Origin of the sequence: Lentzea sp. NEAU-D7, from assembly GCF_026242055.1 — a bacterium.
Lineage (GTDB): Bacteria > Actinomycetota > Actinomycetes > Mycobacteriales > Pseudonocardiaceae > Lentzea.
In genome coordinates, this window is record NZ_JAPJDL010000027.1 from 56,322 (window position 1) to 111,138 (window position 54,817).

General features: G+C 69.1%; 64 protein-coding genes (2 of these 64 only partly in view). 11 read left to right on the forward strand and 53 right to left on the reverse strand.

What is annotated here, in order from left to right:
• The 3 genes in view from ispG to dxr are tightly spaced (at most 50 nt apart) and all read right to left on the reverse strand, a layout consistent with a single transcriptional unit that may run on beyond the window.
• Positions 1-56 carry the 5' portion of a flavodoxin-dependent (E)-4-hydroxy-3-methylbut-2-enyl-diphosphate synthase gene (ispG, locus tag ORI60_RS38100; RefSeq protein WP_266042952.1) on the reverse strand. Its footprint begins 1,075 nt before the window's first position, so the window shows 56 of its 1,131 coding nt (coding positions 1-56); the start codon lies at positions 54-56; its stop codon lies off the left edge, out of view.
• A gap of 50 nt (positions 57-106) precedes the next feature.
• The gene (locus ORI60_RS38105) at positions 107-1,318 is read right to left on the reverse strand and encodes a M50 family metallopeptidase (RefSeq protein WP_266042884.1); all 1,212 of its coding nucleotides are present in this window, start codon (positions 1,316-1,318) and stop codon (positions 107-109) included.
• Positions 1,319-1,325: 7 nt separating this feature from the next.
• Positions 1,326-2,456 (reverse strand): 1-deoxy-D-xylulose-5-phosphate reductoisomerase, encoded by a 1,131-nt coding sequence (gene dxr / locus ORI60_RS38110; protein ID WP_266042885.1) that lies wholly within the window; start codon positions 2,454-2,456, stop codon positions 1,326-1,328.
• A gap of 135 nt (positions 2,457-2,591) precedes the next feature.
• On the opposite strand from dxr, the gene ORI60_RS38115 reads away from it, so the two are divergent.
• On the forward strand, positions 2,592-2,858 hold the full coding sequence (locus ORI60_RS38115) for a GlsB/YeaQ/YmgE family stress response membrane protein (protein ID WP_189256742.1): 267 nt from the start codon (positions 2,592-2,594) through the stop codon (positions 2,856-2,858).
• Between the two features lie 121 nt (positions 2,859-2,979).
• Here ORI60_RS38115 and ORI60_RS38120 read toward each other — a convergent pair whose 3' ends face one another.
• Positions 2,980-3,630 carry a response regulator gene (locus tag ORI60_RS38120; protein WP_089917510.1) on the reverse strand — a complete coding sequence of 217 codons (651 nt, stop codon included), beginning with the start codon at positions 3,628-3,630 and terminating at the stop codon, positions 2,980-2,982.
• Positions 3,627-5,231 (reverse strand): sensor histidine kinase, encoded by a 1,605-nt coding sequence (locus tag ORI60_RS38125; protein WP_266042886.1) that lies wholly within the window; start codon positions 5,229-5,231, stop codon positions 3,627-3,629. The genes ORI60_RS38120 and ORI60_RS38125 overlap by 4 nt, the downstream gene beginning before the upstream one ends.
• Before the next feature lie 187 nt (positions 5,232-5,418).
• Between ORI60_RS38125 and ORI60_RS38130 the strand changes: the two genes are divergently transcribed.
• Positions 5,419-5,871 (forward strand): peptidase inhibitor family I36 protein, encoded by a 453-nt coding sequence (locus tag ORI60_RS38130; protein ID WP_266042887.1) that lies wholly within the window; start codon positions 5,419-5,421, stop codon positions 5,869-5,871.
• A 59-nt stretch (positions 5,872-5,930) separates the two neighbouring features.
• On the opposite strand, the gene ORI60_RS38135 is transcribed toward ORI60_RS38130, so the two are convergent.
• The 3 genes from ORI60_RS38135 to ORI60_RS38145 all read right to left on the reverse strand — a co-directional run bounded on the left by ORI60_RS38135 (position 5,931) and on the right by ORI60_RS38145 (position 8,492).
• On the reverse strand, positions 5,931-6,767 hold the full coding sequence (locus ORI60_RS38135; RefSeq protein ID WP_266042888.1) for an ArsR/SmtB family transcription factor: 837 nt from the start codon (positions 6,765-6,767) through the stop codon (positions 5,931-5,933).
• A gap of 82 nt (positions 6,768-6,849) precedes the next feature.
• The gene (locus ORI60_RS38140; RefSeq protein ID WP_266042889.1) at positions 6,850-7,656 is read right to left on the reverse strand and encodes an ABC transporter permease; all 807 of its coding nucleotides are present in this window, start codon (positions 7,654-7,656) and stop codon (positions 6,850-6,852) included.
• Positions 7,653-8,492 (reverse strand): ABC transporter permease, encoded by an 840-nt coding sequence (locus tag ORI60_RS38145; protein WP_266042890.1) that lies wholly within the window; start codon positions 8,490-8,492, stop codon positions 7,653-7,655. Before ORI60_RS38145 ends, ORI60_RS38140 begins: the two co-directional genes overlap by 4 nt.
• A 114-nt stretch (positions 8,493-8,606) precedes the next feature.
• Between ORI60_RS38145 and ORI60_RS38150 the strand changes: the two genes are divergently transcribed.
• Positions 8,607-9,146 (forward strand): TetR/AcrR family transcriptional regulator, encoded by a 540-nt coding sequence (locus tag ORI60_RS38150; protein ID WP_266042891.1) that lies wholly within the window; start codon positions 8,607-8,609, stop codon positions 9,144-9,146.
• Positions 9,121-10,233, forward strand: coding sequence for a cytochrome P450 (locus ORI60_RS38155; protein WP_266042892.1), 1,113 nt, complete (start codon positions 9,121-9,123; stop codon positions 10,231-10,233). Before ORI60_RS38150 ends, ORI60_RS38155 begins: the two co-directional genes overlap by 26 nt.
• On the opposite strand, the gene ORI60_RS38160 is transcribed toward ORI60_RS38155, so the two are convergent.
• Together ORI60_RS38160 and ORI60_RS38165 are read right to left on the reverse strand one after the other, a co-directional pair.
• Complete coding sequence (locus ORI60_RS38160; protein WP_266042893.1) at positions 10,220-11,353, reverse strand: polyamine ABC transporter substrate-binding protein; 1,134 nt, start codon at positions 11,351-11,353, stop codon at positions 10,220-10,222. The two genes, ORI60_RS38155 and ORI60_RS38160, sit on opposite strands and share 14 nt — an antisense overlap.
• On the reverse strand, positions 11,346-12,485 hold the full coding sequence (locus tag ORI60_RS38165) for an ABC transporter ATP-binding protein (protein WP_266042894.1): 1,140 nt from the start codon (positions 12,483-12,485) through the stop codon (positions 11,346-11,348). The genes ORI60_RS38160 and ORI60_RS38165 overlap by 8 nt, the downstream gene beginning before the upstream one ends.
• Before the next feature lie 155 nt (positions 12,486-12,640).
• Here ORI60_RS38165 and ORI60_RS38170 point away from each other — a divergent pair, with 155 nt between their 5' ends.
• Positions 12,641-12,898: a DUF2631 domain-containing protein gene (locus tag ORI60_RS38170; RefSeq protein ID WP_090066749.1), complete on the forward strand. Its 258-nt coding sequence runs from the start codon at positions 12,641-12,643 to the stop codon at positions 12,896-12,898.
• Here the strand turns inward: ORI60_RS38170 and ORI60_RS38175 are convergent.
• Complete coding sequence (locus ORI60_RS38175; protein ID WP_266042895.1) at positions 12,895-13,794, reverse strand: NADP-dependent oxidoreductase; 900 nt, start codon at positions 13,792-13,794, stop codon at positions 12,895-12,897. The genes ORI60_RS38170 and ORI60_RS38175 overlap by 4 nt on opposite strands.
• Before the next feature lie 103 nt (positions 13,795-13,897).
• On the opposite strand from ORI60_RS38175, the gene ORI60_RS38180 reads away from it, so the two are divergent.
• Positions 13,898-14,260: a winged helix-turn-helix transcriptional regulator gene (locus ORI60_RS38180; RefSeq protein ID WP_266042953.1), complete on the forward strand. Its 363-nt coding sequence runs from the start codon at positions 13,898-13,900 to the stop codon at positions 14,258-14,260.
• On the opposite strand, the gene ORI60_RS38185 is transcribed toward ORI60_RS38180, so the two are convergent.
• Positions 14,250-15,809, reverse strand: coding sequence for a serine/threonine-protein kinase (locus ORI60_RS38185; protein WP_266042896.1), 1,560 nt, complete (start codon positions 15,807-15,809; stop codon positions 14,250-14,252). The two genes, ORI60_RS38180 and ORI60_RS38185, sit on opposite strands and share 11 nt — an antisense overlap.
• A gap of 8 nt (positions 15,810-15,817) precedes the next feature.
• Between ORI60_RS38185 and ORI60_RS38190 the strand changes: the two genes are divergently transcribed.
• Complete coding sequence (locus tag ORI60_RS38190; RefSeq protein WP_266042897.1) at positions 15,818-15,940, forward strand: hypothetical protein; 123 nt, start codon at positions 15,818-15,820, stop codon at positions 15,938-15,940.
• 13 nt (positions 15,941-15,953) lie between these two features.
• Here the strand turns inward: ORI60_RS38190 and ORI60_RS38195 are convergent, their stop codons facing one another.
• The 4 genes from ORI60_RS38195 to rlmN all read right to left on the reverse strand — a co-directional run bounded on the left by ORI60_RS38195 (position 15,954) and on the right by rlmN (position 18,788).
• Positions 15,954-16,382 (reverse strand): hypothetical protein, encoded by a 429-nt coding sequence (locus ORI60_RS38195; RefSeq protein WP_266042898.1) that lies wholly within the window; start codon positions 16,380-16,382, stop codon positions 15,954-15,956.
• Between the two features lie 33 nt (positions 16,383-16,415).
• Positions 16,416-17,051, reverse strand: a complete 636-nt coding sequence (locus tag ORI60_RS38200) for a hypothetical protein (RefSeq protein ID WP_266042899.1) — start codon at positions 17,049-17,051, stop codon at positions 16,416-16,418.
• A gap of 91 nt (positions 17,052-17,142) precedes the next feature.
• Entirely contained in the window at positions 17,143-17,628 is a 486-nt protein-coding gene (locus ORI60_RS38205) for a hypothetical protein (RefSeq protein ID WP_266042900.1), read from the reverse strand.
• A 53-nt stretch (positions 17,629-17,681) separates the two neighbouring features.
• Entirely contained in the window at positions 17,682-18,788 is a 1,107-nt protein-coding gene (rlmN, locus tag ORI60_RS38210) for a 23S rRNA (adenine(2503)-C(2))-methyltransferase RlmN (RefSeq protein WP_266042901.1), read from the reverse strand.
• 194 nt (positions 18,789-18,982) lie between these two features.
• Between rlmN and ORI60_RS38215 the strand changes: the two genes are divergently transcribed.
• Positions 18,983-19,372: a PadR family transcriptional regulator gene (locus ORI60_RS38215; RefSeq protein WP_266042902.1), complete on the forward strand. Its 390-nt coding sequence runs from the start codon at positions 18,983-18,985 to the stop codon at positions 19,370-19,372.
• Position 19,373: 1 nt separating this feature from the next.
• Here ORI60_RS38215 and ORI60_RS38220 read toward each other — a convergent pair whose 3' ends face one another.
• The 4 genes from ORI60_RS38220 to ORI60_RS38235 all read right to left on the reverse strand — a co-directional run bounded on the left by ORI60_RS38220 (position 19,374) and on the right by ORI60_RS38235 (position 22,230).
• On the reverse strand, positions 19,374-20,351 hold the full coding sequence (locus tag ORI60_RS38220) for an aldo/keto reductase (RefSeq protein WP_266042903.1): 978 nt from the start codon (positions 20,349-20,351) through the stop codon (positions 19,374-19,376).
• Between the two features lie 34 nt (positions 20,352-20,385).
• The gene (locus ORI60_RS38225) at positions 20,386-20,760 is read right to left on the reverse strand and encodes a hypothetical protein (RefSeq protein ID WP_266042904.1); all 375 of its coding nucleotides are present in this window, start codon (positions 20,758-20,760) and stop codon (positions 20,386-20,388) included.
• A 12-nt stretch (positions 20,761-20,772) separates the two neighbouring features.
• On the reverse strand, positions 20,773-21,414 hold the full coding sequence (locus ORI60_RS38230) for a hypothetical protein (RefSeq protein ID WP_266042905.1): 642 nt from the start codon (positions 21,412-21,414) through the stop codon (positions 20,773-20,775).
• Positions 21,415-21,486: 72 nt separating this feature from the next.
• Complete coding sequence (locus ORI60_RS38235) at positions 21,487-22,230, reverse strand: class I SAM-dependent methyltransferase (RefSeq protein WP_266042906.1); 744 nt, start codon at positions 22,228-22,230, stop codon at positions 21,487-21,489.
• A gap of 95 nt (positions 22,231-22,325) precedes the next feature.
• On the opposite strand from ORI60_RS38235, the gene ORI60_RS38240 reads away from it, so the two are divergent.
• Entirely contained in the window at positions 22,326-23,144 is an 819-nt protein-coding gene (locus ORI60_RS38240) for a VOC family protein (RefSeq protein WP_266042907.1), read from the forward strand.
• Here the strand turns inward: ORI60_RS38240 and ORI60_RS38245 are convergent.
• The 7 genes from ORI60_RS38245 to rpsB all read right to left on the reverse strand — a co-directional run bounded on the left by ORI60_RS38245 (position 23,141) and on the right by rpsB (position 28,355).
• Entirely contained in the window at positions 23,141-23,683 is a 543-nt protein-coding gene (locus ORI60_RS38245) for a hypothetical protein (protein WP_266042908.1), read from the reverse strand. The two genes, ORI60_RS38240 and ORI60_RS38245, sit on opposite strands and share 4 nt — an antisense overlap.
• Positions 23,680-24,213, reverse strand: a complete 534-nt coding sequence (locus tag ORI60_RS38250; protein ID WP_266042909.1) for an RNA polymerase sigma factor — start codon at positions 24,211-24,213, stop codon at positions 23,680-23,682. The genes ORI60_RS38245 and ORI60_RS38250 overlap by 4 nt, the downstream gene beginning before the upstream one ends.
• Before the next feature lie 40 nt (positions 24,214-24,253).
• On the reverse strand, positions 24,254-25,108 hold the full coding sequence (locus ORI60_RS38255; protein ID WP_266042910.1) for a phosphatidate cytidylyltransferase: 855 nt from the start codon (positions 25,106-25,108) through the stop codon (positions 24,254-24,256).
• Positions 25,109-25,174: 66 nt separating this feature from the next.
• Entirely contained in the window at positions 25,175-25,732 is a 558-nt protein-coding gene (gene frr, locus ORI60_RS38260; protein WP_266042911.1) for a ribosome recycling factor, read from the reverse strand.
• 61 nt (positions 25,733-25,793) lie between these two features.
• Positions 25,794-26,504, reverse strand: coding sequence for a UMP kinase (pyrH, locus tag ORI60_RS38265; RefSeq protein ID WP_406601933.1), 711 nt, complete (start codon positions 26,502-26,504; stop codon positions 25,794-25,796).
• A gap of 121 nt (positions 26,505-26,625) precedes the next feature.
• Positions 26,626-27,441, reverse strand: a complete 816-nt coding sequence (gene tsf / locus ORI60_RS38270; protein ID WP_266042913.1) for a translation elongation factor Ts — start codon at positions 27,439-27,441, stop codon at positions 26,626-26,628.
• Between the two features lie 71 nt (positions 27,442-27,512).
• Positions 27,513-28,355, reverse strand: a complete 843-nt coding sequence (rpsB, locus tag ORI60_RS38275) for a 30S ribosomal protein S2 (protein WP_266042914.1) — start codon at positions 28,353-28,355, stop codon at positions 27,513-27,515.
• 370 nt (positions 28,356-28,725) lie between these two features.
• On the opposite strand from rpsB, the gene ORI60_RS38280 reads away from it, so the two are divergent.
• Complete coding sequence (locus ORI60_RS38280) at positions 28,726-29,190, forward strand: M23 family metallopeptidase (RefSeq protein ID WP_266042915.1); 465 nt, start codon at positions 28,726-28,728, stop codon at positions 29,188-29,190.
• An 893-nt stretch (positions 29,191-30,083) separates the two neighbouring features.
• Here ORI60_RS38280 and ORI60_RS38285 read toward each other — a convergent pair.
• The 17 genes from ORI60_RS38285 to ORI60_RS38365 all read right to left on the reverse strand — a co-directional run bounded on the left by ORI60_RS38285 (position 30,084) and on the right by ORI60_RS38365 (position 44,415).
• Positions 30,084-31,079, reverse strand: coding sequence for a FliA/WhiG family RNA polymerase sigma factor (locus ORI60_RS38285; protein ID WP_266042916.1), 996 nt, complete (start codon positions 31,077-31,079; stop codon positions 30,084-30,086).
• Positions 31,054-32,031, reverse strand: a complete 978-nt coding sequence (locus tag ORI60_RS38290) for a tyrosine recombinase XerC (protein ID WP_266042917.1) — start codon at positions 32,029-32,031, stop codon at positions 31,054-31,056. Before ORI60_RS38290 ends, ORI60_RS38285 begins: the two co-directional genes overlap by 26 nt.
• Positions 32,032-32,366: 335 nt before the next feature.
• Positions 32,367-33,518: a DNA-processing protein DprA gene (dprA, locus tag ORI60_RS38295; protein ID WP_266042918.1), complete on the reverse strand. Its 1,152-nt coding sequence runs from the start codon at positions 33,516-33,518 to the stop codon at positions 32,367-32,369.
• A 784-nt stretch (positions 33,519-34,302) separates the two neighbouring features.
• Positions 34,303-35,823: a YifB family Mg chelatase-like AAA ATPase gene (locus tag ORI60_RS38300; protein ID WP_266042919.1), complete on the reverse strand. Its 1,521-nt coding sequence runs from the start codon at positions 35,821-35,823 to the stop codon at positions 34,303-34,305.
• A gap of 1 nt (position 35,824) precedes the next feature.
• Positions 35,825-36,196 (reverse strand): YraN family protein, encoded by a 372-nt coding sequence (locus ORI60_RS38305; protein ID WP_266042920.1) that lies wholly within the window; start codon positions 36,194-36,196, stop codon positions 35,825-35,827.
• A gap of 254 nt (positions 36,197-36,450) precedes the next feature.
• A complete protein-coding gene (locus ORI60_RS38310; RefSeq protein ID WP_030479657.1) occupies positions 36,451-36,774 on the reverse strand; it encodes a DUF2469 domain-containing protein in 324 nt (107 codons plus the stop codon).
• Positions 36,774-37,565 carry a ribonuclease HII gene (locus tag ORI60_RS38315; protein WP_266042921.1) on the reverse strand — a complete coding sequence of 264 codons (792 nt, stop codon included), beginning with the start codon at positions 37,563-37,565 and terminating at the stop codon, positions 36,774-36,776. Before ORI60_RS38315 ends, ORI60_RS38310 begins: the two co-directional genes overlap by 1 nt.
• Positions 37,562-38,425, reverse strand: coding sequence for a signal peptidase I (gene lepB / locus ORI60_RS38320; RefSeq protein WP_266042922.1), 864 nt, complete (start codon positions 38,423-38,425; stop codon positions 37,562-37,564). The genes ORI60_RS38315 and lepB (ORI60_RS38320) overlap by 4 nt, the downstream gene beginning before the upstream one ends.
• Before the next feature lie 4 nt (positions 38,426-38,429).
• On the reverse strand, positions 38,430-39,062 hold the full coding sequence (lepB, locus tag ORI60_RS38325) for a signal peptidase I (RefSeq protein ID WP_416234559.1): 633 nt from the start codon (positions 39,060-39,062) through the stop codon (positions 38,430-38,432).
• Between the two features lie 111 nt (positions 39,063-39,173).
• Positions 39,174-39,533, reverse strand: a complete 360-nt coding sequence (gene rplS, locus ORI60_RS38330) for a 50S ribosomal protein L19 (RefSeq protein ID WP_086663379.1) — start codon at positions 39,531-39,533, stop codon at positions 39,174-39,176.
• A 152-nt stretch (positions 39,534-39,685) separates the two neighbouring features.
• The gene (gene trmD / locus ORI60_RS38335; RefSeq protein WP_266042923.1) at positions 39,686-40,432 is read right to left on the reverse strand and encodes a tRNA (guanosine(37)-N1)-methyltransferase TrmD; all 747 of its coding nucleotides are present in this window, start codon (positions 40,430-40,432) and stop codon (positions 39,686-39,688) included.
• Positions 40,422-40,937 carry a ribosome maturation factor RimM gene (gene rimM / locus ORI60_RS38340; protein WP_266042924.1) on the reverse strand — a complete coding sequence of 172 codons (516 nt, stop codon included), beginning with the start codon at positions 40,935-40,937 and terminating at the stop codon, positions 40,422-40,424. Before rimM ends, trmD begins: the two co-directional genes overlap by 11 nt.
• Before the next feature lie 19 nt (positions 40,938-40,956).
• The gene (locus ORI60_RS38345) at positions 40,957-41,196 is read right to left on the reverse strand and encodes an RNA-binding protein (RefSeq protein WP_030468017.1); all 240 of its coding nucleotides are present in this window, start codon (positions 41,194-41,196) and stop codon (positions 40,957-40,959) included.
• On the reverse strand, positions 41,193-41,636 hold the full coding sequence (gene rpsP, locus ORI60_RS38350) for a 30S ribosomal protein S16 (protein ID WP_266042925.1): 444 nt from the start codon (positions 41,634-41,636) through the stop codon (positions 41,193-41,195). Before rpsP ends, ORI60_RS38345 begins: the two co-directional genes overlap by 4 nt.
• A gap of 123 nt (positions 41,637-41,759) precedes the next feature.
• Entirely contained in the window at positions 41,760-42,491 is a 732-nt protein-coding gene (locus tag ORI60_RS38355) for a LamB/YcsF family protein (protein WP_266042926.1), read from the reverse strand.
• Complete coding sequence (locus tag ORI60_RS38360; protein ID WP_266042927.1) at positions 42,491-43,267, reverse strand: type II CAAX endopeptidase family protein; 777 nt, start codon at positions 43,265-43,267, stop codon at positions 42,491-42,493. Before ORI60_RS38360 ends, ORI60_RS38355 begins: the two co-directional genes overlap by 1 nt.
• Before the next feature lie 272 nt (positions 43,268-43,539).
• Positions 43,540-44,415 (reverse strand): RNA polymerase sigma-70 factor, encoded by an 876-nt coding sequence (locus ORI60_RS38365; protein WP_266042928.1) that lies wholly within the window; start codon positions 44,413-44,415, stop codon positions 43,540-43,542.
• Between the two features lie 114 nt (positions 44,416-44,529).
• Between ORI60_RS38365 and ORI60_RS38370 the strand changes: the two genes are divergently transcribed.
• Entirely contained in the window at positions 44,530-45,006 is a 477-nt protein-coding gene (locus ORI60_RS38370; RefSeq protein ID WP_266042929.1) for a carboxymuconolactone decarboxylase family protein, read from the forward strand.
• Here ORI60_RS38370 and ORI60_RS38375 read toward each other — a convergent pair.
• The 9 genes from ORI60_RS38375 to ORI60_RS38415 form a co-directional block, all read right to left on the reverse strand.
• The gene (locus ORI60_RS38375; protein ID WP_266042930.1) at positions 45,003-46,058 is read right to left on the reverse strand and encodes an amidohydrolase family protein; all 1,056 of its coding nucleotides are present in this window, start codon (positions 46,056-46,058) and stop codon (positions 45,003-45,005) included. The two genes, ORI60_RS38370 and ORI60_RS38375, sit on opposite strands and share 4 nt — an antisense overlap.
• A gap of 2 nt (positions 46,059-46,060) precedes the next feature.
• Complete coding sequence (gene ffh, locus ORI60_RS38380) at positions 46,061-47,611, reverse strand: signal recognition particle protein (RefSeq protein ID WP_266042931.1); 1,551 nt, start codon at positions 47,609-47,611, stop codon at positions 46,061-46,063.
• A gap of 26 nt (positions 47,612-47,637) precedes the next feature.
• Positions 47,638-48,252 carry an HAD family hydrolase gene (locus tag ORI60_RS38385; protein WP_266042932.1) on the reverse strand — a complete coding sequence of 205 codons (615 nt, stop codon included), beginning with the start codon at positions 48,250-48,252 and terminating at the stop codon, positions 47,638-47,640.
• Positions 48,249-48,809, reverse strand: coding sequence for an AAA family ATPase (locus tag ORI60_RS38390; RefSeq protein ID WP_266042933.1), 561 nt, complete (start codon positions 48,807-48,809; stop codon positions 48,249-48,251). The genes ORI60_RS38385 and ORI60_RS38390 overlap by 4 nt, the downstream gene beginning before the upstream one ends.
• Before the next feature lie 69 nt (positions 48,810-48,878).
• Positions 48,879-49,889: a hypothetical protein gene (locus tag ORI60_RS38395; protein WP_266042934.1), complete on the reverse strand. Its 1,011-nt coding sequence runs from the start codon at positions 49,887-49,889 to the stop codon at positions 48,879-48,881.
• A gap of 278 nt (positions 49,890-50,167) precedes the next feature.
• The gene (locus ORI60_RS38400) at positions 50,168-52,492 is read right to left on the reverse strand and encodes a [protein-PII] uridylyltransferase (RefSeq protein ID WP_266042935.1); all 2,325 of its coding nucleotides are present in this window, start codon (positions 52,490-52,492) and stop codon (positions 50,168-50,170) included.
• Between the two features lie 18 nt (positions 52,493-52,510).
• Positions 52,511-52,849, reverse strand: coding sequence for a P-II family nitrogen regulator (locus ORI60_RS38405; protein WP_089917583.1), 339 nt, complete (start codon positions 52,847-52,849; stop codon positions 52,511-52,513).
• Entirely contained in the window at positions 52,846-54,189 is a 1,344-nt protein-coding gene (locus ORI60_RS38410) for an ammonium transporter (protein ID WP_266042936.1), read from the reverse strand. The genes ORI60_RS38405 and ORI60_RS38410 overlap by 4 nt, the downstream gene beginning before the upstream one ends.
• Positions 54,190-54,468: 279 nt before the next feature.
• Positions 54,469-54,817: the 3' end of an alpha/beta hydrolase gene (locus ORI60_RS38415; RefSeq protein WP_266042937.1), read on the reverse strand. The gene runs 1,187 nt beyond the window's last position; 349 of the gene's 1,536 nt are visible here — the last part of the coding sequence; the start codon falls outside the window, past its right edge; its stop codon occupies positions 54,469-54,471.

Below are 54,817 nucleotides of genomic sequence, written 5' to 3' on the forward strand. Positions count from 1 at the left end.
ATCAGCTGCCGGGTCTTGCGGCGTTCCGACAGCACCGGCGGCGGCAGTGCCGGCATTCCGAGCATCACGCCGTCACTCATGGGTTGTGCACCTTTCCGTGGATCACTTATTGCAACCTGATCGGGTTGACGATGTCGGCGGTCACGGTCAGCAGCGTGATGGCGCCGCCGATGAAGATGACCACGTAGGTGAGCGGCAACAGGCGCATGTAGTTGACCGGGGCGCCGGCGGGCTTCCCGCGCAGCTTCCTCACCCAGTCTCGCACCCGTTCGTAGAGGTTGACGGCGATGTGACCACCGTCAAGCGGGAGCAACGGCAGGAGGTTGAACACACCGACGAAGAAGTTCAGACCCGCCAGCATGAGGATGAAGAACGCCCACAGGCCCCGTTCCGCGGCGTCGCCACCGAGGCGGGACGCACCGACGACGGAGATCGGGGTGTCGAGGTCGCGCTCGCCGCCACCGATGGCCTTCACGACGGCCGGGATGCGCTCCGGGAAGCGCATGAGGCCCTTCCAGGTGTTCACGAACATGTCGCCGGTGAACGCGATCGAGGCCGGGACCGCCGCGAGCGGGCTGTACTCGAAGTTCTGCTGCCAGGTGACGCCGATGGCGCCGACCTCCTTGACCTCGCGGTTGCCCTTGCCGTCGACCACCTCGCGGGTGACCTTCGGCACGTTCACCGTGAGAGCGACTTCCTTGCCGTCGCGCAGCACCTTGAACTCGGTCGGCCCGCTGAGGTCGCGGGTCACCTTGAGCATGTCGGACCACGTCGAAATCGGCTTGCCGGCGATGGCGGTGACCTCGTCGCCGGGCTGCAGGCCCGCGTCCTTGGCCGGGGCCGGGGCGCCGGGCTGGCACGGCGCGGTGAGGCCGACGGTGTGGTCCTGCACGCAGGGGGTGATCTCGGCGAGGACCGGCTGGTCCTTGTTGTTCGGCAGGCCCAGCGTCATCGCGAGGATCAGCAGGATGAAGAAGCCGAGGATGAAGTGCGTGATCGAGCCGGCGGACAGCACGACGACGCGCTTCCACACCTTCTGGTTGTAGAAGGCGCGCTTGCGGTCGTCCGGGTGCACCTCGTCCAGCGCCGTCATGCCCGTGATCTCGCAGAAGCCGCCCGCCGGGATCGCCTTCAGGCCGTACTCGGTCTCGCCCTTGCGGAACGAGAAGAGCTTCGGGCCGAAACCGATGAAGTAGCGGGTGACCTTCATGCCGTAGAACTTCGCCGTCAGCAGGTGCCCGAACTCGTGCAACGCGATGGAGACCGCGATGCCGAACGCGAACAACAGCACCCCGAGGATGTTGATGAATGTGTTCACGGAAAGTTCAGTTCCTTCCAACCAGCTCGCGGGCACGTGCGCGTGCCCAGTCCTCGGCGGCCAGGACCTCCGCGACGTCCGCGGGGTCCTTCTGCCAGTCGTTCGCCTCGCCGAGAACCTGGCCGATGGTGTCCACGATCGACAGGAACGACGTGTGGCCGGCGACGAAGGAGGCGAGTGCCTCCTCGTTCGCGGCGTTGTAGATGGCAGGTAGGCAACCGCCGGCGGTGCCTGCCTGCCGCGCGAGCTCGACCGCCGGGAAGGTGACGCTGTCCAGGGGTTCGAACGTCCACGAGGTGGCGGTGTCAAAGGTACAGGCGGACGCCGCACCCGCGACGCGCTCTGGCCAGGACAACCCCAACGAGATGGGCAGCCGCATGTCCGGAGGCGACGCCTGCGCGAGCGTCGAGCCGTCCGTGAAGGTGACCATGGAGTGGATGATGGACTGAGGGTGCACCACGACGTCGACGCGGTCGTAGGGGACCCCGAACAGCAGGTGCGCCTCGATCAGCTCCAGGCCCTTGTTGACCAGGTTCGCCGAGTTGATCGTGACGACCTGCCCCATCGACCAGGTCGGGTGCGCCATCGCCTGCTGCACGGTGACGGCCTCGAGCTCCCCGCGGCTCCTGCCGCGGAACGGCCCGCCGGACGCCGTGAGCACCAGCTTGTGCACCTCGTCCGCCGTGCCCCCGCGGAGGCACTGCGCGAGCGCCGAGTGCTCGGAGTCGACCGGCACGATCTGGTCGGGCTTCGCCGCCTTCAGCACGAGCGGCCCGCCCGCGATGAGCGACTCCTTGTTGGCGAGCGCGAGCGTCGCCCCCGTCTCGAGCGCCTTCAGCGACGGCTCCAGCCCCCTGGACCCGTCCATGGCGTTCAGGACGACGTCCGCGGGAGCCGCCTCGACCAGGTCGACCATGCTGGTCAGCGTCCGCACGCCGGGGACCTCGGCACCGTTCGCGACGGCGACTGTCTTCACGTCGAACTCCGCTGCCTGCTCTTTCAGCAGGTCGAGCTGACGTCCACCCGCGCCGAGACCGACGACCTGGAAGCGGTCGCGGTTGCGCCGGATGACGTCGAGCGCCTGGGTGCCGACGGAGCCGGTCGAACCCAGGATCAGGACAGTGCGTGGAGTACTCATCGCCCCTCATTGTTCCGGAGAGTGCCTGAGAGCACGGCACAGCCCGCTACTTTGATAACGAAGTGGTCTTGAAGGTGTGAAGTCGCCAGATCGAGGGCATTCCTCCGACGTCAAGTCGTTGGAAGGAGACTCTCCGTGGGCATCCTCGGATGGATCGTGCTCGGTCTGCTGGCTGGGGCCATCGCCAAGGCAATCATGCCTGGTAACGACCCCGGCGGTTTCATCATCACGATGCTTCTCGGCATCGTGGGTGCGATTCTCGGTGGATTCATCGGGTCCGCGCTCTTCGGGACCGACCTGGGCTCGTTCTTCGATCTTCGGACCTGGCTGCTGGCCATCGTCGGATCGCTGATCCTGCTGGGCATCTACCGCCTGGTAACGGGTAGGCGCAGTCACGCTTAGCCGCAACAGACGTTTGAGGCCGTTCGGGTGACACCCAATGGGTTCGCCGCACGGCACGCAGAGCCCCGCGTCTCCTTCCAGGAGGCGCGGGGTTCTGTCTTTCGGTCGCTGCTTCGCAGGGTCAGGTTGCGATGCCTGCGTCTCGTGCCAGCAGGGCTGCCTGCACGCGGTTGGTCAGGCCCAGCTTGGCCAGTAAACGGGACACGTAGGTCTTCACCGTCGCCTCGGACATGTGCAGCTTGGCGCCCACGTCGGCGTTGGACATGCCCTGGCCCAGCAGGGCCAGCACCTCCACCTCGCGGTCGGTCAGGCCCTCGACGGCCTTCTGCGCCTCCTGCCGCTTCGGCTGCCCCGACGTCGCCACCATGCCGACCACGCGTGACGTGACCATCGGCGACAGGTACGCCTCGCCGTTGTGCACCGCCCGCACGGCCCTCAGCAGCTCCTCCGGCGCGGAGTCCTTCAGCAGGAAGCCGGCGGCACCATCGGACAGCGCGCGCACGATGTTGTCGTCCTCGCCGAACGTCGTCAGCATCACGACCCGGACCGAAGGCGCCACCACCCGCAGTTCCTTCGCGCAGGCCAGGCCGTCCATGCGCGGCATGCGGATGTCGAGCACCGCCACGTCCACCCGGCGCTCGCGCACGATCTGCACGGCCTCGCGGCCGTCGCCTGCCTCCGCCACGAGCTCGATGTCGTCGGCGGTGCCGAGAATGGCCTTGATGCCGGCGCGCATCAGCGGCTCGTCATCGGCGATGAGCACCCGGATCATTGACCTGTCCTCTGCACGTGGATCTTCTTCTCGACCAGCTTGCCGTCCCGGAAGCAGAAACGCACCACTCGGGTGCCCTTCGCGAGGTACGACTGCTCGTCGGTGATGTGGTAGACGCAGCGCGCGCCCGGCGGTTCGGGGCTGGCCTGGGACTTGCGCTCACCGTCGGCGACCAGGGGTTCGTCACCGGCCGGGAGCAGCGCGAGCACGTCGGCCTCCGCCTGCCCCTCCTGGATCCTGTCGAGGTTCTCCTGCGACACGACGTCGGTCACGGGCTGCGCGCCGAGGTAGGTGAAGCCGCCGATGATGACCACCAGCACCAGCGACGCCCCCGCTATCGAGCCGACGCCCGCCCACTTGCGGATGCCGCGCGGGGACTCGGTCTCGTCCTGCTCGTCCTCCGGCTCGTCCGGGAGCGGCGTCTCCTCGTACGGCAGCACGGCGGCGATGCGGAAGCCCCCGGAGGGCAACGCGCCGACGTGCAGGATGCCACCGGCCACGCGCACGCGTTCGGTGAGCCCGATCAGGCCCACGCCCGGCGCCTGGGCCGGCGAACCGTTGCGACAGGGGTTGTTGCGCACCTCGACGACCAGCGCGTCCGGCTCGTACTTCACCGTCACCTGCACGGCGGCGCCCGGCGCGTGCTTGGCGGCGTTGGTCAGGCCCTCCTGGGCCACGCGATAGGCCGCGTGGGAGACGCGGGACGGCAACGGGTGCGCCTGCCCGCCGCGCACCAGACTGACCAGAACACCGGCCTTGCGCGCGTCGCTCACCAACGAGTCGATGGACTCCGCGGTCCGTGTCGCGGGGTCGTCGTCGGGACCGTCCTCCGCGCGCAGGACGCCGATGATCGCCCGCAGCTCCCCCATGCCGGTCAACGCCGCCGAGCGCAGCACCCCGATGGCCTCGCGCTGCTTGTCCCCCAGCGACGGGTCCAGCGCCAGCGCGCCGGCGTGCACGGAGATCAGCGACAGCCGGTGGCCGAGGCTGTCGTGCATGTCCTGGGCGATGCGGCTGCGTTCGCGGAGGCGGACCTGCCGCGACAGCATCCTGTGCTCGCCGCGCATGCGTGCCTCGCGGTCCTGCATGGCCTGCACAAGCGCCTCGCGCTGCGCGAGGTAGCGGCCGACGAGGAACGGCAGCGCCACGCCCACGCCGAAGATCGTGACCAGGATGAGCATGCCGTAGACGGGTTCGATGTCGAGCGGCCGCTGGTCCCAGTCCCACAGCAGCACCACGACGACGAACGTCATCGCGGTCGACACGACGGCCTTGACCCACGACTCGATCCGGCGACCCGCCGTGTAGCTCAGCACGACCATCATGGCGGGGCCGAAGAACGGGATCGCCGCGCCCGCGATCATGGCCGTCGCCGGCAGCAGGTGCCGCAACGGCAGCACCACCACGTAGACGGCGAAGTAGGCGACGAGCGTCCAGCCCGACGCCTTCGACTCCGCCCACGGCCCCGGCCACAGGTCCAGCAGCAGCACGCCGACCATGACGAGCAGGTCGCCGACGAGCCGCACCGGGGTCAGCGCCCGAAGCCGGGCCAGGGTGTCGGCGCGGAACGCCTCGCCCTTGGTCCGCACAGCAGTAATCACGATTTCAACCTACGAGACCTCCCACGTCCGCGCGGCACGCTGGAGTATCGGATTCCCGAGACGAAAGTTGACGCCGCGGTCGACCCAGGTCGCTTGGAAGCGCTTAGACGAGGATCGAAGGAGCCGCTCGGCGCGTGATCATCTCGGCATACTCCGCCTCCTGCACATCAATCTCTCAGGGGGAGACATGAGAAAAGCGTTGTGCGTGCTGTTCGCCACCGTCCTGGCGCTGATGTCGTTGCTGGGAACCGCTTCGGCGGCGCCGACCGAGATCGACCTGAGCGGCCCCGCCGAGGTGGGGGCACCCGCGGCCGACGTCTCGGCCCAGGCGCTGTCGTGCGGCAGCGGCAACATGTGCGCGTGGCCGGTCGCCGACGGCAGCAGCAGCCGCTGCAGCTGGGGCAGCGCCGACCCCGACTGGCAGGGCGGGGACGTCCGGTGTTCCTGGTCGGGCAGCCGTGCGGTGCGGGCGGTCGAGAACGCCGGGGTCAGCACGTCCTACACCAGGGTGTGCCTGTACCCCGGCGCGAACTACTCGGGGAGCGTCGCCTACTACGTCCTGCGGGGCGCGGAAGCACCGAACTTCCCGAACGTGCTGATCCGCTCCCACAAGTGGGTCACCGGGAACACCTGCTGGTGACCGGCTGACGGTTGGGGGGCCACCCGGCAGCGTCCGCAGTGGACGCTGCCGGGTGGCCCTCAGCCGCGTTCACCGCCCGCGCCGAGCACCCGCAGTCCCAGCGGGGTGATCAGGTGCCGGGCGAAGTTGTCCTCGCGCTCGGTGGCGATGAGCCCCGCCTCGCGCAGGACGCCGGTGTGGTGGCTCACGGTCGCGGGGGCGACGCCCACCAGCTTCGCCAGCCTGGTGGTGGTGTTCCCGCCGACCACCGACCGCAGGATCGAGGCCCTGGTGGCGCCCAGCAGCGCGGTCAGCTGGTCACCGCCCGTGCGCTCGCCCGCCAGCAGGCGGGACTCGGTCCGGATCGGGAGCACCAGCACCGGGCCCGCCGCAGCCACGAGGTGGCGCAGGGCGAAGTAGCAGGGGATCACCGTGAGACCCCGCCCGCCGAGGTGCAGGTCCCGGTCGTGCGGGTGGTCGACGGACAGCACGGGCGGATGCCACCGCGTCGCGGTGCCGAGCGTGCTCAGCAGTCCTTCCGGGCCGCAGTGCAGGTACTGCTGGATCCTCGTGGCCGCATCGGTGCACAGGCTGTCCTCGATGACCGGCAGGTGCGGCTCGATCACGCGCCGGCGGTAGACGCGCAGCGCCCGGCCCAGCCGGCGAAGCACGGCGGGCCGGGTTGTGGCGAGGTCGTCCGGCAGCGCCGTCACCACGGAGTGCAGCGCCGTCCGCAGATCCGGGTCGCGCGCGGCGAGCTCGCGCACGTGGCGGCGCCACGGACCGAAGGACAGGTCTGCCTCGGCCTGCCGCAGGACCTGGGCGCTGCCGACGATCTCCCACATCAGGTCGGTTTCCAGCTTCAACCCCGTGTGCGCGATGTCCCGATCGGTGAAGTGGATGCGCAGCTGCGGCACGTCTTCCTCCCCCAAGGAATGCCGTTGGTCTCCAAGGGAGAAGTCGTGCTCACACGACCGGAGATACATCCCTGGCTCGAAGTCAGGCCAGCCGCGTGACGGATCCCGCCCTGCGCGCCCGCCACGACGCGACCACCACGCCGATGATCAGCAGCAGCGCCGTCGCGGCCACCATCAGCGTCGACAACGCCACGATCTCCGGCGAGATCCCGCGCTTCGACGCCTGCGCGTAGACGAACACCGGCAGCGTCGTCGACCCGACCCCGGTCAGGTACGAGGAGATCACCACGTCGTCGAACGACAGCAGGAACGCGAACGCCGCACCGGCCGCCACAGCGGGCGCCACCAGCGGCAGCGTCACGGTCCGGAACGCGACGAAGGGCGACGCCCCGAGATCGGCCGCGGCCTCCTCCATCCGGGCGTCCACCCCGGACACCCGGGACCGCACCACCACGACCACGAAGCTCAGCGAGAACGCCACGTGCGCGAACAGCAGTGCCCCGAACCCCAGGGGCACACCGGCGAGCTTCACGAAGAACCCCAGCATCGCGACACCCATCACGACCTCGGGCACCACGAGGGGCAGCGACAACAACACGGTCCACAGCCCACGACCGGGAAACGCGCGCCGCAGCCCGAACGCCGCCAGCGTCCCGATCACCGTCGAGATCGCCGCCGACGCCAGCGCCAGCTGCAACGTCAGCTGCAGCGAGGCGAACACGCGCGTGTCGTCGGCCAGTTCGGCGTACCACCGCAGCGAGAACCCGCTGATCCGCGACAACGACCGGGACGAGTTGAACGACGCGACGGCGAGCCACGCGATCGGTGCGTACAAGAACAGGAAGACCAAGGCCACCACGGCGCCGAGCGCCCACGGACGACGGTTCACAGCACGTCCTCCCCACGACGCCCGCGCAGCACGAGCACGAACACCACCAGCACGAGCAGCAACACCGCCATCGCCGAACCCAGCGGCCAGTTGTTGCCGCCGCGGAACTGGTCGTCGATCACCGACCCGAACGTCGACTGCTCCACCCCGCCGAGCAGCTTCGGCGTCACGAAGTCACCGGCCGCGGGCACCAGCACCAGCAGCGACCCGGCCAGCACACCGCTCATGACGCCCGGCAGCACCACGCGGAAGAACGTGGACACCCGCCCGTGCCCGAGGTCGTACGACGCCTCCACCAACCGCACGTCGAAGCGCTCGCACGCCACGTACAGCGGCAACACCATGAACGGCAGAAAGCCGTACGTCAGACCGAGAACCACCGCTCCGTGCGTGAGCAGGAAACCGCCGTCCCGGTCCAGCCCGACCCACCCGAGCACGGTGTTCACGAGCCCTTCGCCGTCCAGCAGCGCCTTCCACGCGTAGATCCGCGCGAGGTAGCTCGACCAGAACGGGATCAGCACCGCCGCGAGCAGCGCCGTCCGGTAGCGCCCGCCGTACCGCGCGATGAACCACGCCAGCGGGAACCCGAGCAGCAGGCACGCGGCCGTGGTGACGCCGGCGTACAGCAGGGTCCGGCCGAAGATCGGCAGGAAAGCCGGGTCGAGAGCCGTCCGGTAGGCCTGGACCGTCCAGGGGAGCACCGCGCGGGCGACGCCCGTGTGCCGCGTCGCGAAGCTGAACTGGACGACCACGACGAGGGGTGCGATCAGGAAGAACCCCAGCCAGAGACCGGTCGGGGCGAGGAGGGCGTTGGCCTTCAGCCAGCGTCGGAGCACGGATCCACATCCTGCCAGTGACATTTCCAGAACACGAAGTTCGTTTGGTGCCCGAAATGGGCTTCGCCGACTTCGATCACCAAGCCGAGGGAACACTCGTGTACCGTTGTGAACATGAGTGTTCACCTGCTGCAGACGGCGACGTCCGTGCTGCTCAAGGACCCGACCGCGTCGCTGGCCGACGTCGCGCGGGCGGCCGGTGTCGGCAGGACCACACTCCACAAGCGCTATCCGACCCGGACGGCGCTGGTCCGCGCGGTCGCGAACGACGCGCTCGACCTGATCGACTCGGTGGCTCGCCAGGTGGACTTCGGCAGCGACGACGCGATCGAGGACCTCATCACGCGCCTGGTCGCGCTCGGCCCGCGAGTGGAGTTCCTGCTCCGCTTCCCCGGGCTGGAGCGGGACGAGGAGGTGAGGACGCGCATCGAGGCGATGGACCAGCCCGTGCTCGACCTGATCACCCGGCTGCAGGGCACCAAGCTGCGCCGCGACCTGCCCGCGTGGTGGATCCTGCACACCCTCTACGCCGGGCTCTTCAACGCCTGGGAAGCGATCAGCTACGGCCGCCTGGCCCCGTTGGACGCTCCCCGGTTCGTGCTCACCACGGTGTTCGAGGGGGTAGGCAATGCTGGATCAACTGACCGGGCATGAAGACCCGCATCCGATCTACGACCGGCTACGCGCACAAGGACCGCTGACGCGGGACAACGACATGTGGGTGACGACGAGCCACCCGCTGGCGAACAAGATCCTGCGCGACCGCCGATTCGGTGTCCGGTTCGCCGACGGCAGCTATCCGGCCAACGCGAGCCTGCTGCCCGAGTCGTTCCTCGAACTCGACCCGCCGGACCACACCCGCCTGCGCAGGCTCGCGATGCCGGCGTTCAGCCCGAAGAAGATCGACGAGTACCGGGCGCGCGTGGAGAAGGTCGCCGACTCGCTGCTGGACCGCGACGAGTTCGACCTGATCGCCGACTTCGCGGCGCCGCTGCCGATCTCGGTGATCAGCGACCTGCTCGGCATCCCCGACTCCGACACCGCGGAGTTCGCCGACTACGGCGCGCTCGTCGCCGCGTCGTTCGATTCGGGCGTCACGCAGGACCTGACCAACGCCAACGACAAGGTGCTCGCGCTGTTCGACCGGCTCATCGCGGAACGTCGCCGGACGCCCGGCGACGACGTGATCAGCTCGCTGGTCGCCGCCGAGGCCGAGCAGAAGCTGACCGCGCAGGAGATGCTCGGCACGCTGGTGTTGCTGCTGGTCGCGGGCTTCGAGACCACGGTGAACCTGATCGGCAACGGCACCCGCGCGCTGCTCGACCACCCCGCGCAGTGGAAGTTCTTCAAGGCCAATCCCGACCTGGCGCCGTCCGTGGTCGAGGAGACGCTGCGGTGGGCGCCGCCGGTGCAGCTGACCAGCCGGATCGCGCACGAGGAGGTCGACCGGATCGGCAAGGACGAGATGGTGACGCTGCTGATCGGCGCCGCGAACCGCGATCCGGAGGTCTACCCGGAGGCGCACAAGTTCGACCTGATGCGCGTGCACAAGCCGGAGCACCTGGCGTTCTCCAGCGGCATCCACTACTGCCTGGGCGCGACGCTCGCGCGCATGGAGGGCGACGTGGCGTTCCGCGCGCTGGCCCGCCGGATGCCGGACCTGCGGCAGACGGGACCGGTGACGTTCCGCGAGTCGGTCGTGATCCGCGGGATGAGGTCGTTCCCGGTCAGCCGGTCTTGACCTTCGTCCAGGCGTCCGCGTAGAGCGCTTCGGCGTCGCCGCCGAGGTCCTTGGTGAACGGGAGCTTCGCCAGCTGGTCGTCCGGCGGGTAGACCACCGGGTCGTCGAGCAGCTCCTTGTCGATCAACGGCTTCGCGGCGGCGTTGGGGCTGCCGTACCGGACGGCGTTGGACAGCGCCGCGCCCGTCTCCGCGCCCAGGACGTGGTCGATGAACCGGTGCGCGTTGGCGGCGTGCGGCGCGTCCTTCGGGATGACGAGCAGGTCCACGTAGGACAGACCGCCCTCCGCGGGGATGGCGTACCCGATGTCGTCGTTGGTCTCGCGCGCCTGGAACGCGTCGCCGGAGTACGACTGCGCGAGCCGCACCTGGCCCGAGGTCAGCGGCTCGATCACGTCGGAGGTGATCTGGCCGAGCTTCTTCTTCAACGACAGCAGGAAGTTCGCCGCGTCGTCGATCTGCCCCGCGTCGGTGGTGTTCGGGTCGTGGCCGAGCTTCAGCAGCCCGACGGCCAGGCCGTCGCGGGCCTCGTCGAGGATCGAGCTGCGGCCCAGGGCCGCCGGCAGGTCGTAGGCGTCGAACCCGGTCACCTCGCCGCCGATCTGCGACTTCGAGTACGCCAGACCCGTGGTGCCCCAGGCCCACGGCACGGAGTAGCGGTTGCCGGGGTCGTACTCGGCCTCCACGAACCGCCGCTCCAGGTTGCGCAGGTTCGGGATCGCGTCGTGGTCCAGCGGCTGGAGCAGGCCGGACCGCAGGAACCGGCGCAGGAAGTTGTCCGACGGCACCACCAGGTCGTAGCCCGCCTGACCGGACGCGATCTTGGCTTCCATCTCGTCGTTGGTCGAGAAGTTGTCGTACGTGACCTCGATGCCGCTCACCGACGTGAAGCCCGGCAACGTCTCCGGCGCGATGTAGTCGGTCCAGTTGTAGAAGTTGAGCCTGGGCTCGTCGGCCAGGTTCGCGGCCCTGCCCTCGCTCGGGCCACCGGAGCCGGTGGGCGCCGGACCGACCGCGCAGGCGGCGAGAGCGAAGAACGCCATCGAGCCCAGCATCGTGCGCCGGGTCACCCGAGGGCTGTCGACGTCCCACAGCCGGGCGATCCGCACCTGCTCAGCCATCGTCCGGCTCCAGCAGCACGGTGAACTCGGGGTCCCAGGCCATCCGCACGGACTGGCCGGGCGCGCCCGCGTCGTCGATGCGCTGGGCGTTCTGCACGAACGCCGTGAGCACGCCCGCCGGGGTGCCGACCACGAACTGCGTGGACATGCCCGTGTAGACGACGTCCTGGACGACGCCCCGCAGCACGCACCAGCCGGCGGGCGGTTCGGCGGACTCGTTGAACAAGTGCACCTTCTCCGGGCGCACGGTCGCGGCGACCTTGCGGCCGTGGCTGACGCCGCCGGAGAACCCGGCGCGCAGGTTCGTGGCACCCGGAGCCGCCAGCGACACCAGGCCACCGTCCACACCGGACACCTCGGCGTCGAGGATGTTGGACGTGCCGATGAACCCGGCGACGAACCGGGTCGCCGGCCGCTCGTAGACGTCCTCGGGGTAGCCGACCTGCTCGATCCTGCCCGCGTTCATCACGGCGATGCGGTGTGACAGGACCAGCGCCTCTTCCTGGTCGTGCGTGACGTACAGGAACGTCGTGCCGACCTCGCGCTGGATGCGCATCAGCTCGATCTGCAGTTCCTTGCGGAGCTTCGCGTCGAGCGCGCCGAGCGGTTCGTCGAGCAGCAGCAGCTGCGGACCGGCGGCGAGCGCACGGGCGATGGCGACGCGCTGCTGCTGGCCGCCGGAGAGCTGCGCGGGCCTGCGCTTGGCGAACTGCGACAGCCGCACCAGTTCGAGGTGCTCCCCGACGCGCTTCTTCAGCTCGTCGCCGCGGATCTTCTTGCGCTTGAGGCCGTACGCGACGTTGTCCCACACCGACATGTGCGGGAACAGCGCGTACGACTGGAAGACGGTGTTGACGTCCCTCCGGTAGGGCGGGACGCCCACCATGTCGTTGCCGTCGAGCTCGATGCGGCCCTCGTCGGGGTCCACGAACCCGGCGATCATGCGCAGGACCGTGGTCTTGCCGCAGCCGGACGGGCCGAGCACCGAGAAGAACTCGCCCTCGTGGACGTCGAGCGAGATGCCGTCGACCGCCACCTGGTCGGAGAAGCGCTTGCGCACACCGTGGAGACCGATCTCGACGGGGGCGAACGTGTCCGGGGTGGAGCCCTCGGCGGGAGAGAAGCCGGTCAAGTCGCGGCGCCTTCGCAAGATCGAACGGGTAGGCCTCGAAGAGCCTAGACCCGCTCGACCTCGCTCGTCAGTCGTGCGCGCGCGACCTCACACCTCCGTGCTCACCGTCATGTGCGACGATGGCCTCGTAATCCGGATGAGCAGTGGAGGAAACCGTGGCTACGTCCTCGGAACTGGACAAGCGTCCTGCCGTCGACCCTCACGAGGAGCCGTCGCACGAGTGGGGCTGGCACGGCACGTTCCCCAAGGGCACCCGCATCGCGGGCTGGCTCTCGGCGATCTTCTGCTTCCTGATGCTGATCGGCAACCACCACGGCAAGACCGAGGACATCTTCCTCGTCGCCACCGGTGTCTCGATCATCGCCTTCCTGCTGTGGGACGCCGCGCGCAGCAAGAAGCCCTGGCGCCGCTAGAGCGTCTCCAGCACGATCTTGCCCTGGGTGCGGCCCGTCCCGCCCAGGGCATGTGCTTTTCCGGCCTCTTCCAGCGGGAACGTCGCGTCGACGTGCACCCTGAGCTCGCCCGACTCGACCAGCGCCGCGATCGCCTCCAGGCCCGCGCGGTCGGGTTCGACCAGGATCGGGCTGGTCCGGATGTCGTCGCGCACGGGCCTGTCCACTCCGGACGGCACACCGACGAACAACCCGCCGGGCCGCACCGAAGCCGGTGACGCGCCACCCACCAGGTCGACGAACAGGTCGACGTCGGTGCCCTCGTAGTCGCCCTTGGTGTAGTCGACCACCTCATCGGCGCCGAGGTCCTTCAGGAACGCGTGCTTGGGCTCGCGCGCGGTGCCGATGACGTACGCGCCGTGGGCCTTCGCGATCTGGACAGCGAGGTGGCCGACACCACCCGCCGCCGCCGTCACCAGCACCTTCTGACCCTTCTGCAGGTCGGCGGTGTCGATCAGGATCTGGTGGGCGGTGAGCGCGGCGAGCGGCAGCGCGGCCGCCTCGACGTGGGTCAGGCTCTTCGGCTTCTTCGCGAAGTGACGGGACGGGGCCGTGACGTACTCGGCGTACGCCCCCGCGGCGCGCGGGAACCACGGCATGCCGAAGACCTCGTCGCCGGCCTTGAGGGTCGTGACGCCGAAGCCCACCTCCTCGACCACGCCGGAGACGTCCCAGCCGTTGATGAACGGGAACGTCTGCATCCCGGCCATGCCGCTGCCCGCGCTGGTCTTCCAGTCGACCGGGTTGACCCCGGCCGCGTGCACCCTGACCAACACCTCCGTGGGAAGCGGCGCGGGCTTGGGCACGTCGCCGAGGGTGAGAGGGCCGCCGAACTCGTTCTGGATGATCGCTCGCATGCTGTCAAGCATGGGAGACCAGGTCTCCACTGGCAACCAGGCACTATCTTGTGCACTAGGTACCTGGTAGAAACTAGCCGTGATCAGGGACGTTTACCTCAGGATGTGTCCGTGCCGCGACCTGCTGGACATGGTCGCGTCGAAGTGGACGGCGCTGGTGATCGGTGACCTGGAGGACGGACCCAAGCGGTTCGGCGAGCTCAAGCGCCGGCTGGAGGGCGTCAGCCAGAAGATGCTCACCCAGACGTTGCGCACGTTGGAGCGCGACGGGCTCATCACGCGCACGGTCTACCCCTCGGTGCCGTTGCGCGTCGAGTACGAGCTGACCGAACTCGGGCGCAGCGTCACCGAGCCGCTGGCCGCGCTGCGGTTGTGGGCGCAGAAGAACTACGAGGCCGTCGCCGAGGCGCGTGAGACGTTCGACAGCGCCGCACCTGTCGGCCTGGAGCCCGCCGTCACCCGGTGACGACCCAGCCGTACGACCATTCCGGCTGGTAACCCTCGCACTTCGGGTCGAGCGAGTCGAAGTGGGTGCCCTGGTAGATGCAGCGGTAGAGCTGCATGGCGGGGACGTCGACCGGTTTGTCGTTGAAGACGTAGCCGAGGTTGCCGAGCTTGTCCTGCCCCTCGCAGTCCGGCCACGGTGACGTCATGTGGTCCCCGGAGTTCTTCACGCGGCAGGCGACCAGCAGTTTCGTGCCCGGTTCCTGGTTCACCAGGAGCTTTCCGAGCCCTCCGGTGTTCTCGGCGGTGAAGCCTGCGGGAGGCCCGAAGGCCGACGTGCCAGTGAAGTGGAAGGGCGTGCCCTGCTTGATGTGCCGGACGAGCGCGACCGTCTGCCGCGGCGGCTTCGGCTGCGTCGTCGGCTGCGGGGGCTGAGCCTGCGCCTGGCTCGACTTCGGTGTGCTCGACGGCGCCGAACTGGACGCCTGGCTGCTGCTCGGCGCGGCGGAACTGCTGCTCGTCGCCTGGCTGGACGGCGGGGCCGTGGTCGTCGTCGCGCCGATGATCTGCTGCGCGACGGCAACTCCGTGGTGGGCCTGGGGTTTGAGGACGAACACCGCGGCGAGCGCGATCACCACGAGCACGGCCGCGGCCCCGGCGAACAGTCCGATCTTCTTGCGGGACCGGGGTTTGTCGTCCCAGTCCGCGTGCGTCGGCGTGTTCGGCGTGACGTAACCGGTGACGGGTTCGATCACGACGGTCTGCTCGGACGGCGACAGCGGCTTGACCACCGTGGTGGCGCCGCTGAGCCGCTCCCGCAGCTGGGCCGCAGTGAGCCGGCGGGTGTCGTCCTGGCTGAGCAGCGCCATGATCGTGTCGGCGAGCGGCCCCCTGGTGCGCTGGAGGACCGGCTCCTCGTACATGATCGCGTGCATCGTGGCCGCGGTCGTGTCGCGCTGGAACGGCGAACGGCCCTCGACGGCGTGGAACATGGTGGCGCCCAACGCCCACAGGTCGCTCGCCGGTGACGGCTGCTTGCCCGCGAACAGCTCCGGCGCCATGTACCCGGGCGAGCCCATGATGCCGCCGGTCGCCGTCAGTCCCGGGTCGTCCATCGCGCGGGCGATGCCGAAGTCGGCGAGCTTCACGCGTCCGTCGGGCAGCACCATGATGTTGCTGGGCTTGACGTCCCGGTGCACGATGCCCGCCGCGTGCGCCGCCTCCAGCGCGTTGAGCGTCTGCAGGCCGATGTTCGCGACCTCGTCCTCGGTGAGGCTTCTGCGCGTCATGACCTCGGAGAGCGTAGGCGCCTCGACGAGTTCCATGACCAGGTACGTCACACCGTGCTCGACGATGACGTCGTAGATGCCGACGACGTTCGGACTGTTCAGCCGGCCTGCCGTGCGGGCTTCCCGCAGCACCCGCTCGGTCTCGGTGGTCCGCAGCTCCTTGAGCGCGACCTGCCGTCCGATGACCCTGTCCTCGGCGAGCCAGACGACCCCCATGCCGCCCCGGCCGAGCTCTTTGAGCATCGCGTATCTGCCCGCGACAAGCCTCGCGTTCTCCCCCACGAGGCCGCATGGTAGCCGCTCTGATCGCCTCGGACGTGCGCCAGTCGATCGGCCGCATCACCGGCAACCCGTTCCTGTCGGTGAAGGCTCGTTGCGCGGCTTCGTGTTCGACGTGGCGATCGGTGTGCTGACCGAGGTGAAGCCCTAGACGCACACCCAGCAGTAGAGCCGTTCGCCGCTCCTCACCGCCTCTGCGGCCAGGTCCTTGAGCTCGTCCAGCACACAGGCCAGGTCGGCGGGGTCGTACCCGTCCAGCTCTTCGGTCCTCGACCAGACCGCAGCGACGGCGATCGGCTCGTCCATGCCGGCGAGCCCGTCCCTGAGACCGTCGGTGACGCTGAGGACCAGCGGCCCGCCGTCACTCTCCCGCGCCACGTCGTGACCCCAACGCGGGTCCGCGAGCACCTCCGTGTAGGGACGACCGGTGAGCAACTCCTCCAGCGTGCCCATCACCACGAGGGGATCGAACCACTTGGCCTCGACCGTCCTGAACAGACCGGTGGGCCCGTCGTCGATCACGGCGGCCGCGACCTCGTCGGACGGCGCGGCGAAGTAGTCGTAGATCATTCCCATGGCCGAGAGCGTCCCAGAACTCCTGCCCCGCCGTCAGGATCTCGAGCTGACCCTGTGCTCGTCGCAGTACACGACGTGCAGCCAGTTCCAGTGCCGGTCCTTGGCCGTGACCTCAGCGCAGCAATGCGTGCCCGGAGCCTCGTGCATGTGCCTGGGACATTCTTCGACGAGCTGCCGGAAGGCCTGCCCACCGGCCTGCAACGTCGACCTGCTGCCGACGACGAACACGGTGCTGCCCACGACCTCGCCGCGCAGCATCTCCCGGTCCCAGCGGGGCGCGGGCCGTTCCTCCGGCAACCCCCGGCAGACAACGGAGTGCGGCCGTCCAGCCCGGAGCTTGCCGCGCACGTCCGTCCACTTCGACAGCCGGAACCCAAGACTGTGGTGCAACAGCACGAGGTCCAGCGCAGGCCCGTCGGCGCTACGGCACGCGCAGTCGCTCTGCCGCAGCGGCAGGTACACCAACGTGCGCGGTGAACGCATCGCGAACGCCCACGCCATGGTGATGTCGAGCGCCGACGACTTGGTCACGCACGCCTCAACGCCCATGTACCCCTCGTACAACGGCGCATGACGCAACGGCCGGGCCGGCCGCACCACTCGGTACTCGTCCCGCCCCAGCCGCACCGTGCTGACGATCGTGCGCCAGCGTTCCCCCTCGAGTTTCATCGTGGGGGACGGTAAATCCTGGTCAGCGGTTCGAGCTACCGAATTCAGCCCTCGGCGGCAAGCTGACCGCAGGCAGCTGCTCCCTACCGTCTTACTTCTCGTCGAGGGTCACGGTGAACGGCGCATAACCAGGCACGACGCGATCGGTCACCAAGTCCGAGAACACAAGCGAAATGTTGTGTCCGTTGGCTTCGATCAGTGCCTCGTGGAAGGGCACCCCGAGCCGCGCGGACCACACGCTGCCGGACTTGGATTTCGGCAGCAGTTTCGCGCCGGGGTACAGGACCTGCCAGCGAACGCCCCAGACATAACCGTCCAGGTCCTGATCCTGCCAGTCATCGACGAATCGATCACCGAGCGAAGCGCTCCACGAAGCCGGCGACACGGCAGAGGTGACCGACGCCTCCACACAGTGTTTGAAGCGGTACCGCAGATACTCGGGTTCGATGCCCGTTCTGGGATCAGCTGCGGCGTACACGATGACGTCGTAGTCACGCATGTAGTCGGTGAAGCCGTGAAAGACGATCGCCTGGTCGAAGACGTGGTCGAAGGCTTCACTGATCTGTGCGGCATCCACGAACGCATCATGACGCGATGTCGGCTGCCCTGCACCGGATCAACGGCGGGAGGTCACCCTTCAGCAGCGAGCTGACCGCAGGCGGCGGCGATCTCCTGCCCGCGCGTGTCCCGCACGGTGCACTCGACACCCTGCTCGCGGACCCGCCGCACGAACTCCCGCTCCACCGGCTTCGGCGACGCGTCCCACTTGCTGCCCGGCGTCGGGTTCAGCGGGATCAGGTTCACGTGCACGAGCTGCCCGAGGTGCTTGCGCAGCTTCTTGCCGAGCAGGTCGGCGCGCCAGCCCTGGTCGTTGATGTCGCGGATCAGCGCGTACTCGATGCTGACGCGGCGGCCGGTCTTGTCCGCGTAGCCGCGCGCCGCCTCCAGCACCTCGGCGACGTTCCACTTCGTGTTGACCGGCACCAGCGTGTCGCGCAGCTCGTCGTCCGGCGTGTGCAGCGACACCGCGAGGCGGACCTGGAGGTTCTCCTCGGTCAGCTTCTTGATCGCGGGAACGAGACCGACCGTCGACACCGTCACGTGGCGCTGCGAGATGCCCAGGCCGTCCGGCGCCGGGTCGCAGATGCGGTGGACGGCCTCGAGGATGCGCTTGTAGTTCGCGAGCGGCTCGCCCATGCCCATGAAGACGATGTTCGACAGCCGGCCGGGACCGCCCGGCAGGTCGCCGTCGCGCATGGCGGCGGCACCGAGGCGCACCTGGTCCACGATCTCCGCGGTCGACAGGTTGCGCTGCAGGCCGCCCTGGCCGGTCGCGCAGAACGGGCACGCCATGCCGCAGCCGGCCTGCGACGAGATGCACAGCGTCGCGCGGTCCGGGTAGCGCATGAGGACGGACTCGATGAGCGTGCCGTCGTGCGCGCGCAGCAGCGTCTTCGACGTGGCGCCCTCGTCGGCAGTGACCTTGCGCACGACCGTGAACAACGGCGGCATCAGGTCGGCCACCAGCTTGTCGCGCGTGGTCGCCGGGATGTCCGTCATCTCGGCCGGGTCGACGGTCAGGCGGCTGAAGTAGTGGTTCGACAGCTGCTTGGCCCGGAACGGCTTCTCACCAAGCGCCGCAACGGCTTCCGCGCGTTGGGCGGGTGAGAGGTCGACCAGGTGGCGCGGCGGCAGGCCGCGCTTGGGCGCGTCGAAGACAAGGGGAAGCGAGGTCATAGCACATCTAGTGTCCCACGAACTTCACCAACACAAGACCGTTGCATCGCGATAGGTTCCGATATATCGTTAACAACATGATGATGAAACCACACCACAGAGATCACCACCACAGGCATCGCCACGGGCCCTTCGGGGGCGGTGGCAGGGGCGGCCGCCAGAGGCGCGGCAACGTCCGGGCGGCGGTTCTGTCCTTGCTGGCAGAACGGCCGATGCACGGCTACGAGATCATCCAGGAGATCGCCAGGCGCACCGGCGGCGTGTGGAGCCCGAGCCCCGGCTCGGTCTACCCGACGCTGCAGATGCTCGCCGACGAAGGCCTCGTCTCCGCACTAGAAGAAGGAGGCAAGAAGCTGTTCACGCTCACCGAGCACGGCAGGACGGAGCACACGGCCCCGCCCTGGCGTGACATCGAGATCCACCAGCTCGACCCGGTGGACGGCGAACTGCGCACCGCGGTCCGCCTGCTGGGCGCCGCGATGGAGCAGATCTCCCACGCGGGCACGCCCGAGCAGAAGACCCGCACCGTCGAGCTCTACAACGAGTTGCGGCGCAAGCTGTACGCCATCCTCGCCGAGGAGTGACCTACCACCGGTCGTGCACGTGCGGCCGGATCAGCTCGTCGTAAACCTCGGCGACAGCCTTGCCGTCCACCGGCGCGAGCTCCGCGGCCTGCGCGTTGGCCCGCGCCTGCTCCACGTTGCGAGCACCGGGAATCACCACCGTGACGCCGGACTGGTCCACGATCCACCGAAGCGCGAACTGCGCCATCGTGGCCCCCTCCGGCACCAACGGCCGGAGCCGCTCAACGGCCTCCAGGCCGACCTCGTAAGGCACCCCGGAGAAGGTCTCGCCCACGTCGAAGGCCTCGCCGTTGCGGTTGTAGTTGCGGTGGTCGTCCGCACCGAAGGTCGTCGCCTTGTCGTACTTCCCGGTCAGCAACCCGGAAGCGAGCGGCACCCGCGCGATGATCGCGACCCCCGCCTCGGCCGCCTTGGGCAGCACCTCTTCGAGGGGCTTGAGCCGGAACGCGTTCAGGATGATCTGCACGCTGGCCACGTTCGGGCGCCGGATCGCCTCCAACGCCTCCTCGACCTTCTCCACGGACACGCCATAAGCGGCGATCCGCTGCTGCTCCACCATTTCGTCCAAGGTGTCGTACACCTCGTCACGGCTGTAGACCGCGGTAGGCGGACAGTGCAGCTGCACCAAGTCCAACGTGTCGACACCGAGATTGCGGCGGCTCCGGTCGTTCCACGCGAGGAAGTTCTCCCGGCTGTACCCCTCCGCGGTCTGAGCCGGCAGCCGCCGCCCCATCTTCGTGGCGACGAAGATCCCGTCGTCCTTGCGCTCCTCGAGGAACCGCCCGACGAGCGTCTCACTGCGACCGTCGCCGTACACGTCGGCGGTGTCGAAGAAGTCGACCCCCGTGTCGGCCGCGGCGTGCAGCAACGCGAGCGCGTCGCTCTCGTCCACCTCGCCCCAGTCGGCGCCGAGCTGCCAGCAGCCCAGCCCCACGACGCCGACCTGGCGGTTCAACCTGCCTGCGTTTCGCTTCTCCACGAACCCGAGCCTAATCCGCTGGGCGGACAGAGGCCTATGGCCTCGGGTTCTGCCAACCGATCCCACGGAGCACCCTGAGCCGCCCGCACACGACGAATCCCGTGCGTTCACCATCCGAGACCACAAGTTTCATGAACCTGTCTCCGTAGCGTTTGGGCGACCGCAGGAAGTCATCCATTTCCGACGCGTCGGCGGCATCCTCCACCGAAAGTCTCGCGTAACCGGTTGCAAGCTTCATTCCGAGCACGTTGCCGAACTCGACGTCCACATAGTGATCATAATTTTCACCGGGCCTGCCGCGCAGGATGAGCATGCGGTGCGAGTGGCTGTACGACCACACCTGGAAAGGGTGATCCAGGTGCAGCGGTAACAATTGACGGCCATCCGAAACCTGCACAGCACCTTCCATTCCACGAACTCCCTAATCCAGTTCGCCGCTGCCGACCGCTTCAGCTGCGATGGCAACGAGCGCACTTCGCAGCGCACCTGACAGCTCCGCGATCTGACTCGCCGCGTCAGCAGCGCCCCGCACGTCCACCCGCCGCAGGATCTCCATCTGAACCCGGAGCTTTGACGCAGGCAACGGCGGAACGTCTTCGAACGGGCTGGGCGACCTGGAATCGAATCCAGCCACCGTCCGCAGTTCCATGCAGTCCAGGTGCTGCATCACGTCGATGGAAATCGAGGAGCACATGCTCGACCATTCCTCCAATGAGGCACGGTCCGCGTTCACAGGTGCCCTCAACACCAGTTCCGACACCATGGCCAGCAACTCGGCGCGGTCGCCCTCGCCCGGTATCTCACCGGTCTCGGGATCGGCCACGTAGACCGCCGAACTCGGCTGCGCTGACATCAACACACTCAGAACAGCACTCGCGTCGCGCGACTCAGCCAACTCCACCAAGGAACCAGTGGAGAACGGCGCATCGTCCTCCCCCACCACTCCGGCTGCCACGAGGACGGCCGACGCTCGATGGATGCACCCGAGCGCACTGAGAGCCAAAGCCCAGTCAGAGGCACCGTCGAACGCAGCGACGAGCCCTCTGTACGGTTCCTGCGGCATGACTGCGAACTCCCTGACTCGTGACACCTGGCAGCAGCCGGAACGCGTCCAATCCGCTGTCCGGACAACGCGCTAGAGGATCAGGCCTTTCGGCTTGTGCCGGACGTGCAGCCGGTAGCCGACCGGGAAACTCAGGCCGTTCACAGAGGCGATAGCCCGTTCGGCGACCTTCGCGGAGAATTCGATGCGAAGCACCGCTTCCAGGTCCTCGCGCTTCTCGAAACGCCACTCCGCGGTGACCCGCCGCAACGAGAACCCGTTGTCCGCGAAGAACTTCTCGACCACGGCGGGGTCGTAGCGCGGCTCGTCGGCGCGCAGCCACGGTCCGTACGGGTCAGCCGAGCCGTCCAGGTCGACGATCGCGATCGCGCCGCCCGGCCGCAGCACGCGGTCCGCCTCGCGCAGTCCCGGTTCGCAGCCCGGTCCGAAGAAGTAGGCCGTTCGGGCGTGCACCAGGTCGGCGGACGCGTCGTCGAGCGGGAGCCGTTGTGCGGGCCCGGGAACGACGCGGACGTTCGGCAGCGAGGCCACCCGCTGCTTGGCGCGTACGACGAGTGGCGGATGCGGCTCTACGCCCGTGACGGACTTCGCGGCCCGCGCGAACAGCGGCAGGTGGAATCCGTCGCCACAGCCGATGTCCACGACGTCCCGGTCGACAAACGGACATTCTTCGCTTAACGCTGTCCAAATCGCACCGTGGACGTCCTGCGCGCGGTTCTCGACCTCGTACACGTCGGGCCAGTGCCAGATGTTCGGGCTCGGCACGACGTCTGCCGGACGCACCGCGTTCAACGCCGCCCGCACGAATCCCCTCACGCAGACACTGTAAGACCTGCATTTGCCTGTGACCGTACGAATTCGTCCAATCACGGCGTAGCGTGTCAGCATCTCTTTCCCTGCAGGAGGCGGCAGTGTCGATCGCGCCCAACACGCCCCAGCTCGCGCCCTTGTTGTCCGGAAGTCCGTGCTGGGTCGAGAGAACCGTCGACGACCTCAAGGGCGCGATCGAGTTCTACACCGGCCTGTTCGGCTGGCACTACGCCGACGACGCCGGCTACACCGTGGCGATGGTGGACGGTGTCCCCGTCGCCGGGTTACCGCAGGGTGATCCGGACGCCTGGCGGTTGTACCTGGTCACCCCACATGCGCGGGCTACCGCGGAGAAGGCATTCCACCTCGGTGGGTCGGTGCTGCTCAACCCCGAGGACGCCGCCGACCACACGCAGAGCACGGTGATCGCCGACCCGACCGGCGCCGTCGTCGGGTTCCGGCACGTGCCGCCGGACTGGCGGTTCGGGACGGGCGGGCACGGCGCCTACGCGTGGGCCGAGCTGAACACCCGAGACGGCGCGGCGGCCGACGAGTTCTTCGGCGAGCTGTGCCACTACGACATCACGCAGATCGGCGACGGGCACCGGCTGGACTACGCGTCCTGGTCCGTCGAGGGCACCGAGGTGATCGGCCGTCAGAAGATGGGGCGCGAGTTCCCGTACGGAGAGCGCTCGCACTGGATGGTGTACTTCAACGCCGCGCCCGAGATCGGCACCGACTCGGTGGCGTACCGGGTGCTGGAGCTCGGCGGCCGGGTGACCGTCGAGCCCTATGACACCCCGTTCGGACGCATCACCGTCGTCGAGGACCACGCGGGGATGGCCTTCTCCGTGATCGACCAGTCCCGCCAGATCGAGGCCGAGCCGCGCACCGAGGTGGACGACCCGTTCGACGACTAGCGGCCTGCTTCGACGCGGAGCAGGCAGTTGGGCAGTCGATCACGCGCGTAGAGCCCGCTGACGACCGTCCCGAAGTTCTTCTGGTCTGTCGCGAACACCAGAGTTGCCCCCTGCCGGATGCGGCTGGGCACGATCACGAGCTTGGTGCTGTCGGACCCTGCGCCCCAGGGGATCATTCCGATCCTGCCCGTGTCGTCGAGCTGCGGCACCTCGTCCGCGCAGTCCTGCCGCAGCGGAACCATGACCGCCGGGATTCCCCGCTCCCGCAACATCGCGTTGACCTCGTCGTACCGTCCGATGTCCTGGATCTTCAAGGTCACGGAACCGTCCTGATCGCTGTCGAGCAGAGCGTCCGAGGGCGGTGCGCCACCGAGGTAGTCGGGCGCGATCATCGCACCGGTCAGCAGAATCGCCACTGCGGCGGCCGCAGCCACCCAGCGGCCGGCGTTCGCACGCCGCCTGTTGACCGACTGCTGTACCAGCGCAGGACCGTGGTCGCGTTCCAGCTCTGCCCAGAGGTTGTCCTCGAACCTGCTCATCGTGCCTCCACCTCGTCGTCGACGACCGCGCGGAGACGTGCCGTGGCGCGATACAGCCTGGTCCGCATCGCTCCCCTGGGCACGCCGAGTGCCTCGGCCGCTTCCTTGGGCGAGAGGCCGCAGAGGTGCACTAGTTCGACGGCTTCCCGTTCCAGCTCCGGCAACTCCGCGAGCCGTGCCAGCAGCGCGCGACTGGACCGTTCGGCGTCGATGCGGGCTTCGAGCTCGGCCAGCTCGTCACCGTCGAGCTCACGCCGGCCACCTGCCTTGAGCGCCACATCGCGGATGCGCGCGGAGCGTTCGAGGTGGGCGGCGAAGGTGTGCCGGGCGATGCCGTAGAGCCAGCTGGTCGCCGTGCCCCTGCGGGCGTCGAAGGTGGCGAACGAGGTCATCGCGCGGACGAACGTGTCCGCGGTCAGGTCCGCGACGACCTGCGGTTCCGCACATCGACGCGCAAAGAACCGGGTGATCGCGCCGACGTCGGCGCGGTAGATCCGCTCGAACGCCGCCAGTACCTCGTGGTCTCTCACAACCACTAGTTGCGGCGATGCGCGGAAACCGTCACGGCAGCTACTGCACGAAGAGGTGCAGCAGCAGCCAGGAGGCGACCGCGGACGGGAGGAGCGAGTCCATCCGGTCCATCAGGCCGCCGTGGCCCGGCAGCAGCGTGCCCATGTCCTTGATGCCGAGGTCGCGCTTGATCAACGACTCGACCAGGTCGCCCGCGGTGGCCGTGACGACGAGCGCGACGCCGAACAGCGCGCCCTGCCACCACTGGCCGTCGAGCAGCGTCGTCACCGTGATCGCGCCGCCGACCGCGCCTGCGGTCAGCGAGCCGGCGAAGCCCTCCCAGGACTTCTTCGGGCTGATCGTCGGCGCCATCGGGTGCTTGCCGAGGAAGACGCCGGCCGCGTAGCCGCCGACGTCCGACAGCACGACACCGATGATGAACGCGAACGCGCGGCCCGCGCCGTCCTCGGGAACGACGAGCATGGCCGCGAACGCCGCGAACAACGGGATGTACGCGATGGTGAACACCGAGGCGCTCAGGTCGCGCAGGTAGCCGTCGGAACCGCCGCGGAACCGCCAGATCATGCACACCAGCGCGGTGACCACGAACGCGGTCATCATGCCGGAGCGTTCCAGCGGCCACGACAGCCAGATGATCGCCTGACCGCCGATCAACGCCGGCCACAGGGCGACGTTGATGCCAGCCTTCTTGAACGCGTTCGCGATCTCCCACGTCGACACCGCCGCGGCGGCGGCGACGATGCCGATGAAGGTCTCCTTGACGGTCAGCAGCGACACGATGATCATGGCGCCGAGCCCGGCGCCGACCAGGATCGCCGCTCGCAGGTCACGTCCCGCTCGCGACGGCTTCGACGCGGGCACGTCCGCGGGACTGCCTGCCACCTGTGCTCCCATCAATACCTCCGCCCGGCCAGGGCCATCACGCCTGCCGCGACTCGGCCGGGCGAACCATCAGGGAAATCAGACTTCGAGAAGCTCGGCTTCCTTGTGCTTCACGAGCTCTTCGACCTGCGCCACGTAGCGGTGGGTCAGAGCTTCGAGCTCCTTCTCACCACGGGCGCCGTCGTCCTCGCCGATCTCGCCGTCCTTGACGAGCCGGTCGATCTCTTCCTTCGCCTTGCGACGGACACCGCGGACGGAGACCTTGGCGTCCTCGCCCTTCTGCTTGGCGACCTTCACCATGTCCCGGCGGCGCTCCTCGGAGAGCTGCGGGATGACGATGCGGATGATCGAACCGTCGTTGCTCGGGTTGACGCCCAGGTCGGAGTCCCGGATCGCCTTCTCGATGGCGTTCAGCTGACCCGCGTCGTACGGCTTCACGACAGCCATCCGCGCCTCGGGGACCGTGATGCTGGCCATCTGGTTCAGCGGCGTCATGGAGCCGTAGTAGTCGATGTGGATGCGGTTGAACATCGAGGGAGTCGCACGACCGGTTCGGACGGAGGAGAGGTTCTCCTTCGCGACCGAAACCGCCTTTTCCATCTTCTCCTCGGCGTCGAGGAGGGTCTCGTCGATCACGACTGCTCCTTGCTCTGCGTGTTCGTGCCCAATTCCCGGTCCTGGAGAGATCCCACCAGGTCTAGAAGGCCGGGCGGCCACCGGGGGTGCTGACCAGGGTTCCGATCTTCTCACCACGCACCGCTCGCGCGATGTTCCCCTCGGTGAGGAGGTTGAAGACGAGGATCGGCATGTTGTTGTCCATGCAGAGGCTGAACGCCGTGGCGTCGGCGACGTTGAGGCCGCGCTCCAGCACCTCGCGATGGGTGATGTTGTCGAACATCAGCGCGTCCGGGTCGATCTTGGGGTCGGCCGTGTAGACGCCGTCGACGGCCTTGGCCATCAGGACGATCTCGCAGCCGATCTCCAGCGCGCGCTGGGCGGCCGTGGTGTCGGTGGAGAAGTACGGCAGACCGGCGCCACCGCCGAAGATCACGACGCGCTTCTTCTCGAGGTGTCGCATCGCGCGGCGCGGGATGTAGGACTCGGCGACCTGCGTCATCTGGATGGAGGTCTGCACGCGCGTGTCGATGCCGTGCTCGCGCTCGAGGAAGTCCTGCAGCGCCAGGCAGTTCATGACCGTGCCGAGCATGCCCATGTAGTCGGCGCGGGACCGGTCCATGCCGCGCTGCTGGAGCTCGGACCCCCGGAAGAAGTTGCCGCCACCGATCACGACGGCCACCTGCACGCCGGACTTGTGGATGGCCGCGATCTGCCGGGCGACTGTCTGGACGACATCGGGATCAACACCGACGCCACCGCCGCCGAACATCTCGCCGCCGAGCTTGAGCATCACCCGGCTGTAGCCGTGGCTACCTTCTTCGCTCACAGGTCCTCTCCTTTGGCCCCGGGAAACTTCTGTAGACACGCCAAGGGCGGGGTCGCTGGTACCTGCAACCCCGCCCTCGTGCGAATCAGCTCTGGCCGACCTCGAACCGAGCGAAACGGGTAACCGTCACGCCGGCCTCGTCCAGGAGAGCCTTGACCGTCTTCTTGCTGTCCGTCACGGAAGCCTGCTCGAGGAGCACGACGTCCTTGAAGAAGCCGTTGACGCGACCCTCGACGATCTTGGGGAGCGCGCCCTCGGGCTTGCCCTCCTCGCGAGCGGTCTCCTCGGCGATGCGACGCTCGTTGGCGACGAGCTCCTCGGGGACCTCGTCACGCGTGACGAACTTCGGGCGCATCGCGGCGATCTGCATCGCGGCACCCTTGGCGACCTCGGCGTTGTCGCCGGTGTACTCGACCAGGACGCCCACGGCGGGCGGCAGGTCGGCAGCGCGCTTGTGCAGGTAGACCGAGACGGTGCCGTCGAAGTCGACGGCCTTGGCCAGCTCGAGCTTCTCGCCGATCTTGGCGGAGAACTCCTGGACCAGCGCGTCCACGGTCTTGCCGTCGACCTCGACGGCCTTGAGGGCCTCGACGTCGGCGACCTTGTTGGCCTTGGCGAGCGCGACGATGTCGTCGGCCAGGGCGATGAAGTCGGCGTTCTTGGCCACGAAGTCGGTCTCGCAGCGCAGCTCGACCATCGCGCCGTCCTTGACGGCGACGAGGCCGTTGGACGTGGTGCGCTCGGCGCGCTTGCCGACGTCCTTGGCGCCCTTGATGCGCAGGATCTCGACGGCCTTGTCGAAGTCGCCGTCAGCCTCGTCCAGCGCCTTCTTGCAGTCCATCATGCCGGCGGCGGTCAGCTCGCGGAGCTTCTTGACGTCCGCGGTGGTGTAGTTCGCCATCGTTTTCCTTCTGCGATGTACGCGCTTAGGTCACGAGGTGCCCGCTTGTCGCGGGCACCTCGTGGGGGAAATCAGGACTGGACGGGCTGCTCGGCCGGAGCCTCGGCCGGGGCCTCAGTCGCGACGGCGGAGTTGGTGGTGAGGAGCTCCTGCTCCCACTCCGCCAGCGGCTCGTCGGTGGCGACCTCGGGCTTGTCCTGGCCGTCGGCGGCGTCGCGACGGGCACCGGAACGCTGCATGAGACCGGCGGCGGCGGCCTCGGCCACGACCTTGGTCAGCAGTGCGGCGGAACGGATCGCGTCGTCGTTACCCGGGATCGGGTAGTCGACCTCGTCCGGGTCGCAGTTGGTGTCGAGGATCGCGACGATCGGGATGTTCAGCTTGCGAGCCTCACCGACCGCGATGTGCTCCTTCTTGGTGTCCACGATCCACACGGCGCTGGGCACCTTGGACATGTCGCGGATACCGCCGAGCGTGCGCTCCAGCTTGTCCTTCTCGCGGTTCATCATCAGGATTTCCTTCTTGGTGAAACCCTGGAAACCGCCGGTCTGCTCCATCGACTCGAGCTCCTTGAGGCGCTGAAGCCTCTTGTGGACCGTCGAGAAGTTGGTGAGCATGCCGCCCAGCCAGCGCTGGTTCACGTAGGGCATGCCGACGCGGAGCGCCTCGTTGGCGATGGCCTCCTGCGCCTGCTTCTTCGTGCCGATGAACAGGATCGACCCGCCGTGCGCGACCGTCTCCTTGACGAACTCGAAAGCCCGGTCGATGTAGGTCAGCGTCTGCTGCAGGTCGATGATGTAGATGCCGTTGCGCTCGGTGAAGATGTAACGCTTCATCTTCGGGTTCCAGCGCCGGGTCTGATGCCCGAAGTGCACGCCGCTGTCGAGCAGCTGCCTCATGGTTACGACGGCCATGGCCGGTTCGCACCTCATCTGTCGGACGCGCGAGGTCTCGCCTTTGCGCGTCGGTTCGGTTGACGCTTCAGGCCGGTAGGCCTTCAGCCCTGGTGCCACTGCCGCCGTCCGCACCCGCGGAGCATCTCTGCACCGTCAGGACCGTCGAACGTCGTGACTCGACCCTGCTGGGATCAGCCGGTCGGATCTGCGTTGGCACGCGAAGTCGTCCCGCGCACAGACGGGACGCGCCCAAAAGTCTACTCCCCATCCCCGACAAACTTCGAATCGCCCCCACCTCGCCGCGGGTAGTTGTCCACAACCGGCGAGTTGTCCACAGTTTCCGCATACCCGCTGGTCCCCCAGGGTCCCCCTGCCCGACCGTTGACCCATGCCCCTCCTCCCCGCCGCCCTGCTGCTCACCGCCCTCCTGAGCCCGCCTGCCGACCGCTTCGCCTGGCCCCTGCCCCCGCCACACTCGGTGGTGCGCGCCTTCGAGGCCCCCGCCTCGCCGTTCGGCCCAGGTCACCGGGGTGCCGACCTCTCCGCGCCGCCCGGCACCCCGGTCCTCGCCGCGGGCGACGCCACGGTCGTCTTCGCGGGCGCGGTGGCCGCCAGGACGCTGGTGTCGCTCCAGCACCGCAACGGCCTGCGCACCACCTACGAACCGATCGCGCCCGCCGTCACCGCGGGCCGCCCCGTCCGCCGGGGAGAGGTCATCGGCCACCTCCAAGCGGGTCACTGCCCGTCGCCGTGCCTGCACTGGGGCGCCCGCCGGGGCGACGCCTACCTGGACCCGCTCCGCCTGGTCAGCTCAGGCCGCGTACGCCTGCTACCGCTGGCGGCTCCCACCTAGCCGCACCCCAGCCACGCCGCGCCTCACCCCGCGCGGCGCCTCCCACGGGCGCTCCCCGCCACTTCCCGGGCGGCAGGACAGCGGCGCACCCCGACACCCGCCGCAGCGCCCGTCAGGCGCCGGGAGGCGGCCACCCGCTCACTCTGGCCGCCTCCCGGCCTGCCTGCCTCACAGCCGACCCGCTCGCAGCGGCCGCTACGGCACCCCACAAGGGGCACCCGCACCACTGCGCAAGTCCGGTCCCCGGTTCGGCTGGGGACGGCAGCCACGCCGCCACCACAACGGCAGCCGGCAACGCCTGGCCAGACCCCGCATGAAGCCGTCAACGTCGGCCGCCAGACCATCCCGGGAGCACGTCACAGCGACCGTCACGACGAATCCGTCCGCATGGCCCTGCACTCCGATCCGGTCTGCCGCGGTCGCCACGACACCAATCAGAAACGCCCGAGGTTCCCGCCCACCTGGCGCCGAGCGCTCATCTGCCGGTTCAGGCTTCCCTTCGCCCGACTGCCTGCGGATGTGTCCGCCTGCTGCCCGATTGTTGGTGTGGCTGTCGGCTGCTCGGCGCTGTGGACCGGCCGCTCACGAATCGCCGTGCCTTTGGGCGCGGGCCGTCGGCGACCGCGTAACAGCGACTCCACCGGGTTCGGCGTCGGCTCGGCTCTCGGCGGACTGGTGCGGCGATCGGCCGACTCGCGGCTAGGGCGTTCGGCGCGATGCCCGAGTGGGCACGGGGTGTGCTTGGAGCAGGTCCAAGGCCACCCGTTCGAGTGAATTAGGCCTGGCGGCGGGCAAAAGGAGGTTTCAAGCGGCTTGGTGAGGCCCGGGAAGCTTCCCGGTACGGGCGTTCGGCAGCCCGGCGCTCGCCAGGCTGCTGAATGGCCGAGGTGCGGTCAGGCCTCGGACTGCTCGTTGAGCTTCGTGCGCAGGCGCAGGACTGCGCGGGTGTGCAGCTGGCAGACCCTGGACTCGGTCACGCCGAGCACCTTGCCGATCTCGGCGAGCGTCAGGTTCTCGAAGTAGTAGAGGGTCACGACCACGCGGTCGCGTTCTGCGAGCTGGGCGATCGCGTCGGCCAGCTGACGGCGGCCGTCCTGGTCGACGAGGCTCGCCACCGGGTCTTCCGCGGCGTCGTCGGGCAGCGACTCCGCCAGGGAGGAGCCGCCCTTGTTCGGGGCGATCAGCTCGTCGAGGGCGACGACGCTGGTGAGCTGCAGCTGGCCGTAGAGCTCGCGGAGTTCGGCCAGGCCGATCTTGAGCTCTGCGGCGAGCTCGCGGTCGGTGGGCGTGCGCTGCAGCTTGGCGCCGAGGCGTTCGAGGGCTCGCTCGACGTCGCGGGCCCGGCTGCGGACCGAGCGCGGCACCCAGTCCTGCGAGCGCAGGTCGTCGAGGATCGCACCGCGGATGCGCTGCATGGCGTAGGTCTCGAACTTGAGGCCGCGTTCCGGCTCGAACTTCTCGATCGCGTCGACCAGGCCGAAGATGCCGGACTGGATCAGGTCGGCCACGTCCACGTGCGCGGGCAGGCCCGTGCCGACGCGACCGGCGACGTACTTGACCAGCGGCGCGTAGTGCAGCACCAGGCGGTCGCGCTGGCTCTGCTCGCGGGACTCGCCGTAGCTGCGCCACAGGGCGACGATGCCGGCTTCGACGTCGTCACCGGACCGCACGTCCGTGCGCGTCACCGCAGTCGGAACGGCCGCGGGCGTGCCGTTGACATGCGTGTTGGCACCGGGCTCGGGGGTCGCCTCGGTGCGTGGCGCGCCGTTCTGACGGTGCCCGTTGCTCGCCTGCTTCGACACTGGTGCGGGCAGGGCGGGTTCAGGGGGCACGGTCGCCGTACGCGATCCTCCCCCTGCGGCGTCAGGAACGGGGGTGGGTTCGGTCATGGATCGCCTTCAGCCGTTCGACAGTGACGTGTGTGTAAAGCTGAGTCGTTGCGAGCGTAGCGTGACCAAGCAGTTCTTGGACGGTGCGCAGGTCCGCTCCTCCTTCCAGCAAATGGGTCGCAGCGGAGTGGCGCAACCCGTGCGGCCCGATGTCCGGTGCATCCGGTACCACGGCGACGACCTCGTGCACCAGGGTTCTGACGGCCCGCTGGTTCAGCCGGCCACCGCGGGCTCCGAGGAACAGCGCGGGCGGTGAATCCGGTGCTACCAGGGCGTTTCGGCCCTCGTCCACCCATCGCCGCACCGCACGCTCGGCAGGCACGCCGAACGGAACGCTGCGCTCGCGACCACCTTTGCCCAGAACTCGAATCACCCTTAGGGAGTAGTCCACGTCGTCGAGATCAAGCCCACAGAGCTCGGCCACGCGGATACCTGTGGCGTACAGCAACTCCACCACGGCCTGATCACGCAGCGCAACCGGATCACCCTGGGACGCGCCAGAGGATACGGCCCTCATCGCGTCCTTGGCCTGGTCCTCGCGCAGCACCGAAGGCAGCGTCCGGTGCGGCCGCGGAGCAGCGAGCCGTGGCCCCGGATCCGAGGCCATGTGCCCTGCTCGATGCGCCCACGCGGTGAACGTGCGCGAAGCAGCTGCGCGCCGCGCAAGTGTCGTGCGGCTCGCACCTGCGGCGTGCTGCGCGGCGAGCCACGACCGCAGATTGGCCAGGTCTATGCGCCCGAGATCTGCGTTTTCCGGGATATTCCCCGCGACGTGGTCAAGCAGTGCCACCGCATCACCGATGTAAGCGCGCACCGTGTGCGGTGACAGGTCACGCTCCAACATCAGATGCCGTTCGTACTGCCGCAACACGCCTTCCACGGTCGCCGGCAGTTTTTCGCGCAGGCGAACGAGGTCGACACGACGTGTCCGACCATGCGGCGGCGGGGACATAGGCCAAGACGCTGCGCCAGTCGGGGCGTTTGGTCAAGTATCGCCACACCCCCGCGCCATATGGGAGCGCTCTCATGATCGGCGTGACGATAACGTTTCAACTCCCTGTGACGAGCACGCGTGCGGCGGCACTTGCAGATCACCTTTCGGAGTAGCGGCGGCGGGCCGCGCCGACAACCAGACAGCCGACGAGATCACTAGCCGCACAACAGGCAAGTTCACAGCTAACCACCGCCTTCCCCACCCTGGCGACAACTCACCGCACTGCTGACAACTCCCTCCAATGAAGACGAAACCGCAGGTCAGTCGCAGCGAATATCCACAATGGACGAACGTCAGCCCACCTCCAGCTTCTGCCAGCCCTGATCCACCTGCAATGCGAGTCCGGCGAGTTCCAGTTCGGGCAACAACGCCCGGACCCGGTCCAACGGCACCCCGGACTCGACGGACACGGCCTCGTCGCTGACGCCGCTGCGCTTCCCGAGGGCCTCGTATACCCTCATCGCCTCCCCCTGAGGTGCGCCGAGGTCGCTCTCCTTCTCAGCGGGACGGGTGGTGAGGTCGTCGCCGAACCGCCCCACCGACTCGACGATCTCCGCCACCGAACTCACTGACTCCGCGTGGCCGTCCCGCAACAACTCGTGACAACCGACCGAACTGGCCGACGTCACGGGTCCCGGCACCACCATCAACGGCCGGCCCAACGCGAGCGTGATCGCCGCCGTGTTCTTCGCCCCGCTGCGCCGCCCCGCCTCCACGACCACGGTGCCACCGCCCAACGCGGCGATGAGCCGGTTGCGCGTGAGGAACCGATGCCGCGCGGGCGTCACGCCAGGCGGGTACTCGCTGACGATCAGTCCTTCGCGCGAGATCCTGCCGAGCAGTCCCTGATGGCCCCCGGGATAAGCGATGTCCGCACCGCACGCCAGCACCGCGATCGTCACCCCGCCTGCCCCGAGCGCACCGCGATGAGCAGCACCGTCGATGCCGTACGCAGCACCGGAGACAACGGTCATCCCGGCCAGCGCCAACCCGTAGGCGAACTCGCCGGCAACGTGCTCGCCGTAACCGCTGGCGGCACGCGACCCGACCACGGCAACGGCCTTGTCCAGCACGTCGGCCAGGAAGTGCGGCCCCCGAACCCACAGCGCGAGCGGCTCACCTCCACACCGCCGGGCAGCCACGTTCTCCAGCGCGAGCAACGGCCACCGAGGCCACTCCTCGTCCTCGGGAACGACCAGCCGCCCGCCGCGCCGGGCGATGAGGTCGAGGTCTGCGCAGGCGTGTTCCTCAGCCCGCCGCGCCGACGTCTGACTGGCCACCGACGGCGAAACTTCGCCGGCCCTCACCCGCTCCGCGGCCTCAACGGGCCCGACCTCGGCGACCAGCGCGGCGAGCGCCGCCGGGAAGGGCTCCGCGACGCGAGACAGGTAGGCCCTGGCCAGGCGAACGGCATCGCTGGCCTGCGCGGTCTGCTGTGTGGTCACCGGAACCACCACCAGGGCAACCAGCGCTGCCAGGGCTCCGGACGCCACGGATTCGGCGGGCTGGCACCGGACGTACGCCTCCGCACTGTGCACTGCAGGTGCAACAGCAGGGACGGCACCACGGCCGCTGCTGTGGTGATCGAGGTCGTGGCAGGAATGAGGCTTGGGGACATGGTCGGGCTCCTTGTTCTGGGGAGTTCATGAGGTTCGGGAGGGACGAGAAGACGGTCGGGGTGGGCGGGTCACCCGCTGGGGAAGGCGGGCGACCCGCCCGAACCGGGCACGAGCTGAGGCTCGGGGCTCGTGTCCGGTGAGTTCAGGCGCCTGGGTTGGGACAGACGCCCGAACGTCTCGGTGGGTCGGTGGGTCGGTGCCGGGCGCGGAGCGGGAGTGGGGCTCCGCGCCCGGCGGCATGGGGCAGGCCGAGTCCAGGTGGCTCACACGCCAAGGGCTTGGCCCAGGACGGAGCGAGCAGGAGCACGGTGGCGGGCATGGACACGTTGGGCGGAGACGGCGGGCAGGTGAGCGGGTGCCCGCACGGGGCGAGCACCCGCTCTGCTGGGCCGGACGCGGAGTCGGGGCGTTGAAGCTCCGCGACCGGCGGATCGGGGTAGGGCACTTCGGAGGTCAAACGCTCCAGGAGCAGCAGCTCAGAAACGAGGCTGTGGGCGTCGGAGGCCAGGGCTGTTGAGGAAGCGCTGTCGGGCGCGGGCTGCTGGCTCTGGAGGCGAGGGCCGTTGTGGAACGGCCTGGGCTGCGGGTCAGGGGCCGAGGAAGGGCTGGGTCAGGGGGCTCGGCGTTCTCGGAAGTGGAGGGCTGCGGCTACGTGGTCCTGGGTTGGGCGGTCGGCCTCTGCCAGGTCGGCGAGGGTCCAGGCGACGCGGAGGCAGCGGTCTGCTCCTCGGCCCGTCAGGGCGCCCAGGGCCAGGGCTCGGTCCAGGAGGGCCGTTGTCTGCCTGGGGAGTGCGAACTCCTTGCGCAGGGCCGGGCCTGGCACCAGGGCGTTCGCCGGCCAGGTGTGGCCGTGGGCTGACCAGCGGGTGGCAGCCCTGGTTCTGGCTTTCAGGACTCTGGCTCTGACCACCGCCGTTGGTTCTGGTGGAGTGGCGTCCGCGTTCGCCATGGCGGTCGTCGCCCTCATGCGGACCCTCAGGTCCACTCGGTCGAGCAGGGGGCCGGAGAGGCGGGACTGGTAGCGGCGGCGGACTGTCGAGGTGCAGATGCAGTCCGTCTCCTTCGGTGGGGCGCAGGGGCACGGGTTGGTGGCGAGGATCAGCTGGAAGCGGGCCGGGTAGCGGGCTATGCCGTCTCGGCGGGGGATGCGGACCTCGCCCTCCTCCAGGGCCGTGCGGAGGGCGTCGATGGTCTTCTGGCCGAACTCGCAGGCCTCGTCCAGGAACAGGACGCCCTTGTGGGCGCGGGAGGCGGCGCCTGGCTTCGCCATGCCGCTGCCGCCGCCGATCAGGGCCGCCATCGACGTCGTGTGGTGGACGTTGACGAACGGCGGACTGGCCACGAGGGGGTAGCCGGAGGAGAGGACGCCCGCTACCGAGTGGACGGCGGTCACCGCCAGCGACTCCTCGCGTGTCAGCGGTGGGAGGAGGCCCGGGAGGCGTTCGGCCAGCATCGTCTTGCCGGTGCCCGGCGGGCCCGTCAGCAGGAGGTGGTGGGCGCCCGCCGCGGCCACCTCCAGGGCCCAGCGGGCCTCTGGCTGGCCCACGACGTCGGCCAGGTCCGGGGCGGCCGGGAGCGGCGGGGCGGCCGGCTGCGGCGGCGGGTGCAGCGGCACGGGCTCGCCGCGGAGCCACGCCAGCACCTCGGCGAGGGTCTGGGCGCCGTGGAGGTCGATGCCGTCGACCAGGGCCGCCTCCGGCAGGACGTCCACCGGGACGATCGCAGTCTTGAGGCCCGCACGGCGGGCCGCGAGCAGGGCGGGCAGCGTGCCTCGGACCGCGCGGACGCGGCCGTCCAGGGCCAGTTCACCCAGCAGGACGGTGGTGGCCAGACGTTCGCACGGGATCGAGCCGGCTGCGGCGAGGGTGGCGCAGGCGATGGCCAGGTCGTAGCTGCTGCCGCCCTTGGGCAGGTTCGCCGGGGACAGGCCCAGCACGATGCGCTGCTTCGGCCACTCCTCCTCGCTGTTGCGGACGGCGGCCTTCACCCGCTCCTTCGACTCGTGCAACGACGCGTCGGGCAACCCGAGGAGGTGGGTGCGGGGCTGGCCCACTCCCACGTCGGCCTCTATCTCGACCGCGATGCCGTCGACGCCGTGGAGGGCGACGGACCAGGCCTGTGCCAAGCCCATCTCAGGCTCCCCGCAGGTGCTGCAGGCGCGGCTCGCCGGAGGAGGGCCAGGTGACCGAGATCAGGTCGACGCGGACGTTGCACCAGCCGACGCCGTGCGACGCGAGCCAGCGCAAGGCCGTGCGGCGCAGACGGGAGAGCTTGCGCTGGTCGACGGCCTCGTCCGGGCGGCCCCAGGCCGGACCGGACCTCGTCTTGACCTCGCAGACGACCAGGCGGTCGCCCTCCACGGCCACGACGTCGAGCTCACCGTCGCGGCACGTCCAGTTCCGCGACAGGACGACCAGGCCCTGCCCCTCCAGGTACCTGCACGCCAGGTCCTCGCCCTGGCGCCCCATCTCCTGCTGCCTGGTCCCGACCAGTGCCTGTGCCACCACTGCCCTCGCCTCCCTGCGGGTCGTTGGACACGACCTTGCAGGGCGGGACGGGGTGGGCGACCGGGCCGCGGGGAATCTGTGGACAACTCGGCGGCTGTGGACAAGTCAGCCGTTGTAGATCTTGAACCGACGGAATCGTCGGTGGGGTGTGCTAGGAGCGTGGCCCGAAACGCCGCCGTGAGAATCCGCGGCCGCACGGGCTCATCGCGGTACCGCGGACGGCACCGCCAACGTTTCGGGTCACTCCTCTTTCAGCTGGGGAAAGGGCCGCTCTCCGGCAGCCGGAGATCCGGCTTGTCCAGCTCCTCCACGTTCACGTCCTTGAACGTGATGACACGAACGTTCTTGACGAACCTTGCAGGGCGGTACATGTCCCACACCCATGCATCCGACATGCGCACCTCGAAGTACACCTCGCCGTCGGCGTTGCGCACCTGCACGTCCACCGAGTTGGCCAGGTAGAAACGCCGTTCGGTCTCCACGACGAACGAGAACTGGCTGACTATGTCGCGGTACTCCTTGTACAGCGACAGCTCCATCTCGGTCTCGTACTTCTCGAGATCCTCTGCACTCATTACGCCTCCGCGCGGGTCATCTGCTCCGCGCCCTCACTCGTCGCGAGCTCCCCGGCGTCAGCCGGGGTTGCATCATTCTGGACCACGGCCTGCGCGGTTGTGCCGCGCGCCACCCTGTGCGGCGCGGCGAGACCGTGCCTGGCAGCTGCCGCTGCCACATTTACATACGACCAGCGATGCTCCGCACACGGCCCGTGTTCCATCAACGCAGCCGTGTGGTCGGGTGTGCAGTAGCCCTTGTGCACGTTGAAACCGTACTCGGGATGACGATCATGCAGATCCGCCATGATCCGGTCCCGCGTGACCTTGGCCAGCACCGATGCCGCCGCCACGCACGCCGCGGCCTGGTCCCCCTTGAGCACCGCCACGCTCGGCGCGGGCATTCCCGGCACCTTGAAGCCGTCCGTCAGCACGTACCCCGGATGCGTCTCCATCTGCGCCACGGCACGCCGCATGCCCTCGATGTTCATGACGTGGATGCCCAGCCAGTCGATGTCGGCGGGCGGAACCACCACCACCGAGTGATCGAGCGCACGCTTGAGCACCAGGTCGTACATCCGATCGCGTGCCGCCGCCGTCATCAGCTTCGAGTCGTTCAGCCCTTCGAACCGCGAAGCATCACCCGGTCGAAGGACGCACGCGGCGATCACCAGCGGCCCGGCGCACGGCCCGCGACCGGCCTCGTCCACGCCGGCGACGGGACCCAGGCCGCGGCGCTCCAGGGTGCTCTGCAACGCCCAGTTCCCCGCGGAGCCCCGCACCACCGCGCGGGGCGGCATCAGCATGGTCATCGGCGGAATCGGTCTCGCACGCGACGCCCGAGCAGCAGAAGAGGCCACGCGCCGACGATACCGAGCCCCAGCGGGACGTTGTCCTGCCAGCCCGGCGCACCCATCGAGACGACCTGCGGGTTGTGGTCGGACACCCCGCCCCACCTCGACGGAGGCAGCACGATCACGCGCGCCTTGCCGATCACGTCGTCCACCGGCACGAGCCCGTTGAGCCCGCCCTGGCCCTGGCAGCGCGAGTCGCACGAGTGGTTGCGGTTGTCGCCGAGCACGAACAGCATCCCGTCCGGGATCTTGATCTCCTCGAACGACTCCTGCTCGGCCGGCGTGCCCTCGTCGAAGTGCTTGTACGGCTCGTCGAGCGGCTTGCCGTCCACCGTCACGCGGTTCTGCTCGTCGCAGCACTTCACGGTCTGCCCGCCGACGGCGATCACGCGCTTGACGAAGTCCTCCTCGTTCGCCGACGGCAGCCCGACCAGCGAGCCGAGCCACGACAACGCCTCCGAGACCGGGTTGCCCGGCTCGGCGGAGACGAAGTCGTTCTGCCACGACGGCGGCCCGCGGAACACGATCACGTCGCCCGGCGCCGGATCGGTGAAGCGGAAGGTGACCTTGTCGACGAGCACCCGGTCGCCGTAGCAGTCGGTGCACCCGTGCAGCGTCGTCTCCATCGACTCGGACGGGATCATGTAGACGCGGCCGAGGAAGACCTGGATGCCGATCGCGAGGCCGAACGCGACCAGGATGAGGACGGGCAGTTCCTTCCAGAAGTTGCCCTTTTTCTTCTGCTTCGCGGGCTTGTCCGAAGCATCCGAACTGGGCTCGTCAGCGGGAGGGTTCTGCTCTGGAGCGTCGTCGACCACGAGATCAGCCTAGGGGCTGGGGGTTGTGATCCGACACAACACTCCACCGATCTTTCGGGAAAACGACGTACCGGGCCTTCCCGATGACGTTCTCGACCGGCACGGTGCCCGCTACGCCCCCACCGCCCTGTTTGCGCGAGTCGGTGGAGTTCATCCGGTTGTCCCCCATCACGAACAACCGTCCATCCGGTACGCGCACCGGCGCGAACGGCTCGTGGTCGGCGGGCGAAGTGCCTGCCTGCCAATGCACGTACGGCTCGTCGAGCGGTCTGCCGTCCACAACGACACGGTGCTGCTCGTCGCAGCACATCACCGTCTGGCCGGGCAACGCGATCACGCGCTTCACGAAGTCGCGCTCGTTCGCCGGGGCGACACCCAGCAGCGATCCGATGTGCTGCACGAAACCCGCGACGGGGTTGGTGGACCGGGTGCCGCGGAAGTCGGTCGACGTCCACGCCTCGGGGCCGCGGAACACGACGACCTCGCCGGGCTCGATGTCGCTGAAGTCGTAGGTGAGCTTGTCGACCAGCACGCGGTCGTTCTCGCAGCCGGTGCAGCCGTGCAGCGTGTTCTCCATCGACGCCGAGGGGATCACGTAGACCCGCGCCACGAACGCCTGGATCAGGACCGTCAGCACGACGGCCGTCAGAACGACGTAGAGGACTTCTCTCCAGACAGGAGTACGCCCCCGCTCCGGTTCATCCGGTGCGGAGGCGTCCTCGAAGTCTTCTGGGCTCGAAGCCACCGATCAGGAGACCGGACGGGCCTCGCGCTTCTCCTTGATCTTGGCGGCCTTGCCGCGCAGGTCGCGCAGGTAGTACAGCTTGGCGCGACGCACGTCACCGCGGGTGACGACCTCGACCTCGGAGATGTTCGGGGAGTGCACCGGGAAGGTGCGCTCGACGCCGACGCCGAACGAGACCTTGCGGACCGTGAAGGTCTCACGGATGCCGCCGCCCTGGCGACGGATCACGACGCCCTGGAACACCTGGACGCGCTCGCGCGAGCCCTCGATGACGCGGACGTGGACCTTCAGCGTGTCACCGGCGCGGAAGGCCGGGATGTCAGTGCGCAGCGACTGGGCGTCAAGTGCGTCCAGGATGTTCATCGGTGGTTCCTCACGTGTCTTGAACTCCCCAGAGCATGCTCCATGGCTGTGCACGACATGATGGGGGTCGGCTTGTGTGCGCACGCCGGTATCACACCGGCTTCGGCAACTGTTCCAGTGTGCCAGACCAGGCACTCCGGAACGAAATCGGGCTACTCCCCGCCCTCGCGCAGGCGCGCGAGCAGGGCGCGGTCGTGCTTGTCGAACGCGTCCGCCGGCAGAGATTCCAGCAGGTCAGGACGCCTTTTGAAGGTTCTGGCGAGTGACTGGTCACGGCGCCAGCGGTGGATCAGCCGGTGGTTGCCGGACCGCAGCACCTCCGGCACCGCCAGGTCGCGCCACACCTCGGGCCGCGTGTAGCTCGGCCCTTCGAGCAGCCCGTCCTGGAACGAGTCCTCGGCGTGCGACTTCGGGTTGCCGAGCACCCCAGGCAGCAACCGCGCGACCGCTTCCACGATCGCGAGCACCGCCACCTCACCACCGACCAGGACGTAGTCGCCGATGGACACCTCGTCGACGCGGACGCGCCGTGCGGCGTCATCGACCACACGCTGGTCAATGCCTTCGTAGCGACCGCACGCGAACACGAGGTGCGACTCGTTCGCGTACTCGTGTGCGACCGCCTGCGTGAACGGACGCCCGGCCGGCGTCGGCACGATGAGACGCGTCTCGTCCGTGCACACGTCGTCCAGGGCGGGACCCCAGATGTCGGCCTTCATGACCATGCCGGGCCCACCGCCGTACGGGCTGTCGTCGACAGCCTTGTGCACGTCCTGGGTCCAGTCGCGGAGGTCGTGCACGCCGACGCTGATCAGGCCCTTGTCGATCGCCTTGCCGAGCAACGCCGCGCGCAGCGGCGCGAGGTACTCGGGAAAGATCGTGACGACGTCAATCTGCATCGAGCAGGCCCTCTGGCGGGTCGATCACGACGCGACCGCCGCGCACGTCCACGGTGGGCACGATCTCGCGCACGAACGGGATGAGCGCCTCGCCCTGGTCGCGGATGACCACGAGCAGTTCGCCACCGGGCCCGTGCAGGACCTCCTTGACCGTGCCGATCTTCGTGCCGTCGACGAGTTCGGCCGCGAGCCCTTCGAGCTCGTGGTCGTAGAACTCGTCGGGGTCGTCGATCGCCGGCAGGTCGTCGGTGCTGCCCAGCAGCAACGTGCCGCGCAACGACTCCGCGACGTCGCGCGTCACGACTTCCTCGAAACGCACGAGCAGCCGCCCGGCATGAGGCCGGGCGGCTGACACGGTGAGGCTTCGGGACGTGCCGTCACGCAGCTTCGCCTGGAGCGTGGCTCCTAGCGCGAACCGCATTTCGGGTGAATCAGTGCGCACGTCAACGGCCAGTTCACCGGTGATCCCGTGCGCCTTGGCCACGCGGCCGACGACGACGTCCATGTGCCCTTTGCAGCTTCGTTCAGCGGTCGGTGTCGACGACGTCGACCCGCACACCACGACCGCCGATACCGGCCATCACGGTGCGCAGAGCCGTCGCGGTGCGACCGCCACGACCGATCACCTTGCCGAGGTCGTCCGGGTGGACGTGGACCTCGAGGGTGCGGCCGCGGCGGGTCGTGACGAGGTTCACCCGGACGTCGTCCGGGTGGTCGACGATGCCGCGAACGAGGTGTTCGAGGGCGTCAGCCAACAAACTCACGCCTCGTCCTTGGGCGCCTCGGCCTCAGCCTTGGGGGCGTCGTCGGCCTTCTTGGCCTTCTTCGCCTTCGGCGTGGTGGCGTCGGTCATCGGCTCCTCGTTCGCGGCGGCCAGAGCGGCGGCGAACAGGTCGGCCTTCGACGTCTTCGGCTCCTTGACCTTCAGGGTGCCCTCGGCGCCCGGCAGGCCCTTGAACTTCTGCCAGTCACCGGTGATCTCGAGGATCCGCTGGACCGACTCGGTCGGCTGCGCGCCGACACCCAGCCAGTACTGCGCGCGCTCGGAGTCGACCGCGATGAACGACGGCTCGTCCTTCGGGTGGTACTTGCCGATCGTCTCGATGGCCTTGCCGTCGCGACGGGTGCGCGCGTCGGCGACCACGATGCGGTAGTACGGCTGGCGGATCTTGCCGAGACGCTGAAGCTTGATCTTGACGGCCATCGGCCTTGTACTCCTCGAACTCTGTGTTGGTGGTTCGCACAGTCGTGGCCCGGGCAGAGGGGCCGACCACGACGGACAGCGGGCAATTGTGCCAGACGGGAACCGGCGGATCCGAATCGGGTCCTACGCGAACGGTGACACGGTGCCGAGCGCTTCCTTCACCGCACGCGCGTGAGCAACCGCTCCTGGCGTGTCGCCGTGCACGCACAACGACTCCGCCCGCGTCTTGATGACCGTGCCGTCGACCGCGACGAGCTCGCCCTGCAGCAGCCGGGTGGCCCGTTCGACGATCTGCGCGGTGTCGGTGAGCAGCGCGTCCGGCCGGCTGCGCGGGACCAGCGTGCCCTCCGGCGTGTAGCCGCGGTCGGCGAACGCCTCCTGGACGGGCCTCAAGCCCGCTCGCGAGGCCTTCTCCAGCAGCTGGGAGCCGGGCAGGCCGAGGATCGGCAGGTCCTTGAACGCCTTGGTGCCGTTCACGACCGCCTCGGCCTGCTTCTCGTGGTGCACCGTGGCGTTGTAGAGCGCGCCGTGCGGCTTCACGTACACGACCTCGGTGCCTGCTGCTCGTGCGCACGCATCGAGCGCGCCGATCTGGTAGAGCACCTCGTCCGCCAGCTCGACCGGGTCGGCGTCGATGAACCGCCGGCCGAACCCGGCCAGGTCGCGGTAGCTCACCTGGGCGCCGATCTTCACGCCGTTCTTCGCGGCTTCCTCGCAGACCTTGCGCATCGTGGACGGATCACCGGCGTGGAAGCCGCACGCGACGTTCGCACTGGTGATGACGCCCAGCAGCGCGGCGTCGTCGCCGAGTTTCCAGATGCCGAAGCCCTCGCCGAGGTCGCTGTTCAGGTCCATCAGATGACACCGACCGACAGCAGCAGGAGGGACAGGCCGGGCAGGAAGTTGTTCAGCACGTGCGCCACCATGCTCGCCCCGAGGCTCCGGGTGATCAGGCGGGCGACGCCGATGGGGATGGCGATCACGAGGAGCAGCCAGGTGCGCTGCGGTTCGAGGTGGCTGAGCGCGAAGATCACCGTGGTCAGCACGAACGCCGCCCACCTGCTCCAGCCCTGCCGCTCGACCGCGCCCCAGAGCAGCCCGCGGAAGATGATCTCCTCGCAGATCGGGCCGATGAAGCTCATGTAGAGGAACATCGTGATCGCGGCGGCCAGCGGCAGGTTCGCGTTGCTGAAGAGCTCGCCGATGGCGCTCGTGGCGTTGTCCTTGCCGACGATCTTCGCCCACACGGTCGCGGCGGCGTAGGTGAAGACCAGGCCGATGACGCCGATCTTGAGACCGAAGACGACGTCCGACTTGGTCAGGCTCAGCCGCAGGTCGATGACGGGACCGTTGCCGCGCACGTACGTGATCAGGACGGCGACCGCGGCCGCGAGCATGATCGGCACCAGTGAGCCGACCAGCACCAGCGAGGTCGAGGTCTCCAGCGTCGCGCCGAAGCTCGCCCCCACGGCAGTGATGAACACGGCGCTCAGGATGAAGACCGCTTCCACCAGCAGGAACGCGCCGAATCCCCAACGCTGGCCGACCCGTTCGGGCTCCGGGTTGCGGCTGATGTCCCGCACGCTCTCGATGAAGCCGCGCTTCGGCTTCACGGATTCCGGCTCACTCACGCTCTGCAATTTAGTCACAACGCGGCTACCAGCGGTGGAACAGCAGGCAATGCCACCCTCATGATCAGCCCACCTCGCGATCGACGCCGCCGGACCTCAGAATGCGAGGCTACTGTGCGGCACCGGCGGAGTCCCGGCCGAGCATCTGGTCAAAAGATGGTCAGATCAGGTCCCTGCCGGGTGTCCTACTCCTGGTGGATGGATCGGCGCACAAAGCCTGGGACTAAACCCCCGCGGCGGACGTCCTGACGCGGGGCCGGACCGCGTCCTGATCACCGGCGCAGGGTCGTCTCCTCGGTCATGTGCGAGAGCTTGGCCGGGTTGCGCACCGCGTACAGGCCGCTGATCAGCCCGTTCTCGACCCGCACCGCGACCACCGTGTCGAGCTCGCCGCCGAACCGCACGATCAACGCCGGACAGCCGTTGACCTGGGCCGGCTCCTTCGTCCAGCCGGTCACCTTCAGCAGGCCGCCGAGCAGCATCCGCGCGACCTTCGAGGAACCCACGACGGGACGCGGGACGGCCTGCTTCACGCCGCCGCCGTCGCCGAGGAACACGACGTCCGGCGCGAGCAGGTCGAGCAGGGCCTGGAGGTCTCCCGTCTCGGTGGCGCGCTGGAACGCGGCCAGGGCCTCGCGGGACGCCGCCTGCGTCACGACCTCACGCGGACGGCGGGCGGCCACGTGGGAACGGGCGCGGTGCGCGATCTGGCGGACGGCGGCCGGGTTCTTGTCCAGGGCCGCCGCGATCTCGTCGTAGTCCACGTCGAAGACCTCGCGCAGCACGAAGACCGCCCGCTCGGTCGGGGTGAGGGTTTCGAGGACCAGCATCATCGCCATCGAGACGCTGTCGGCGAGTTCGACGTCCTCGGCGACGTCCGGGGCGGTGAGCAACGGCTCCGGCAGCCAGGAGCCCACGTAGGACTCCTTGCGGCGGCCCAGGGTGCGCAGGCGGCCGAGGGCCTGGCGGGTGACGATCCGGACCAGGTAGGCGCGGTCGTTCTCGACGGTGCCGTGGTCGACGCCCGCCCAGCGCAGCCACGTCTCCTGCAGCACGTCCTCCGCGTCTGCGGCGGAGCCGAGCATCTCGTAGGCGATCGTGAAGAGCAGGTTGCGGTGGCTGACGAACGCGTCGGTGGCGGCATCCATGGTCACAAGACACCAGGCGGGCGGGCTTTGTGACAGTGGGCCGGATCACAGTCACACGGAACGGGTCGCCGGCATCTCGTGGTCGTCAAGCAAGTCCACGAGGGAGGAAACATCATGGAACCGCGCTTCGACCTCTTCGGCACGGAGACCGGCAGCAAGATCGCTAAGCGGTTCGCGGGCCTCGGCCAGGCCGTGCACCAGACGTCGCTGCCCGCCACCACCGCGGAACTGGTCAGCCTGCGGGCGAGCCAGTTGAACGGCTGCGGCTTCTGCCTCGACATGCACGTCAAGGAGGCCATCGCGGCGGGCGAGGACCCGCTGCGGCTGCACCTGGTGGCCGGCTGGCGCGAGACGACGGTGTTCACCGAGGCCGAGCAGGCCGCGCTGGCGTTCACCGAGGAAGGCACCCTGCTCACGCGGGAGGGCGTGAGCGACGAGACCTGGGCAGCCGTGCGCAAGCACTTCGACGACGAGCAGGTCGCGGCGCTGGTCTGCCTGCTCGGGCTGATCAACGCCGCCAACCGGATGGCCGTCATCACGCGCCAGAAGGGTGGCTCGTACCAGGTGGGCGCACTGGCCCAGCACGCCTAGTGGATGCGGCCCCGGAGCATGACCATGCGCGGCGACCGGAGAGTCTCCAGGTTCTCCCGCGGGTCCTCGTCGTAGACGACGATGTCCGCGGCCGCGCCCTCGGTCAGCGACGGGAAGCCGAGCCACTCGCGGGCACCCCACGACGCGGCGCCGATGGCGTCCACAGCGCTCATCCCCACGCCGTGCAGCGCGACGATCTCGTCGACGATGCGGCCGTGCCGGATGCCACCGCCCGCGTCGGTGCCCGCGTAGACCGGGACGCCCGCCTCGATCGCGGACGCCACCGTGGTGGAGACGCGCGCGTGCAGGTCGCGCATGTGGTTCGCGTACTTCGGGTACTTGCCGGCCTTCTCGGCGATGCCGGGGAAGGTCTCGATGTTGATCAGCGTGGGCACCAGCGCCGTGCCGCGTGCGGCCATCAGCGAGATGGTGTCGTCGGTCAGGCCGGTGCCGTGCTCGATGCAGTCGATGCCCGCGTTGATCAGGCCCGGCAGCGCGTCCTCGCCGAACACGTGGGCCGTGACCTTCGCGCCGGCCTCGTGGGCGACCTTGATGGCCCCGGCCAGCTCGTCGTCCGTCCACAGTGGAGCGAGGTCGCCCTCGCCGCGGTCGATCCAGTCGCCGACGAGCTTGACCCAGCCGTCGCCGTACGCGGCCTGCTCGGCCACCGCCGTCGCCAGGTCGGACTCGACCTCCACGCTGATGTGCGGGATGTAGCGCTTCGGCCGGGAGATGTGCTTGCCCGCGCGGATGATCCGCGGCAGGTCCAGGCGCTCCTGCAACGGCGTCGTGTCGATCGGTGAGCCGCAGTCGCGGATCAGCAACGTGCCCGCGTCGCGGTCGGTGATCGCCTGCTCGACGGCCTCGGGCAGCTCGACGCCGCCCTGGGGGCCCAGGCCGACGTGGCAGTGCGCGTCGACCAGGCCCGGCACGAGGAACCCGCCGTCGACGACGGTCTGCGCGCCCGGCACCGGCCGGGTGCGGACGCGGCCGTTGACGACCCACAGGTCTCGCGGCTCGCCGTCCGGCAGGACGACGCCGCGCAGGTGCATGGTCACTTCTTCTTGTCGTCCCCGTCGAACTTGAACTTCGACGGGTCGAAGCCGGGCGGGAGCTCGTTCATGCCGCCGCCGAGCTTCGACAGGTCGGGCATCCCGCCGGGCGGCATGCCGGGCATGCCGCCGGGGAACATCCCGGGCGGGAAGCCGCCCTTGACCTTGGGAGGCGTCGGGCCGCGTCCGCCCTTGCCCTTCTTCCCCTTCTTGCCCTTGCGGGTCTTGCTGCCGCCACCGCCGCCGAAGCCCATCCGGCCGGCCATCGACGCCATCATCTTGCGGGCCTCGAAGAAGCGGTTGACCAGGTCGTTGACGTCGCTGACCTTGACGCCCGAGCCGTTCGCGATGCGCAGCCGGCGGGAGCCGTTGATGATCTTGGGGTCGTCGCGCTCGGCCGGGGTCATGCCGCGGATGATCGCCTGGATGCGGTCGAGGTGCTTCTCGTCCAGCATGCCGAGCTGGTCCTTCATCTGCCCGGCGCCGGGCAGCATGCCGAGCAGGTTCGCGATCGGGCCCATCTTGCGGATCGCGAGCATCTGCTCGAGGAAGTCCTCCAGCGTCAACTGACCGGAGTGCAGCTTCGCCGCGGCCTTCTCGGCCTGGTCCTGGTCGAAGTGCTGCTCGGCCTGCTCGATCAGGGTGAGGACGTCACCCATGCCGAGGATGCGCGACGCCATCCGGTCCGGGTGGAAGACGTCGAAGTCCTCGAGCTTCTCACCGTTGGACGCGAAGAGGATCGGCTGGCCGGTGACCTCGCGGACCGACAGCGCGGCACCACCGCGGGCGTCGCCGTCGAGCTTGGTGAGCACGACACCGGTGAAGCCGACGCCGTCGCGGAACGCCGTGGCGGTGTTGATCGCGTCCTGACCGACCATCGCGTCGACCACGAACAGGATCTCGTCCGGGTTGACCGCCGCCCGGATGTCGATGGCCTGCTGCATCATCTCCTCGTCGACGCCGAGCCGGCCGGCCGTGTCGACGAGGACGATGTCGTGCTGCTTGGCCTTGGCCTCCTCGATGCCGCGGCGCGACACCTCGACGGGGTTGCCCACGCCGTTGCCGGGCTCGGGGGCGAAGACGGGCACGCCCGCGCGCTCACCGACGACCTGGAGCTGCGTCACCGCGTTCGGGCGCTGCAGGTCGGCGGCGATCAGCAGCGGGGTGTGGCCCTGGCCCTTGAGCCACTTGGCCAGCTTGCCCGCGAGCGTCGTCTTGCCGGCACCCTGCAGACCCGCCAGCATGATCACCGAGGGCGGGTTCTTCGCGAGGTTCAGCCTGCGGGTCTCGCCACCGAGGACGTTGACGAGCTCCTCGTTGACGATCTTCACGACCTGCTGCGCCGGGTTCAGCGCCTGGTGGACCTCGGCTCCCTTGGCGCGTTCCTTCACCTTCGCGATGAAGTTGCGCACAACGGGCAGCGCGACGTCGGCCTCGAGCAGGGCGACCCTGATCTCGCGGGCGGTCGCGTCGATGTCGGCGTCGCTGAGCCGGCCCTTGCCGCGAAGGCCCTGGAGAACCGTGGTCAGCCGGTCGGAAAGCGTGGAGAACACGTCGTCCAGACTAGCTAACCGGACGTTCACCCGATCCCGTGGCTCGCCAGGGCCTGCAGGAGCACCGGTTCGCGGCGTCCGACCGGAGCAGTGGAGATCTGCGCGAACCGCAGCCCCGCCGCCACCGCCGCTCCGTCCGCGACCGGGTCGTCGCCGACGTACAGGCACTCCGACGGCTCCACGTCCAGGCGGACGCAGGCGGCGTCGAACGCGCGGGCGGACGGCTTCGAGACGCCGAGCTCGTAGGACAACGCGAAGGCGTCCACGGACAGCGACTCGCGCGCGAACACCCGCCTGATGTCCCACGAGATGTTGCTCAGCACCCCGACCTTCAGCTGCCGCGCGGCCTCCAGCGCGGCAGCGGTGTCGGCGTAGGGCAGCCAGAACGCCGGGTTGTGCAGGCGCTGGAACAGCTCGTCGTCGAAGCTCAGCCCGGCCAGGCGGAACAGGATCCAGTGGGCCGACCGGTTCGCCAGCGCGGTCAGGTCGCGGGCGTCCCACACCGCGCGCTCGGCGGCGTTCATCCGCGCCAAGTACGGCGCCGGTGCGCGCAGCACCGCGAGGTGCGGCGGCGAGAGCCATCGGTAGGCGGGACGCCCGAAGAGGGTGCCCGCGAAGTCGAAGAGGACGGCCTTGATCACGACACCATGATGCGCAGACCGCCCGAGGTCCCCGCACGGGTGAGGAGCGTCACGCTGCTGAATCCGAACGGCACCCAGCCCGCCTCGAACTGCGCGCGCATGGACGAGCCGCGGCGGACGTGGCGTTCGAACGCGTGGGTGCGGACGACGCGCTTGCGGGCGATCTGGCCGTCGAGGGCCTGGGCCGCCGAGGCGTCCAGCCACAGGAAGTGGCGGGAGCGCCCCGACAGCAGGCCGGCGAGCACCAGCATGAAACGCGTGCCGGGACGGGTGGACGGCTCGTGCACCACCAGCAGCCCTGTGCAGAACACCGCCGCCCAGAAGACGCGCATCCGATGTGTGAGGTGCACGAACACGCGCCAGTACTTGTACGGCAGCGGTACGCGCGGCTCCAGCCACGAGCGCACCTGGTCCGAGTCCAGCACGGTGACCGGCTCGTCCGCGTCGAGGCGGTTGAGCAGGGTCGTCTTGCCCGCGCCGGGGATTCCGGCGAGGACTACGAGCGAGCGCGGCGGCACTCGGACGACTGCGGTCTGCGTGTTCAACACGGCGGTCATGTCCTAGAAGACGTTTCGACCATCCCTCTCGTTCAGTTTGGGCCGATTTCCACCGAAATGCACGGGGTTCTACCGCCAGACCACGGCGCGGTGGGTGCCGTCGGCGAACGCCGCCACGCCGATGACCTGCCCGACCTCGCTCAGGCCGGTCACGGAGTGACGTGCGGCACCGGACAGCGCCGGCAGCACCGTTCGCGTGCCGCCCATGTCCCAGGTCGCCGCCGACGTGCCGACCGTGCCCGCGACCACGCCGGAGTTGTTCACCTCGGCGGCACTCGACGGTGCGGGCGCCAGCGTCTCGACCGCGCCGGTGAAGTGGTCCCACCGGGTCGCCTGCGACGAGACGTCTCCGACCGCGAAGCCGTTGTCGCTGATGTCGGACGGCCGCGCGGCGAGGCCGAGCTGCGTCTTGCCCGCGCGCAGCCACAGCACGCCGCCGGTGCTCGCCGTGCCGACCGCGTCGCCGAGCTGGTTCACCCCGGCGACCGCGCCCGCGTCGAGCACGGTCCGCACGCCCGACGCGTTCCACCGGACCACGTCGCCGCCGGTCTTGCCGACCACCCAGTTGCCGTTGGTGACGTGGAGCCCGCTGCCCGCGCCGAGGACAGTCACCTCGCCGAACGAGGTCCACAGCACCGCCTGGCTCACGCCGTTGATCGTCGCGGCACCCGTGACGGTGCCGGAGTCGTTGACGTCGTACGCGACGGAACTCGTCGCACCGGCCACCGCGAGCTGCACGAGCGCACCGGAGGGCAGCCACTTCACGGCCTGCGCCTGGCCCGCGGCGTTCACCGCGTAACCGACGACGACGTTGTCACGGTTGATGGCCGCGGCCCACGAGTCGGACCCGAAGTCGGCGAGCTTCGTGATGCCGTCCCACCGGTCCCACCGCACGGCGTGCTGCGCGGTGCCGGCGCCGTAGGAGACACCGGCGATCGTGCCGGAGTCGTTGATGTCGGCCGCGGCGCTGCGAAGATCACCCGGCAACGTGCCCAGGTCCTCCACGGCGAGTGGAGCGGCGTGTGCGGTGACGGGAACGACCAGGGCCGCGACGAGGGCGGCCACCATGGCGATTCTCAAGTTCTTCCTCCCCAGTCAGAACAACGAGAAACTCGACCATGCCCAGGTTCGACGGAGGTTGTCCAGGAACCTGTCTCGTTGTCGGACAAGAGGAATCGGCGGTGGTGCGGGTGCCCGGTACCTCCCCCGGCGCCGTCACCGCGCACCACCGCCTCTGCCCGTCCGGGAAGCGGTCCACCCCTCGAGGACGCTTTCCGGACACCACGAACACTGCCGGGTTCCGGCGGCGCGCAGGAGCGTGAGCACCCGGAGAGGTTGTGCGTAGAGCTACTCAACCTCTACCTGGCGGCGTCGAGCACCGCCCGTTCGATCCGGCGCCGGTCGAGGTCCTCGCCCGCGATGCTGAACGAGTCGACGACCGTCGCTCCCAGTGTGGACACGCGCGCCCACTGCACGTCCGCGCCGCACTGCTCCAGCGCACCCGCGACGCGGTGCAGCAGCCCGATCCGGTCGGCGGCGCGCAGTTCGAGCACCACCGCGCCGGTCGCCTCGTCGTCGAACCACAGCACCTTCGCGGGCGGCGGGTCGACCGGCGGGCCGCCGTAGTCGCGTTCCTTCGCGGTGAGCTTGTCGGCCAGCGACAACGACCCCTCGATCGCCCTGGAGAGCTGTTCGCGCAACAGGGTGGCGTCGGGCAGCGAGCCGAACCGCGGTGACACCGTGAACGCGTCCACCGTCGCGCCACCGTGTGCGCGCAACGTCGCCGCGTGGACCTCCAACGAGTTCAGCGCGAGCACACCGGCGGCTTTGGACAGCAGGCCCGGCCGGTCCGGCGCGATCACCGTCACGACCGCCGCGTGGTCCTGCTTCTCCAGCAGCACGTCCGGTTTTCCCGACGCCGCGACGCGTTCCGCCATCGCCACGTGCACGGGGTCGAGCGGTTCCGGCTTGGGCAGCGCGTCCCCCGCCATCGCCGTGCGGCAGCGGGTGACCAGGTCGGTCATCAGCGCGGCCTTCCAGTCCGTCCACACTCCCGGCCCGGTCGCCATGGAGTCCGACTCCGCCAGCGCGTGCAGCAGCTCCAGCAGGATCGCGTCGCCGCCGAGCGTCTCCACCACCCGGTGCACGGTCGCCTCGTCCTCGACGTCGCGGCGGGTCGCGGTGTGCGGCAGCAACAGGTGGTGCCGCACCATCGCCGACAACGTCTCGACGTCCTGCGGCCACAGCCCGATGCGCTCCCCGATCTGGGTCGCCAGCGCGGCCCCGACCTCGGAGTGGTCCTGCTGCCGGCCCTTGCCGATGTCGTGGATCAGCGCGCCCAGCAGCAACAGGTCGGGCCTCGCCACCGTCGTCGCGAGGCGGGCCGCGTGGGCGACCGTCTGCACGAGGTGCCGGTCGACCGTCCACATGTGCGCGGCGTCGCGCGGCGGCAGGTCCCGCACCGCGCCCCACTCGGGGAACAGCCGGCCCCACAACCCCGTGCGGTCCAACGCCTCCACGACGTCCACGAGCCCGCTTCCGCTGCCCAGCAACGCCAGCAGCTCCTCGCGGGCCTCGCGCGGCCACGGCTGGCGCAGCTCCGGCGCCGAGTCCGCGAGCCGCGTCAGCGTTCCCGCCGCGATCGGGTGCTTGCTGCGAGCAGCCGCCGTCGCGACTCGCAACAACAACGCCGGATCGCGGCTGGGAATCGCGTCACGAGCGAGCGAGACCTCGGAACCGTGCAGCACAACGCCTTCGTCCAGCGGCCTGCGCGGCGGTTGCCCGCGGAGGAACGCTCCGAGCCCGCGCTTCGGCGCGGCGGCGCGAGCGCCCCGCATGGCCACGTCGAACGCGTAGACGACCGTCCGTGCGGCGGAGGAGAGGGAACGGGCCAGTGCGAACCGGTCCGCCAGCCCCAGGGCCGAGGCCACCTCGTCACCGTCCTGCGCCCGCAGCACGTCACGGGGTTTCCTCGCCACCCGGCGGAGCTCGGTGCGCACGTCCAGCAGCAACCGGCGTGCCTCGTCGACGTCGGCGGACGGCCGGTCGACCAGCTGCGCGAGCGACAGCGCGTCCAGCATCGTGAGGTCCCGCAGTCCCCCGCGGCCGTGCTTCAGGTCGGGTTCGACGCGGTGCGCGATCTCGCCGCCGCGCGCCCAGCGCTTCTGCGACGACTCGGCCATCTCGTCCAGCCGGTTGCGGACGTTGCCGCGCCACGCCTGCTTCGCGCCTTCGGCGAGCTTCTGGGTGACCTCGGGATCACCCGCGATGTGCCGGATGTCCAGCAGCCCCAGCGCGGTTCTCAGGTCACCGGCGGCGACCCTCAAAGCTTCCCCCACGGTGCGCACCGAGTGGTCGAGCCCGATGCCGGAGTTCCACAGTGGATACCAGAGCTTCTCGGCGATCTCGTCGACGTTCTTGACGCCGTTGTGCACCAGGACCAGATCGAGGTCGGAATAGGGCACGAGCTCACGCCGCCCCAGCCCGCCGACCGCCACGAGCGCGATACCCGGTCCGGATATCCCCGCTCCCCCCGCATGTTTGGTCAGCCAGAACTCGTGCAGGTCCACGAGTGCCTCGCGCAGCGGTTCGGCGGCCAAGCGACGACGACCTGGCGCGAGCAGCCTTTCGCGTGCTCGCACCAGGTCGTCAGCCGTGACGACGGCCGTTTCGTTGTTCTCCACGGGCCGTCTCCTAGATTGTTAAAGCGCATCCGATCCACGTTCGCCCGTGCGCACGCGCACGACCGTGTCGACCGAAGTGACCCACACCTTGCCGTCACCGATCTTGCCGGTGCGGGCGGCCTCGACCACCGCTTCCAGCACCTTCTCGACGGCGGTGTCGTCGATGACGACCTCGATCTTGATCTTGGGCACGAAGTCCACCGAGTACTCCGCACCGCGGTAGACCTCGGTGTGGCCCTTCTGGCGCCCGTAGCCCTGCACTTCACTGACCGTCATGCCCAGCACCCCGAGCTGTTCGAGGGCGCCCTTCACGTCGTCCAGGGTGAACGGCTTGATGATCGCGGTGACCAGCTTCATTTCTTGTTGCTCCCCTCGAGAACCGCGGTCGCACCCGCGGCCACGCTCGGCTTGCCGGTACCACGCGCACTGGTGAGGCTGCCGTACTCGTAGGCGCGCTCAGCGTGCTCAGCCTCGTCGATGCTCGCGACCTCGGCCTCCTCCGACGCGCGGAACCCGACGGTGAACTTCACCAGGTAACCGAGCGCGAGGCTCAGCACGAACGAGTACCCGAGCACCGCGAACGCACCGACGGCCTGGCGCCAGAGCTGGTCGACGCCGCCGCCGTAGAACAGACCGTTGATCTTGGCCGGGGCCGCCTCGCTGGCGAACAGACCGATCAGGATCGTGCCGGACAGACCACCGACGAGGTGGACGCCGACGACGTCGAGCGAGTCGTCGAAGCCGAAGCGGTACTTGAGCGACACGGCCAGGGCGCAGAGGACACCGGTGATCGCGCCGATCGCGATGGCGCCGACCGGGGTGACCGCGGAACAGGCGGGCGTGATGGCGACCAGACCGGCGATGACACCCGACGCGGCACCGAGCGTGGTGGCCTTGCCGTCGCGGATGCGCTCGGTCAGCAGCCAGCCGAGCATCGCGGCACAGGTGGCGACGAGGGTGTTGATGAAGGTGACACCGGCGGTGCCGTTCGCACCCAGGGCCGAACCGGCGTTGAACCCGAACCAGCCGAACCACAGCAGACCGGCGCCGAGCACGACCAGCGGCAGGCTGTGCGGCTTCATCGGCTCCTTGGGCCAGCCGACGCGCTTGCCGAGCACGATCGCGAGCGCCAGACCCGCGGCACCGGCGTTGATGTGCACCGCCGTACCACCGGCGAAGTCGATCGCGAGGAGCTTGTTGGCGATCCAGCCGCCGGGGTCCACGACGTTGCCGGCCTCGTCCTTGCCGTCGAAGTCGAACACCCAGTGCGCGACCGGGAAGTAGACGATCGTGGCCCACAGGCCCGCGAACAGCAGCCACGGGCCGAAGCGGGCGCGGTCGGCGATCGCACCGGAGATCAGCGCGACCGTGATGATCGCGAACATCGCCTGGAACGCGACGAACACGGTGCTCGGGAGCTTGCCGACCAGCGAGTCGGCGGCCAGCAGCCCGTCGAGGCCGAAGAACTCGAACGGCTTGCCCAGCAGGCCTCCGCCGACGTCCGCTCCGAATGCCGTCGAGTAGCCGAACAGCACCCACAGGACACCGACCACGGCCATGGCGCCCAGGCTCATCATCATCATGTTGAGCACGCTCTTCGAACGGACCATGCCTCCGTAGAAGAAGGCAAGGCCCGGCGTCATCAGCAGCACCAATGCGGCGCTGGTGAGCACCCAGGCGGTGTCCCCTGTATCCACTTCGACCTCCACTGCACGTCGGTTGCAGGGAGCATCGAGATGTCCTGTTTCACGCACTTACGTGGAACGTTTCGCGGAGGTGAACTGTGGGGCCGACGTTGTTACGTCCGCGTTTCGCGCCGTTCACGGCCTCGATTCGGCCACCTCACCGCGGCGAAACGGTCACGAGACGTAGCGCGGGGTTCCTGCTTTCCGGGGACGCGGGACGCCTCGGCCGAGGTCTTCGTGACACCGTGATGCCCCCGGCGCGAACACCGGGGGCATCACTGCTGACGAACGTCAGCGAACCGAGAACGGGCCCACCGGGATCCGCGGCTTCGCGGACATGATGGACGCCTCAGCCGGCGGCTCGACAGCGGCGCACGAGGTGCCGTTGCGCGGCAGCTTCAGCGAGACCAGGTACTCGTTGTTGATCTTCAGCGTGCACTCGCTGCGGTCGTAGACGCCGTGGCCCCAGCCTTCGTAGGTCATGAAGACGGTGGTGTCACGGGACTGGCGGTGTGCGTTGACCGCCCACTCGTACGCCGTCGCCGGGTCGTGCTTGGCGTTGGTGAGCAGGATCTTCGGCGCGTTCTTGATCTTCAGCGTGCGCTGCGGGTTCGTGGCCTTCGGGAACCCGGCGCAGCCC

What these genes read in the sequence shown, in the direction of transcription:
- ORI60_RS38300 (WP_266042919.1), bottom strand. Translation starts at nt 35,823, where the DNA reads ATGGGCTTGGCACAGGCCTGGTCCGTCGCCCTCCACGGCGTCGACGGC.
- ORI60_RS38405 (WP_089917583.1), bottom strand. Translation starts at nt 52,849, where the DNA reads ATGAAGCTGGTCACCGCGATCATCAAGCCGTTCACCCTGGACGACGTG.
- ORI60_RS38200 (WP_266042899.1), bottom strand. Translation starts at nt 17,051, where the DNA reads ATGAAACTCGAGGGGGAACGCTGGCGCACGATCGTCAGCACGGTGCGG.
- ORI60_RS38390 (WP_266042933.1), bottom strand. Translation starts at nt 48,809, where the DNA reads ATGACCGCCGTGTTGAACACGCAGACCGCAGTCGTCCGAGTGCCGCCG.
- tsf (WP_266042913.1), bottom strand. Translation starts at nt 27,441, where the DNA reads ATGGCGAACTACACCACCGCGGACGTCAAGAAGCTCCGCGAGCTGACC.
- rplS (WP_086663379.1), bottom strand. Translation starts at nt 39,533, where the DNA reads ATGAACATCCTGGACGCACTTGACGCCCAGTCGCTGCGCACTGACATC.
- rlmN (WP_266042901.1), bottom strand. Translation starts at nt 18,788, where the DNA reads ATGACCTCGCTTCCCCTTGTCTTCGACGCGCCCAAGCGCGGCCTGCCG.
- pyrH (WP_406601933.1), bottom strand. Translation starts at nt 26,504, where the DNA reads ATGCTCAAGCTCGGCGGCGAGATGTTCGGCGGCGGTGGCGTCGGTGTT.
- ORI60_RS38255 (WP_266042910.1), bottom strand. Translation starts at nt 25,108, where the DNA reads ATGGGAGCACAGGTGGCAGGCAGTCCCGCGGACGTGCCCGCGTCGAAG.
- ORI60_RS38280 (WP_266042915.1), top strand. Translation starts at nt 28,726, where the DNA reads ATGCCCCTCCTCCCCGCCGCCCTGCTGCTCACCGCCCTCCTGAGCCCG.
- ORI60_RS38195 (WP_266042898.1), bottom strand. Translation starts at nt 16,382, where the DNA reads ATGGGAATGATCTACGACTACTTCGCCGCGCCGTCCGACGAGGTCGCG.
- ORI60_RS38180 (WP_266042953.1), top strand. Translation starts at nt 13,898, where the DNA reads ATGTGTCCGTGCCGCGACCTGCTGGACATGGTCGCGTCGAAGTGGACG.
- ORI60_RS38375 (WP_266042930.1), bottom strand. Translation starts at nt 46,058, where the DNA reads ATGCACCTGCGCGGCGTCGTCCTGCCGGACGGCGAGCCGCGAGACCTG.
- ORI60_RS38290 (WP_266042917.1), bottom strand. Translation starts at nt 32,031, where the DNA reads ATGTCCCCGCCGCCGCATGGTCGGACACGTCGTGTCGACCTCGTTCGC.
- ORI60_RS38310 (WP_030479657.1), bottom strand. Translation starts at nt 36,774, where the DNA reads ATGAGTGCAGAGGATCTCGAGAAGTACGAGACCGAGATGGAGCTGTCG.
- ORI60_RS38315 (WP_266042921.1), bottom strand. Translation starts at nt 37,565, where the DNA reads ATGACCATGCTGATGCCGCCCCGCGCGGTGGTGCGGGGCTCCGCGGGG.
- ORI60_RS38285 (WP_266042916.1), bottom strand. Translation starts at nt 31,079, where the DNA reads ATGACCGAACCCACCCCCGTTCCTGACGCCGCAGGGGGAGGATCGCGT.
- ORI60_RS38365 (WP_266042928.1), bottom strand. Translation starts at nt 44,415, where the DNA reads ATGGATGCCGCCACCGACGCGTTCGTCAGCCACCGCAACCTGCTCTTC.
- ORI60_RS38230 (WP_266042905.1), bottom strand. Translation starts at nt 21,414, where the DNA reads ATGCCGCAGGAACCGTACAGAGGGCTCGTCGCTGCGTTCGACGGTGCC.
- ORI60_RS38150 (WP_266042891.1), top strand. Translation starts at nt 8,607, where the DNA reads ATGAGTGTTCACCTGCTGCAGACGGCGACGTCCGTGCTGCTCAAGGAC.
- dxr (WP_266042885.1), bottom strand. Translation starts at nt 2,456, where the DNA reads ATGAGTACTCCACGCACTGTCCTGATCCTGGGTTCGACCGGCTCCGTC.
- ORI60_RS38355 (WP_266042926.1), bottom strand. Translation starts at nt 42,491, where the DNA reads ATGGACCTGAACAGCGACCTCGGCGAGGGCTTCGGCATCTGGAAACTC.
- ORI60_RS38155 (WP_266042892.1), top strand. Translation starts at nt 9,121, where the DNA reads ATGCTGGATCAACTGACCGGGCATGAAGACCCGCATCCGATCTACGAC.
- rimM (WP_266042924.1), bottom strand. Translation starts at nt 40,937, where the DNA reads ATGGACGTCGTCGTCGGCCGCGTGGCCAAGGCGCACGGGATCACCGGT.
- rpsP (WP_266042925.1), bottom strand. Translation starts at nt 41,636, where the DNA reads ATGGCCGTCAAGATCAAGCTTCAGCGTCTCGGCAAGATCCGCCAGCCG.
- ORI60_RS38225 (WP_266042904.1), bottom strand. Translation starts at nt 20,760, where the DNA reads ATGGAAGGTGCTGTGCAGGTTTCGGATGGCCGTCAATTGTTACCGCTG.
- ORI60_RS38190 (WP_266042897.1), top strand. Translation starts at nt 15,818, where the DNA reads ATGGTAGCCGCTCTGATCGCCTCGGACGTGCGCCAGTCGATCGGCCGC.
- rpsB (WP_266042914.1), bottom strand. Translation starts at nt 28,355, where the DNA reads ATGGCCGTCGTAACCATGAGGCAGCTGCTCGACAGCGGCGTGCACTTC.
- ORI60_RS38245 (WP_266042908.1), bottom strand. Translation starts at nt 23,683, where the DNA reads ATGAGCAGGTTCGAGGACAACCTCTGGGCAGAGCTGGAACGCGACCAC.
- ORI60_RS38130 (WP_266042887.1), top strand. Translation starts at nt 5,419, where the DNA reads ATGAGAAAAGCGTTGTGCGTGCTGTTCGCCACCGTCCTGGCGCTGATG.
- ORI60_RS38120 (WP_089917510.1), bottom strand. Translation starts at nt 3,630, where the DNA reads ATGATCCGGGTGCTCATCGCCGATGACGAGCCGCTGATGCGCGCCGGC.
- ORI60_RS38160 (WP_266042893.1), bottom strand. Translation starts at nt 11,353, where the DNA reads ATGGCTGAGCAGGTGCGGATCGCCCGGCTGTGGGACGTCGACAGCCCT.
- ORI60_RS38175 (WP_266042895.1), bottom strand. Translation starts at nt 13,794, where the DNA reads ATGCGAGCGATCATCCAGAACGAGTTCGGCGGCCCTCTCACCCTCGGC.
- trmD (WP_266042923.1), bottom strand. Translation starts at nt 40,432, where the DNA reads ATGCAGATTGACGTCGTCACGATCTTTCCCGAGTACCTCGCGCCGCTG.
- ORI60_RS38370 (WP_266042929.1), top strand. Translation starts at nt 44,530, where the DNA reads ATGGAACCGCGCTTCGACCTCTTCGGCACGGAGACCGGCAGCAAGATC.